Annotated in this window: 59 protein-coding genes and 2 tRNA genes (1 of these 61 running past the window's edge); 46 read left to right on the top strand and 15 right to left on the bottom strand. The window is 46.1% G+C overall.

The window, feature by feature from the left end:
* Together DB398_RS18035 and DB398_RS18030 are read left to right on the top strand one after the other, a co-directional pair.
* Positions 1 to 661, top strand: partial view of a cellulase family glycosylhydrolase gene (locus tag DB398_RS18035; RefSeq protein WP_108425855.1) — the end only. The gene continues 1,076 nt to the left of window position 1, outside the view; only the last 661 of its 1,737 coding nucleotides appear in the window; its start codon lies off the left edge, out of view; it ends in the stop codon at positions 659 to 661.
* Positions 662 to 691: 30 nt separating this feature from the next.
* Positions 692 to 1,999 carry a glycoside hydrolase family 16 protein gene (locus tag DB398_RS18030; RefSeq protein WP_199913437.1) on the top strand — a complete coding sequence of 436 codons (1,308 nt, stop codon included), beginning with the start codon at positions 692 to 694 and terminating at the stop codon, positions 1,997 to 1,999.
* 163 nt (positions 2,000 to 2,162) lie between these two features.
* Here DB398_RS18030 and DB398_RS18025 read toward each other — a convergent pair.
* Positions 2,163 to 2,236: transfer RNA gene (locus DB398_RS18025), tRNA-Arg, on the bottom strand.
* Between the two features lie 64 nt (positions 2,237 to 2,300).
* Here DB398_RS18025 and DB398_RS18020 point away from each other — a divergent pair.
* Positions 2,301 to 2,813 carry an adenine phosphoribosyltransferase gene (locus tag DB398_RS18020; RefSeq protein ID WP_108425854.1) on the top strand — a complete coding sequence of 171 codons (513 nt, stop codon included), beginning with the start codon at positions 2,301 to 2,303 and terminating at the stop codon, positions 2,811 to 2,813.
* Here DB398_RS18020 and DB398_RS18015 read toward each other — a convergent pair.
* From DB398_RS18015 to DB398_RS18005, 3 genes are all read right to left on the bottom strand, one after another.
* The gene (locus DB398_RS18015; protein ID WP_108425853.1) at positions 2,810 to 2,959 is read right to left on the bottom strand and encodes an SsrA-binding protein; all 150 of its coding nucleotides are present in this window, start codon (positions 2,957 to 2,959) and stop codon (positions 2,810 to 2,812) included. The genes DB398_RS18020 and DB398_RS18015 overlap by 4 nt on opposite strands.
* A 501-nt stretch (positions 2,960 to 3,460) precedes the next feature.
* Entirely contained in the window at positions 3,461 to 5,149 is a 1,689-nt protein-coding gene (locus tag DB398_RS18010; protein WP_108425852.1) for a M56 family metallopeptidase, read from the bottom strand.
* Entirely contained in the window at positions 5,149 to 5,508 is a 360-nt protein-coding gene (locus DB398_RS18005; RefSeq protein ID WP_108425851.1) for a BlaI/MecI/CopY family transcriptional regulator, read from the bottom strand. The genes DB398_RS18010 and DB398_RS18005 overlap by 1 nt, the downstream gene beginning before the upstream one ends.
* Before the next feature lie 152 nt (positions 5,509 to 5,660).
* Between DB398_RS18005 and DB398_RS18000 the strand changes: the two genes are divergently transcribed.
* On the top strand, positions 5,661 to 6,599 hold the full coding sequence (locus tag DB398_RS18000) for a calcium/sodium antiporter (protein WP_108425850.1): 939 nt from the start codon (positions 5,661 to 5,663) through the stop codon (positions 6,597 to 6,599).
* A 65-nt stretch (positions 6,600 to 6,664) separates the two neighbouring features.
* Here DB398_RS18000 and DB398_RS17995 read toward each other — a convergent pair whose 3' ends face one another.
* Positions 6,665 to 7,687, bottom strand: a complete 1,023-nt coding sequence (locus DB398_RS17995) for a glutamine synthetase beta-grasp domain-containing protein (RefSeq protein ID WP_108425849.1) — start codon at positions 7,685 to 7,687, stop codon at positions 6,665 to 6,667.
* A gap of 212 nt (positions 7,688 to 7,899) precedes the next feature.
* Here DB398_RS17995 and DB398_RS17990 point away from each other — a divergent pair, with 212 nt between their 5' ends.
* From DB398_RS17990 to pyrF, 9 genes are all read left to right on the top strand, one after another.
* Positions 7,900 to 10,086, top strand: a complete 2,187-nt coding sequence (locus DB398_RS17990; RefSeq protein WP_108425848.1) for a glutamine synthetase III family protein — start codon at positions 7,900 to 7,902, stop codon at positions 10,084 to 10,086.
* A gap of 82 nt (positions 10,087 to 10,168) precedes the next feature.
* Entirely contained in the window at positions 10,169 to 11,347 is a 1,179-nt protein-coding gene (locus DB398_RS17985) for an AIR synthase related protein (RefSeq protein WP_108425847.1), read from the top strand.
* A gap of 47 nt (positions 11,348 to 11,394) precedes the next feature.
* Complete coding sequence (locus DB398_RS17980) at positions 11,395 to 11,835, top strand: QcrA and Rieske domain-containing protein (RefSeq protein WP_108425846.1); 441 nt, start codon at positions 11,395 to 11,397, stop codon at positions 11,833 to 11,835.
* Between the two features lie 18 nt (positions 11,836 to 11,853).
* On the top strand, positions 11,854 to 12,291 hold the full coding sequence (locus tag DB398_RS17975; protein WP_108425845.1) for a thioredoxin family protein: 438 nt from the start codon (positions 11,854 to 11,856) through the stop codon (positions 12,289 to 12,291).
* A complete protein-coding gene (locus DB398_RS17970; protein ID WP_108425844.1) occupies positions 12,288 to 13,286 on the top strand; it encodes an FAD:protein FMN transferase in 999 nt (332 codons plus the stop codon). Before DB398_RS17975 ends, DB398_RS17970 begins: the two co-directional genes overlap by 4 nt.
* A gap of 9 nt (positions 13,287 to 13,295) precedes the next feature.
* The gene (locus tag DB398_RS17965) at positions 13,296 to 13,505 is read left to right on the top strand and encodes a DUF4266 domain-containing protein (RefSeq protein WP_108425843.1); all 210 of its coding nucleotides are present in this window, start codon (positions 13,296 to 13,298) and stop codon (positions 13,503 to 13,505) included.
* Between the two features lie 15 nt (positions 13,506 to 13,520).
* Entirely contained in the window at positions 13,521 to 14,831 is a 1,311-nt protein-coding gene (locus DB398_RS17960) for a DUF3570 domain-containing protein (protein ID WP_108425842.1), read from the top strand.
* A 67-nt stretch (positions 14,832 to 14,898) separates the two neighbouring features.
* Positions 14,899 to 15,975, top strand: coding sequence for a peptide chain release factor 1 (prfA, locus tag DB398_RS17955; RefSeq protein WP_108425841.1), 1,077 nt, complete (start codon positions 14,899 to 14,901; stop codon positions 15,973 to 15,975).
* Positions 15,976 to 16,031: 56 nt separating this feature from the next.
* Positions 16,032 to 16,853, top strand: coding sequence for an orotidine-5'-phosphate decarboxylase (gene pyrF, locus DB398_RS17950; protein ID WP_108425840.1), 822 nt, complete (start codon positions 16,032 to 16,034; stop codon positions 16,851 to 16,853).
* 3 nt (positions 16,854 to 16,856) lie between these two features.
* Here pyrF and DB398_RS17945 read toward each other — a convergent pair whose 3' ends face one another.
* The 5 genes from DB398_RS17945 to DB398_RS17925 form a co-directional block, all read right to left on the bottom strand.
* Positions 16,857 to 17,051: a hypothetical protein gene (locus DB398_RS17945; protein WP_108425839.1), complete on the bottom strand. Its 195-nt coding sequence runs from the start codon at positions 17,049 to 17,051 to the stop codon at positions 16,857 to 16,859.
* 434 nt (positions 17,052 to 17,485) lie between these two features.
* Positions 17,486 to 18,190, bottom strand: coding sequence for a DUF4197 domain-containing protein (locus DB398_RS17940; RefSeq protein ID WP_072879342.1), 705 nt, complete (start codon positions 18,188 to 18,190; stop codon positions 17,486 to 17,488).
* Between the two features lie 126 nt (positions 18,191 to 18,316).
* Positions 18,317 to 18,907, bottom strand: a complete 591-nt coding sequence (locus DB398_RS17935) for a hypothetical protein (protein WP_159076489.1) — start codon at positions 18,905 to 18,907, stop codon at positions 18,317 to 18,319.
* Between the two features lie 10 nt (positions 18,908 to 18,917).
* The gene (locus tag DB398_RS17930; RefSeq protein ID WP_159076488.1) at positions 18,918 to 19,193 is read right to left on the bottom strand and encodes a hypothetical protein; all 276 of its coding nucleotides are present in this window, start codon (positions 19,191 to 19,193) and stop codon (positions 18,918 to 18,920) included.
* 15 nt (positions 19,194 to 19,208) lie between these two features.
* Positions 19,209 to 19,679 (bottom strand): PspC domain-containing protein, encoded by a 471-nt coding sequence (locus DB398_RS17925; protein ID WP_108425836.1) that lies wholly within the window; start codon positions 19,677 to 19,679, stop codon positions 19,209 to 19,211.
* A 167-nt stretch (positions 19,680 to 19,846) separates the two neighbouring features.
* On the opposite strand from DB398_RS17925, the gene DB398_RS17920 reads away from it, so the two are divergent.
* The 4 genes from DB398_RS17920 to DB398_RS17905 are packed head-to-tail and all read left to right on the top strand — an operon-like array spanning position 19,847 to position 24,658.
* Positions 19,847 to 21,640: a tetratricopeptide repeat-containing sensor histidine kinase gene (locus DB398_RS17920; protein ID WP_159076487.1), complete on the top strand. Its 1,794-nt coding sequence runs from the start codon at positions 19,847 to 19,849 to the stop codon at positions 21,638 to 21,640.
* A 15-nt stretch (positions 21,641 to 21,655) separates the two neighbouring features.
* The gene (locus DB398_RS17915; protein WP_159076486.1) at positions 21,656 to 22,390 is read left to right on the top strand and encodes a LytR/AlgR family response regulator transcription factor; all 735 of its coding nucleotides are present in this window, start codon (positions 21,656 to 21,658) and stop codon (positions 22,388 to 22,390) included.
* A 47-nt stretch (positions 22,391 to 22,437) separates the two neighbouring features.
* The gene (locus DB398_RS17910) at positions 22,438 to 23,280 is read left to right on the top strand and encodes an ATPase (protein WP_108425833.1); all 843 of its coding nucleotides are present in this window, start codon (positions 22,438 to 22,440) and stop codon (positions 23,278 to 23,280) included.
* Positions 23,281 to 23,287: 7 nt separating this feature from the next.
* On the top strand, positions 23,288 to 24,658 hold the full coding sequence (locus tag DB398_RS17905; protein WP_108425832.1) for an MBL fold metallo-hydrolase RNA specificity domain-containing protein: 1,371 nt from the start codon (positions 23,288 to 23,290) through the stop codon (positions 24,656 to 24,658).
* Position 24,659: 1 nt separating this feature from the next.
* On the opposite strand, the gene upp is transcribed toward DB398_RS17905, so the two are convergent.
* Together upp and DB398_RS17895 are read right to left on the bottom strand one after the other, a co-directional pair.
* Positions 24,660 to 25,313: a uracil phosphoribosyltransferase gene (gene upp / locus DB398_RS17900; RefSeq protein ID WP_108425868.1), complete on the bottom strand. Its 654-nt coding sequence runs from the start codon at positions 25,311 to 25,313 to the stop codon at positions 24,660 to 24,662.
* Between the two features lie 82 nt (positions 25,314 to 25,395).
* Positions 25,396 to 25,803, bottom strand: coding sequence for a hypothetical protein (locus tag DB398_RS17895; protein ID WP_108425831.1), 408 nt, complete (start codon positions 25,801 to 25,803; stop codon positions 25,396 to 25,398).
* Positions 25,804 to 25,850: 47 nt separating this feature from the next.
* Here DB398_RS17895 and DB398_RS17890 point away from each other — a divergent pair, with 47 nt between their 5' ends.
* From DB398_RS17890 to DB398_RS17865, 6 genes are all read left to right on the top strand, one after another.
* Positions 25,851 to 27,410: a sensor histidine kinase gene (locus tag DB398_RS17890; RefSeq protein ID WP_234416373.1), complete on the top strand. Its 1,560-nt coding sequence runs from the start codon at positions 25,851 to 25,853 to the stop codon at positions 27,408 to 27,410.
* Complete coding sequence (locus tag DB398_RS17885) at positions 27,388 to 28,437, top strand: response regulator (protein ID WP_108425830.1); 1,050 nt, start codon at positions 27,388 to 27,390, stop codon at positions 28,435 to 28,437. The genes DB398_RS17890 and DB398_RS17885 overlap by 23 nt, the downstream gene beginning before the upstream one ends.
* A gap of 89 nt (positions 28,438 to 28,526) precedes the next feature.
* Positions 28,527 to 29,363: a universal stress protein gene (locus DB398_RS17880; protein ID WP_108425829.1), complete on the top strand. Its 837-nt coding sequence runs from the start codon at positions 28,527 to 28,529 to the stop codon at positions 29,361 to 29,363.
* Positions 29,364 to 29,403: 40 nt separating this feature from the next.
* Entirely contained in the window at positions 29,404 to 30,252 is an 849-nt protein-coding gene (locus tag DB398_RS17875; protein ID WP_108425828.1) for a universal stress protein, read from the top strand.
* An 86-nt stretch (positions 30,253 to 30,338) separates the two neighbouring features.
* A complete protein-coding gene (locus DB398_RS17870) occupies positions 30,339 to 31,190 on the top strand; it encodes a universal stress protein (protein WP_108425827.1) in 852 nt (283 codons plus the stop codon).
* 138 nt (positions 31,191 to 31,328) lie between these two features.
* A complete protein-coding gene (locus tag DB398_RS17865; protein WP_108425826.1) occupies positions 31,329 to 32,336 on the top strand; it encodes a 2-hydroxyacid dehydrogenase in 1,008 nt (335 codons plus the stop codon).
* Here DB398_RS17865 and cls read toward each other — a convergent pair.
* The gene (gene cls / locus DB398_RS17860) at positions 32,331 to 33,737 is read right to left on the bottom strand and encodes a cardiolipin synthase (protein WP_108425825.1); all 1,407 of its coding nucleotides are present in this window, start codon (positions 33,735 to 33,737) and stop codon (positions 32,331 to 32,333) included. The genes DB398_RS17865 and cls overlap by 6 nt on opposite strands.
* 382 nt (positions 33,738 to 34,119) lie before the next feature.
* On the opposite strand from cls, the gene DB398_RS17855 reads away from it, so the two are divergent.
* From DB398_RS17855 to DB398_RS17815, 9 genes are all read left to right on the top strand, one after another.
* On the top strand, positions 34,120 to 35,760 hold the full coding sequence (locus tag DB398_RS17855) for a TldD/PmbA family protein (protein WP_108425824.1): 1,641 nt from the start codon (positions 34,120 to 34,122) through the stop codon (positions 35,758 to 35,760).
* Between the two features lie 26 nt (positions 35,761 to 35,786).
* Complete coding sequence (locus DB398_RS17850) at positions 35,787 to 37,103, top strand: TldD/PmbA family protein (RefSeq protein WP_108425823.1); 1,317 nt, start codon at positions 35,787 to 35,789, stop codon at positions 37,101 to 37,103.
* A gap of 97 nt (positions 37,104 to 37,200) precedes the next feature.
* A complete protein-coding gene (locus DB398_RS17845; RefSeq protein ID WP_108425866.1) occupies positions 37,201 to 37,821 on the top strand; it encodes a DUF4159 domain-containing protein in 621 nt (206 codons plus the stop codon).
* 10 nt (positions 37,822 to 37,831) lie between these two features.
* The gene (locus DB398_RS17840) at positions 37,832 to 38,839 is read left to right on the top strand and encodes an AAA family ATPase (RefSeq protein ID WP_108425822.1); all 1,008 of its coding nucleotides are present in this window, start codon (positions 37,832 to 37,834) and stop codon (positions 38,837 to 38,839) included.
* 374 nt (positions 38,840 to 39,213) lie between these two features.
* Positions 39,214 to 39,765 carry a hypothetical protein gene (locus tag DB398_RS17835; protein ID WP_108425821.1) on the top strand — a complete coding sequence of 184 codons (552 nt, stop codon included), beginning with the start codon at positions 39,214 to 39,216 and terminating at the stop codon, positions 39,763 to 39,765.
* A gap of 43 nt (positions 39,766 to 39,808) precedes the next feature.
* Positions 39,809 to 40,708: a DUF58 domain-containing protein gene (locus DB398_RS17830; RefSeq protein ID WP_108425820.1), complete on the top strand. Its 900-nt coding sequence runs from the start codon at positions 39,809 to 39,811 to the stop codon at positions 40,706 to 40,708.
* Position 40,709: 1 nt separating this feature from the next.
* Positions 40,710 to 41,996 carry a BatA domain-containing protein gene (locus tag DB398_RS17825; protein WP_108425819.1) on the top strand — a complete coding sequence of 429 codons (1,287 nt, stop codon included), beginning with the start codon at positions 40,710 to 40,712 and terminating at the stop codon, positions 41,994 to 41,996.
* On the top strand, positions 41,993 to 44,209 hold the full coding sequence (locus tag DB398_RS17820; RefSeq protein WP_108425818.1) for a tryptophan-rich sensory protein: 2,217 nt from the start codon (positions 41,993 to 41,995) through the stop codon (positions 44,207 to 44,209). The genes DB398_RS17825 and DB398_RS17820 overlap by 4 nt, the downstream gene beginning before the upstream one ends.
* Entirely contained in the window at positions 44,202 to 45,956 is a 1,755-nt protein-coding gene (locus DB398_RS17815; RefSeq protein WP_108425817.1) for a hypothetical protein, read from the top strand. Before DB398_RS17820 ends, DB398_RS17815 begins: the two co-directional genes overlap by 8 nt.
* Before the next feature lie 12 nt (positions 45,957 to 45,968).
* Here the strand turns inward: DB398_RS17815 and DB398_RS17810 are convergent, their stop codons facing one another.
* Positions 45,969 to 46,952, bottom strand: a complete 984-nt coding sequence (locus DB398_RS17810) for a GlxA family transcriptional regulator (RefSeq protein WP_108425816.1) — start codon at positions 46,950 to 46,952, stop codon at positions 45,969 to 45,971.
* 115 nt (positions 46,953 to 47,067) lie between these two features.
* Here DB398_RS17810 and DB398_RS17805 point away from each other — a divergent pair, with 115 nt between their 5' ends.
* The 8 genes from DB398_RS17805 to DB398_RS17770 all read left to right on the top strand — a co-directional run bounded on the left by DB398_RS17805 (position 47,068) and on the right by DB398_RS17770 (position 51,045).
* Positions 47,068 to 47,475, top strand: coding sequence for a VOC family protein (locus DB398_RS17805; protein ID WP_108425815.1), 408 nt, complete (start codon positions 47,068 to 47,070; stop codon positions 47,473 to 47,475).
* Positions 47,476 to 47,493: 18 nt separating this feature from the next.
* The gene (locus DB398_RS17800) at positions 47,494 to 47,859 is read left to right on the top strand and encodes an iron chaperone (RefSeq protein WP_108425814.1); all 366 of its coding nucleotides are present in this window, start codon (positions 47,494 to 47,496) and stop codon (positions 47,857 to 47,859) included.
* Between the two features lie 32 nt (positions 47,860 to 47,891).
* Complete coding sequence (locus DB398_RS17795; protein ID WP_108425813.1) at positions 47,892 to 48,800, top strand: VOC family protein; 909 nt, start codon at positions 47,892 to 47,894, stop codon at positions 48,798 to 48,800.
* Positions 48,801 to 48,902: 102 nt separating this feature from the next.
* Complete coding sequence (locus tag DB398_RS17790) at positions 48,903 to 49,280, top strand: DoxX family protein (RefSeq protein ID WP_108425812.1); 378 nt, start codon at positions 48,903 to 48,905, stop codon at positions 49,278 to 49,280.
* A 38-nt stretch (positions 49,281 to 49,318) separates the two neighbouring features.
* Complete coding sequence (locus DB398_RS17785; RefSeq protein WP_108425811.1) at positions 49,319 to 49,744, top strand: VOC family protein; 426 nt, start codon at positions 49,319 to 49,321, stop codon at positions 49,742 to 49,744.
* Position 49,745: 1 nt separating this feature from the next.
* On the top strand, positions 49,746 to 50,159 hold the full coding sequence (locus DB398_RS17780) for an SRPBCC family protein (RefSeq protein ID WP_108425810.1): 414 nt from the start codon (positions 49,746 to 49,748) through the stop codon (positions 50,157 to 50,159).
* A 35-nt stretch (positions 50,160 to 50,194) separates the two neighbouring features.
* On the top strand, positions 50,195 to 50,464 hold the full coding sequence (locus DB398_RS17775; protein WP_108425809.1) for a hypothetical protein: 270 nt from the start codon (positions 50,195 to 50,197) through the stop codon (positions 50,462 to 50,464).
* 56 nt (positions 50,465 to 50,520) lie between these two features.
* Entirely contained in the window at positions 50,521 to 51,045 is a 525-nt protein-coding gene (locus DB398_RS17770; protein WP_108425865.1) for a DUF5004 domain-containing protein, read from the top strand.
* Between the two features lie 3 nt (positions 51,046 to 51,048).
* Here the strand turns inward: DB398_RS17770 and DB398_RS17765 are convergent, their stop codons facing one another.
* Positions 51,049 to 53,025, bottom strand: coding sequence for a monovalent cation:proton antiporter family protein (locus tag DB398_RS17765; protein ID WP_108425808.1), 1,977 nt, complete (start codon positions 53,023 to 53,025; stop codon positions 51,049 to 51,051).
* A 297-nt stretch (positions 53,026 to 53,322) separates the two neighbouring features.
* Between DB398_RS17765 and DB398_RS17760 the strand changes: the two genes are divergently transcribed.
* The 6 genes from DB398_RS17760 to DB398_RS18760 all read left to right on the top strand — a co-directional run bounded on the left by DB398_RS17760 (position 53,323) and on the right by DB398_RS18760 (position 57,634).
* Positions 53,323 to 53,925 (top strand): YceI family protein, encoded by a 603-nt coding sequence (locus DB398_RS17760; RefSeq protein ID WP_108425807.1) that lies wholly within the window; start codon positions 53,323 to 53,325, stop codon positions 53,923 to 53,925.
* A gap of 44 nt (positions 53,926 to 53,969) precedes the next feature.
* The gene (locus DB398_RS17755) at positions 53,970 to 55,232 is read left to right on the top strand and encodes a hypothetical protein (protein ID WP_108425806.1); all 1,263 of its coding nucleotides are present in this window, start codon (positions 53,970 to 53,972) and stop codon (positions 55,230 to 55,232) included.
* 85 nt (positions 55,233 to 55,317) lie between these two features.
* Positions 55,318 to 55,917, top strand: a complete 600-nt coding sequence (locus tag DB398_RS17750; protein WP_108425805.1) for a YceI family protein — start codon at positions 55,318 to 55,320, stop codon at positions 55,915 to 55,917.
* A 180-nt stretch (positions 55,918 to 56,097) separates the two neighbouring features.
* On the top strand, positions 56,098 to 56,925 hold the full coding sequence (locus DB398_RS17745; RefSeq protein WP_234416377.1) for a sugar phosphate isomerase/epimerase family protein: 828 nt from the start codon (positions 56,098 to 56,100) through the stop codon (positions 56,923 to 56,925).
* A gap of 102 nt (positions 56,926 to 57,027) precedes the next feature.
* A tRNA-Arg gene (locus tag DB398_RS17740) sits at positions 57,028 to 57,101 on the top strand.
* A 230-nt stretch (positions 57,102 to 57,331) separates the two neighbouring features.
* Complete coding sequence (locus DB398_RS18760) at positions 57,332 to 57,634, top strand: Arm DNA-binding domain-containing protein (RefSeq protein WP_108425803.1); 303 nt, start codon at positions 57,332 to 57,334, stop codon at positions 57,632 to 57,634.
* The last annotated feature ends 37 nt before the right edge of the window (positions 57,635 to 57,671 follow it).

Below are 57,671 nucleotides of genomic sequence, written 5' to 3'. Positions count from 1 at the left end.
AACGCTATTGGACTACTGGCAAAATGGAGGAAAAAAGCCTACGGTGGCTTTTGCCCAAAAAACCTTGATGCAGTTGGCCGAAAACTACAAAATGGAAAATGTGACCGTCAAGCCCGATGTGATCGATGCCATGTTCCGTCAAGTGCAGACTTTTGAGACCAAGGCCTATAAAGACCATTCGATCCCCGGGCTTATCTATGCCACGGATTATGATATGGGGACCCAGAATTATGCATACAAAGACGCCGATTACATCAATTATCGGGTGAGTACCGGGGAGCAGGGGGCATGGAACAAAGGGCGTAAAATGCGGAATGATGGTGTGGATATCCAAAACTCTTCGGACAGCAAGAGCAATGGCTTTGAGGTTTTTGACATTCAGGATGATGAATGGCTTCTCTTTACCGTGAAGGTCAAAAAATCAGGGACCTATGCCATGGACGTGAGATACGCCAGCATAGAGGGCATGGGCCAACTTCATTTGAAAGTTGATGGTTTTAGCAGTTCTGAATCTGTCCTTTTGCCTGCAACAGAAGGGGCAACTTCCTATAATACAGCAACGCTCTCGGGAATTGATCTGAAAGAAGGGACCCACAAGGTCAAAGTGGTTTTTGAAAAGGGCGGGTTCAATCTCAACTATCTTGAATTTAGTATGCAATAACAATTATCCACCATCGCCGATACTTTTAATATGATAAAGCGATTTTTATGTATTGGGATATTCATACTGCTCCAAGCCTGTAGCGGGAGCGACGGAACCGAAATGGAAATGGACTTGCCTCCTTCCAATTTGAACGTTATCGTTGACATAGTGGGGCAATCCAATGAAAAACCCTATGGCGATGGCGGAGGAAGGGTGAATTTTATGTTTCAGGCCACAAATGCCTCGTTGTATAAGGTACGTATTGAGGACAAAGTGGAGGAATTGACCTCCAACACACTGTCCCATACCTTTTCCAAAGAAGGTACCCATAGTTACAGCATTATTGTGTCGGCCTATAACGGTGGCCAGTTTGTAAGCAAAACAGTAAACATAACAATTTACGTGGAGGAACTTACGGGACTGATTTGGTCCGATGAGTTCAACGAAGGAAGTCTTGACCTTTCCAAATGGAACTATGAGACCGGGACAGGGATCAATGGGAATTGGGGTACGGGTCAATTGGACCGGGCTACGGATCGGGTGGAGAATGTCAGTTTTGCAAATGGAATTGCAGATGCAGATGGGGGATGTCTTGTCATCACCACCCGAAAAGAGACGTATCAGGACAGGGACTACACCAGCGGGCGTATCAATACCAAAGACAAAGGGGCATGGGGACCTGGACATCGGATTGTGGCGAGGGTATTTCCAGCAGGGGTAAAGCACCAAGGGCAGGGATTTGCTTTTTGGATGATGCCCCAAGAAAAACCAGTGACGGTTGATGAGATCATGTGGCCCCAAGGGGGTGAGGTGGACATTATGGAGTATGTGGGCTCCATTCCCTATCATAACTTGGGAACCGTACATTATGCATGGGAATGGCAGAACAATGAGTACCAGGAATGGAATCATGGACATTTAGGGGGCTATTACAGTTACGGGACGCAACAAACCCCTATTCCCGAAGAACCGGGTTATGGCAGTTATCCTCCTCTGAATAACGATCCCAACGCAGGGAGTTCGGGATTTCATGAATATGGTTTGGATTGGTATGATGACCGGATTGAATTCTTCGTGGATGGACACGTATATCATATCCACTATTTAAATGATGGGGGAGGTTTTGTCGTGGACGGTCAGGACCAAAAGAGTGTAAATCAACTAAATGGACGCAGGGTTACGGTTTCTGAATATTCCAATCATTTTGATGAATGGCACCCGTTTGAAAACAATATGTTCCTCATCCTGAGTGCAGGGGTTGGAGGAAGTGATCATACCTATGGTGGCCCGATAGTGCCCGAGGCCCAATTTCCCGCTTCGGTTTATATTGATTGGGTGCGGGTGTATAGATTGTAAAACAGCTAAATCAGCTATTATTCAGTGTTTTATAGTGTCAGTTGACGACCTTGTTTCTGTGGTCGAACCAGTACAAACCAAAGTAAATGATGTCCAAAAAGGCGAAAACCCTGCAAAATCTATGAGATTGCGGGGTTTCCGTGTGTTTGGTATTGCTACCTAGTGACCTCGGCAGGATTCAAACCTGCAACCTTCTGAGCCGTAATCAGATGCGCTATTCAGTTGCGCCACGAGGCCGTTTTAATGGGCTGCAAATATATTTCTTTTTAAATTTACCACAAAACCTTGGCACACAAAAATAATGGACCTTTCCACATACATCCGCGATATACCCAATTTTCCAAAGCCTGGGGTGGTCTTTAAGGACATCACCCCCCTTTTGAAAGACCCCAAGGCCCTACAGTTGGCCACGGAATCCCTTTTACGCTTCACCGCTGATATTAAGGTGGATAAAGTGGTTGGTGTGGACAGTAGGGGGTTTATTTTTGCGCCTTTGCTGGCCCAGAAAATTGGGGCCGGTTTTGTGCCGGTCCGTAAATCGGGAAAACTACCCTTTGATGCCCTTTCCGAGCCCTACGAGTTGGAATATGGTCAAGAAACCCTTCAAATCCATTCAGATGCGATTGAAAAAGGGGAGAAGGTACTGGTTCATGATGATGTTCTGGCCACCGGAGGAACCGCCAAAGCGGTCTGTCGATTGGTGGAACGCCTCGGGGGTGAAGTGGTGCAGTGCAACTTTTTGATACAACTGACCTTCTTGGACGGCGCCAATAAGCTCAACGGATACCCTATCAGGTCATTGCTCCAGTATTAATTCGCGTCCAATGCCCTAGTGGTGACATAGTAGCGCCAGCCTATAAGGGCCAATTGCCACTTGGATGCCTTGGACAGGTCAAGACCCTTTTTGGTGAAAGAGGGAAGAACCGCTTTGTTGATTTTTGCCAGAATCTTGTACAACATGGATTGAGGTGTTGGATTTACCAAATATACTAAACAGTTGCGGTACTATGGAGCCCACCGACCATTGTTACATAAAAACAAGGGTGATCAGGTGGATGAGCAGCATGACGAAAAACTTTACTATTGCGATCATTGTTCGATTGATTTTTAGGTTAAAAAATTAGTGCTGACCGGTTGCATTTTTCGAATATAAAATGATAAGATTCATGTTGCCAAACTTTTAGCCCAGAATCTATACAATTGCATACAAGATTGTAGTCTTTTGAACGAGATGCTCCTTGGAAATAAAACACGTTCCTTGCTTTAAATTATAAAATGTAATTCAAAAATGTAATTGAAGTATTAGATTGTAACTTTTGTAGGGGTATTTTTGGGTGCTTTTTGAAAACCAAGGGAGGTTTCGTTTCCAAAAGGCCATTTTTTGGCCTTTTCGTTTGCTGCAAAAAAAAAAGGAACCACTTTTTTTGAGCGGTTCCTTTCCTTTTTTAGGGATGTTTTTTTCTACTTCTTACCCTTTTTTGTCATAATCTCTATGACCCCATCTTTGGCTTTTTTTCCATATTTCTCAATGGCCATTTCGCCTTTGAGCACATTCATGCTTTCAATATCGCTGGGTGAGATTTTTTGTACGTCTTTGCTGGATACTTTTTTCCCATCTATATAATAGAGCGGTTCGCTGCCTCCATCATTATCGATATAAAGGAAGCTGGCATCTTTTTCGATTACTTCAATATCCTCATCGTCATCAGAGTCCTTGATGATCATGACATGGCTCTTGGCATCCTTGTCCTCCACTTTTCGTATTCTGATTTTTTTGGCGTTATCCCCATCTTCATCGGAGATGAAATGAATGGATGTCTCTTTTTCCATTTCCTTGATTTCGTCGTCACTAAGTTGCTTCCCATTCACAATAATGGTTTTTTTGGCCTTGGAACCATCGACCCTGACAACCGTTTTGTCCGAAGTGGTCCAGGTGACATCATCATCCCCCATTTTGCGGATGTGGACCTTGTTGTGCTTGGCATTGCCAAAAGAGACCAGGTTGGCCTCATCGTCATAAAAGACGGTCAATGGATCTATGGGGCCATCCGAGTTGGAACTGTAATTGCTGCTGAACTTTTCCCCTTTGGAATTTTTGCCGTTCAAGCTCAACGTGATTTCAACAATTTCCTTCTGGTTGTTTCGCACCGCGGTGTAGCTGAAATCGATACCGTCCGTGGACAGGTCTTTTTTCATCTTGTCCAACTCATCGTTGGAAGTGTCCTTGTTGATGATGAGTTCCACGGACTTGTCATCGAAGACGGCCTCTCCATTTTCAGTGTCGGTATATCGATATACCTTTTCCACACTGAAACTGACCAGGAACAGCCCCAATAAAGGCAATACCAGGAAGGTTTTTAACACATTGATTTTTTTGGATTGATTTTGATTTAACATGACTATTCGTTTTTTGATTAATGAATTATAAAAGGAATTTGTGATTTTGAATTGCTGACCGTCCACTGCCTGTTTCAGCATGAGGTACTGGTAGTTTTTTTTGTTGTCCATTTGGCTGATGGTCTCCGAATCGGCCAAGAACTCCAAGTTCTGTTTCACCGCCCTTGCGTAGAGCCACAGCACGGGGTTGAACCATAACACAATTTTCAAGGCTTCCAATAGCAAGATATCCAAGGTGTGGTATTGTCTTGCATGTACCTTTTCGTGTGCTAGGATGGTCCCAAGGTCGTTTGGATTGAACAAGGCCGGGTTGTAAAAAATAGAATTGAAAAAGGAGAAAGGGGAAATCCTTTTTTCCGTTTCCACATGCAAATAGGGATGTTCCCTCCAAGTTTTGGCGTTCTTGGTCAATGAGTGCAGGGAACTCAACTGGATCAGAAATTTCACCAATAGCAGGGTGCATCCTATCAAATAGACGGCCCAGAGCACATTTTCCAGAGTGAATAAGGTCTCTGTAGGAGCTATTTTGGCTGCATTGGAATTGCTTGCCGCATTGATCAGGATAGGTTTGGACGCCACCACGATCCTTTCGATTTTGATCAAGGGAAAGAGGAGGGAGAGGAGTAGGCCTGAAAGTAGGAACAACCGGTTTTCCTTGAAAAAGGTATCCCGTTTCAGGAACAAATGGTAGACCCCTAGAAAAAGTGAGGAGATCAATACCGTTTTTGCAAAGTATAATAGGATGGGTTCCATTATTTTTTCTTTTCGATGAGGTCAATGATTTCTTGGAGTTCCTTTACCGATATCTTTTCCTCATTGGCAAAATGGGAAACCAGACTTTTATAGGAATCGTCATAGTAATCGGCTATGGCAGCGTTGACATACTTTTTGCGGTACTGTTCCTTGGTCACCATGGGGAAATAGCGGTGGGTGTTCCCAAAGGCCTCGTGGCCCACATATCCCTTTTCCTGTAAATTCCTTACGATGGTGGAGAGGGTGTTGTAATGGGGCTTCTCGCCTTCGATTTCTTCCAAAATCTCCTTAACGAAAGCCTTCTTCAACTTCCAGAGGATTTTCATTACTTCCTCTTCCTTATTGGTCAGTTTTTGCATGATCTCAAATAATTACTGGTTCAAACATAATACTAATTCCATAGTTAAACAACTATTTTTATAGTTTGTTAACTAATTTTATAGTTTTTATTCTTTTCCATTGGTTTTGGGTTGATCAAATCTTCCTTTATTTTTACGCAAAACACGATTCTTTGGAAAATCTACTTTATGTTGTCCTAGGGCTGGGCCTTCTCATTGCCGGGGGAAATTGGTTGTTGAAATCGGCAGTGGCCCTATCCCTTAGGTTGTCCATCCCAAAGATCGTGATCGGGATGACGGTGGTCTCCTTTGCCACATCGGCCCCGGAGCTTATTGTGAGTGTGAAAGCGGCTTTGGACGGTTTTCCTGACCTAGCCCTAGCCAATGTGGTGGGGTCCAACATCGCCAACTTGGGACTGGTGCTGGCCATTACCATACTCTTGGGAAGCATAGATGTACGAAAAAGTTTCTATTCCACAGATTGGCCCGTGATGATGGTGGCTTCACTTTTGTTTTGCGGCTTTATCTATTTTGATGGGGTTCTTCAGCAATACGAGGGAATCATCCTTGTGTCCTGCCTATTTCTCTTTTTGGTGTACCTACTTAGGTTCCAACAAACCGCCGTGGTGGATGAAAAACCGGAAGATGATGTCCCACTACCTTTATATAAAACGGTGTTGTTGCTGGGTATTGGGGGAACAGCGCTTTGGGGTGGATCGGAACTGCTGATCAGTGGTGCCGTGGGTATGGCCTCCGCTTTTGGAGTCAGTGACCGGATCATTGGCATCACCGTCGTTTCGGTAGGGACCAGCGTTCCGGAATTGGCGGCCTCCGTGATTGCAGTGCTTAAAAAGGAAAAGGCCATTTCCTTGGGTAATTTAATTGGGTCCAATATTTTTAACCTATTGGCTGTTTTGGGGATAACGGCCATGATCACACCTATAAATGTAGTGGATAAGGGATTGCTCTACAACGATATCTTTTGGATGTTGGGCATCTCCTTTTTGATATTGCCCTTGGTGTTCTTTCCCAAAGGTTTGCGCTTGGGGTGGAGGGACGGCCTGGTACTTTTGGCCATCTATATCACCTTTGTCTATTTTACTGTTAAATAAAAAACCGCCCCCTTGGTCGGGACGGTTTTTCATCTATAATCAACAACTAATTTATTCGCTACCAGTTATATCTTTGCAGATTTTACTGTTTTGATGATTCTGGCAGCTATTTTGTATGGATCACCATTGGAAGCAGGTCTTCTATCTTCCAACCATCCTTTCCATCCTTTTTTCACAGTGGCCAAAGGAATACGAATGGAAGCTCCACGGTCTGAAATGCCATAGCTGAAATCATTGATGGATGCGGTTTCGTGCTTACCTGTCAAACGTTGATCGTTGAACTCACCATAAACCTCAATGTGTTCTTTGACAACAGGTCTGAAAGCTTCGCAAATTTTCTCGTAAACCTCTTTGGAACCAGCGGTACGCAAAGTGGTATTGGAGAAGTTGGCGTGCATACCGGAACCGTTCCAGTCCATATCCTTACCAAGTGGTTTTGGGTGGTACTCAATATAGTATCCGTAAGATTCGGTCAATCTTTGCAATAAGTATCTGGCTACCCAGATTTCGTCACCAGCTTTTTTGGCACCCTTGGCGAACAATTGGAACTCCCACTGTCCACAGGCAACCTCTTGGTTGATTCCCTCAAAATTTAGTCCGGCAGCTATACAAAGGTCAGCATGCTCTTCAACAAGGGCCCTTCCGTGAGTGTTTTTGCCACCAACGGAGCAATAGTACATTCCTTGAGGTGCGGGATAACCACCAACAGGGAAACCTAATGGTAGTTGTGTAGCCGTGTCCATAATGAAATACTCTTGTTCAAAACCGAACCAGAAATCGTCATCTTCGTCATCAATGGTGGCCCTGCCGTTGGAAACGTGTGGGGTGCCATCAGCATTCATAACCTCGCACATTACCAAATAACCATCTTTTCTAGCTGGGTCGGGATAGATGGAAACGGGAACCAACAAACAGTCGGAAGATCCACCTTCAGCTTGTTGTGTGGATGACCCATCGAAAGACCAGTTGTCAAGCTCTTCCAAGGTCCCTTTAAAATTGTCATGATTTTCAACTTTGGTCTTACTTCTTATGTTTTGAGTTGGGTAGTACCCATCCAACCAAAGGTATTCTAATTTAATCTTGCTCATAATTCTGGTAGTTATTTGTTCTCAAATTCATGATTGACAAAAATAGTTTTTTCAATGAATAATATACATTTTGAAGGGGTAAAATCACAAACTGAATCTTATTATTTATATAACCCCATATTTTGGGTAGGGTTGACTAAAAAAAAAGTATTTTTTCAAGGATTTATTATTAAATTGTTAATTGTAGCTTTGCCGAATCAATACTATTCAAGATGCCAAAAACTAGATTTCAGGCCTTGGCCGAAAGCCGCAACAGGAAGCACACATCCATGAGTGAGGAAGGGAAACGTTCCGAGCTGTTCGGGAAAAATGTTTTCAACGAGGACAAGATGCTCCAGTTCCTGACAAGGGAAGCTTTTGACAATGTCAAATCCGCCATTTTTCAGGGCAATAAGATCGATCGTAAAATTGCCGACCAAGTCGCCGAAGGGATGAAGGCATGGGCCTTGAGTATGGGCGCCACGCACTATACCCACTGGTTCCAACCTCTTACGGGCGCCACGGCCGAAAAGCACGACGCCTTTTTCGATATCCTTCCCGATGGAAGGGGGATGGAAAAGTTCGGAGGGGCACAATTGGTACAGCAAGAACCCGACGCATCCAGTTTTCCAAGCGGAGGGATCCGAAACACTTTTGAGGCCCGGGGCTATACCGCTTGGGACCCCACTTCACCGGCATTCATTTATAAGACGACCCTTTGTATCCCTACCATATTTGTGGCCTATACCGGGGAGGCCCTGGACAACAAGGCACCTCTGTTACGCGCACTGTATGCGGTTGACCAAGCGGCCACCGGAGTGGCACAGTATTTTGACAAAAACGTAAGGAAGGTCTATGCCACCTTGGGCTGGGAGCAGGAATATTTTTTGGTGGACAAGGCGTTGGCAAAATCCCGTTTGGACCTCTCCATGACGGGCAGGACCTTAGTGGGAAATTTTTCTGCGAAGGGCCAACAGTTGGACGACCATTATTTTGGAGTGATACCGCCTCGTGTATTGAGTTTTATGAGTGACCTGGAAAAGGAATGTACCAAATTGGGCATTCCGGTCAAGACCCGACATAATGAAGTGGCTCCCAACCAGTTTGAACTGGCACCTGTGTTCGAGGAAGCCAACCTTTCCGTGGACCACAACCTATTGCTCATGGACGTGATGGAAGAGATTGCGGACCGCCATCATTTTTCAGTGTTGTTCCATGAAAAGCCCTTTGCGGGAATCAACGGTTCTGGAAAGCACAACAACTGGTCCTTGGCCACCGACACCGGGGTGAACCTGCTCAGCCCGGGGAGCACGCCCATGAAGAACCTTCAATTTTTGACCTTTTTCGTCAATACCATAAAAGCAGTGGACACCTATGAGGAGCTTTTGCGTGCCTCCATAGCCTCTGCAAGCAACGACCATAGATTGGGGGCCAATGAGGCCCCACCGTCCATCCTTTCCATTTTTATTGGAAAACAATTGAGCAATGTATTGGATGAGCTGGAAGGGGTTTCCAAAGGAAAACTCTCGCCAGAGGAAAAAACGGAGCTCAAACTCAACGTGGTGGGCAAAATCCCGGAAATCCTTTTGGACAACACCGACAGGAACCGTACATCACCTTTTGCCTTCACGGGGAACAAATTTGAAATGAGGGGGGTGGGCGCAAAGACCAATTGTGCCAAACCCATGACCATTCTGAACACCATCATGGCCAAGCAGCTCACCGATTTTAAAAAGGAGGTGGATGTGCTGATTGATAAAAAGAGCCTGAAAAAGGACGAAGCTGTTTTCAATGTGCTGCGCGAATATATAAAGACCTCCAAGCGCATTCGTTTTGAGGGCGATGGGTATGGCATGGAATGGCAGGAGGAGGCCAGAAGACGCAAACTGAGCAACAACAAGAATACCCCGGAGGCCTTACAGGTGATCACTTCCAAGGAGAGCATGGAGCTCTTCAAGGAAATGGGCGTGATGAACGAAGTGGAACTCAGGGCCCACCAAGAAGTGGAACTGGGAGCCTATATTTTTCATATCCAGATTGAAGGAAGGGTACTCGGGGAAATGGTCTATAACCACATTATCCCTGCCGCTATCCGATACCAAAATATTTTGTTGAAAAACGTAAGCGGGCTGAAGGAAGTCTATGGCGCGGCCCACAAAAATGTGGCCGAAAGCCAATTGAACATCCTGGAGCAGGTAGGGGAACACATTGTCCAGATCAAAAAGCTGACGGATGAGATGATCGATGCCAGAAAACGGGCCAATGGAATGGCCATGAGCAATAAAAAGGCACAGGCCTATTGCAACAATGTAAAGCCGTATTTTGACAAGATCAGGGAACAGTCCGATAAATTGGAAAAGCTTATAGCGGACGATCTATGGCCTTTCACCAAGTACAGGGAATTGCTGTTTGCCAAATAGGAACAGCTCCAAAAGATGAAAACCACGGAAGGCCTATCGATTAATTGATGGCTTTCCGTTATTTTTGCCCAAACCCATTTTTATGTCATCCGACACCAGTAAAAGATATGCCCAGAGAGGGGTTTCCGCTTCCAAGGAAGATGTGCACAGTGCCATCAAGAACATAGACAAAGGACTTTTTCCCAAGGCTTTTTGCAAAATTGTCCCCGATCATCTCACCGGTAGTGCAGACCATTGTCTTGTGATGCATGCCGATGGCGCCGGGACCAAATCATCCTTGGCCTACATGTACTGGAAGGAAACGGGCGACCTGTCCGTTTGGAAAGGGATTGCCCAAGATGCGTTGATCATGAACGTGGACGACCTAATTTGTGTCGGTGCTACCGACAATATTATGCTTTCCTCGACCATCGGAAGGAACAAGAACCTGATTCCCGGTGAAGTCATTTCGGCCATCATCAACGGGACGGAGGCATTGATCTCCGATCTGGACAAACATGGGATCACCATCCATTCCACAGGCGGGGAAACTGCCGATGTGGGCGATTTGGTACGGACCATAATCGTGGACTCCACGGTTACTGCCCGAATGAAAAGGAGCCAAGTGATCGATAATGCCAATATCTCCGCTGGGGATGTCATCGTGGGTCTCGCTTCCTATGGAAAAGCCACTTACGAGACCGAATATAACGGTGGGATGGGCAGTAATGGACTTACCTCTGCCAGGCATGATGTCTTTGGAAAATATTTGGCCCAAAAATATCCTGAAAGTTATGATGCCTCCGTTCCTGAGGAGTTGGTATATTCAGGCCAGACCACATTGACGGATGCTGTCCCGGGTGCTCCCTTGGATGCAGGAAAATTGGTGCTCTCGCCGACTAGGACCTATGCGCCCATCATCAAAAAAATACTGGAAAGCTATTCCTCCAAGGAAATCCACGGAATGGTACATTGTAGCGGGGGAGCACAGACCAAGATCCTCCACTTTGTGGACAATCTCCATATCATCAAAGACCATATGTTTCCCGTGCCACCGCTGTTCCAATTGATCCAAGAGCAATCCGGTACCGATTGGAAGGAAATGTACCAAGTGTTCAATTGTGGACACCGAATGGAACTCTATGTGAATGAGAAGGTTGCTGAGGATATCATCAGGATTTCAAAAAGTTTTGAGGTAGATGCCCAGATCATAGGTAGGGTGGAACCATCGGAAACCAAAAAGCTGACCATCCAGAGTGAGCACGGTAAGTTTCAATATTAGCATACGATTCGCCCCAGTTTAGCGTTCTTATTTATAAACCTTATGCTATGGAAAGGAAGGATTTTCTAAGAAGTCTGGGTGCAGGTGCTGCATTTGCCCTTACTTTTCCCTGTTTACAAGGCTGTTCCAAGGATCAAGTCGATGGAAATATTGAAGAAGTGCCCACGGGTGTGGACTTTACGGTGGACCTCACCTCCCAAGAAGGACAGCCCTTATCTACAAATGGTGGGTTTATCTTGAAGAACCTGGTCGTTGTGGCCAGAAACCTTCAAGGGGAGTATGTGGCGGCCAGCCAGGTATGCAGCCATGAATCCTATGACCAAGTCCGATTCGTGAACCAGGATGGGGGTATTTTCTATTGCGATGTCCACGGATCCCGTTTTGGGCAGGATGGAACCCCGTTGAACCAAGTGGACAGTAAGCCGGCACGTGCCCTGAAAGTGTTCAATACCGAACTTGATGGGTCCATACTCCGGATCTTTGAGTAATTTGTAGCCCCCAATCTTATGAAACGATTCTTGACCTTCATCTTTTTAGTGAGTCTTGGTGCCCTTCATGCACAGGAGTGGCAGGACAGTTATGCCAGTGCACTGGATAAGGCTAATACGGCGGACAAGCCCATTGTTTTGGTGTTTTCCGGTTCGGATTGGTGCGCTCCCTGCATCCGCTTGAAAAAAAGTATTCTGGATTCTGAGGAATTCAAGATCTATGCTTCCGAAAATTACGTGCTGTACAATGCCGATTTTCCCCGAAAAAAGCAAAACCAGCTCGCCGAAGAAAAATCGGGTGTAAACAAAACGCTGGCTGAAAAATACAATCCCAAAGGATACTTTCCCTTGATCGTGGTCTTGGACAAGAACGAATCTGTTTTGGGGGAAACAGGGTTCAACCCCAGACTTACCCCAGAAAAATATATTGCACTCCTCAACAAATTCGTAAAATGAAAGCGGTCTTTGTTTTTTTGTGCAGCCTTTCCTGTCTGTTGTCCTTGGGGCAATTGGGGCAGAAGGATGTCACTGTGAAAAAGACGCTCAAGTTGATGGGGACCCGTTTTGAGGTCACCGTGGTGGCCCCGAACGAGGAAATAGGTTATATCAACATAGATGAGGCCGTTTCCGAGATCCAACGCATTGAAAAAATCATCTCCTCTTGGGATAAAAACTCAGAGACTTCGCTCGTCAACAAAAATGCAGGGATAAAGCCTATCAAGGTAAGCCCTGAGCTTTATGGTCTTATCGAACGTTCCATACGGATCTCCGAGATTACCGAAGGCGCCTTCGACATCACGTATGCATCCATGGACAACATCTGGAAGTTTGATGGCACTATGGAAACTGCACCCAAGGAAGAGGATATCCAAAGAGCCGTGAAAAAGATCGGATATCAAAAAATTGTATTGGACCCAAAGGACCAGACCGTGTTCTTGCCGGAACCGGGCATGTGTATTGGGTTTGGGGCCATTGGGAAAGGTTATGCTGCCGATAAGGCCAAAGAACTTATGGTTTCCAAGGAGGTGAAAGGAGGCATCATCAATGCATCCGGCGACCTGACCACTTGGGGGACCAAGGTGACAGGGGAGAAGTGGCTGGTGGGTATCGCCAATCCGTTGAGCAAGGACAAGGTGTTCAGTTGGTTGCCCGTCATCGAATCCTCGGTGGCCACATCGGGCAATTATGAAAAGTTCATCACCCTGAACGGAAAAAAATATTCCCATATCATCGACCCTAGGACAGGATACCCCACAACGGGGATCAACAGCGTGTCCATTTTTGCCAAGCAGGCAGAACTTTGTGACGCCCTCGCCACGGCAGTTTTCATCATGGGAAGGGACGTTGGCCTGCACATGATCAACCAGATGGATGGGGTAGAGGCCGTGGTCGTGGATTCGGACAATAAAATTCACAAGAGTTCAGGTATCATATTCGACATGAATCCGTAAATTTAGACCATGGTCAAAGCGATTTTTTTTCTCTTGGTATTGCTCCTTTCAAGTTCCTGTGTGGCCGTGCGCGAGTACGACAAGGCCTACCTGAACGATGCAGAGATGCAATTGGGGGCCAGGGCCAGCGAACGTTTTGAGACCAATTTCCACATCTATCGAGAAGCATCTGCAGGAGCCAATGGAGGCAAAACAGGGGGCGGTTGTGGCTGTAATTAAATGCTACGGGACACTATGAAACATTGCATCAAAAGATCAGGAGTCGCCAAAAGGACACTGTTCTGTTCTGGATTGCTCTTCCTTTGCTGTATGGCAGCCCGTGCGCAACAGACAGATACTTCATACCAAAAACGTGTTTTGGAGACCAGCGAGGTCGATCTCTTGTTCAGTTATTACAAGCAGGATGGACAAAATGCCGCAGTGACAGGTGGGGAGGGGACCGAAGAGTTGACCGATGCCACTTCCAGCATTGTGCTACGGATGCCCATGAACGAAAGTGATATCCTGACGGTGGATGTGGGGCTTTCGGCCTATACTTCCGCTTCTTCCAGTAATGTGAACCCGTTGGACGGTGGACTCAGTGTATCCCCATTTGATGCTTCTTCCGGGGAATCCCGAAAAGACCTTTTGACCTACATCAATCCCAGCTATCAGCACAGTTCCGATGACAGGAATTCCATCTGGAGCGCCAATGCCTATTTTTCCACCGAGTACGATTATCTGTCCCTTGGTTTTGGGGGCAGCTATACCCGTCTGTTCAACGAGAAGAACACCGAACTGACCCTGAGCGGCCGCGTGTTTTTGGACAAGTGGAACCCGCAATATCCCATTGAACTGCGTGAAGGTTTTTTTGATGATAGGATCACAGGGAACGGTACCTATAACCCCATTTTTTCGGAATTTGAAAAGGAGAACAGAAACTCCTATTCACTTTCGTTAAGCTTTTCACAGATCATGGGCAAAAAATTGCAAGGTGCCCTTTTCATGGATCTTGTTTCCCAGAACGGATTGTTGAGTACCCCGTTCCAGCGTGTCTATTTTGCGGATTTTGAAGATTTTTATATTGATGATTTCCAATTGGCGGACAATGTGGAGCAATTGCCGGACAGTAGGTTCAAAATACCCTTCGGTGGCAGGCTGAACTATTATCTGAACGATCTGGTGGTGTTGCGTACCTACTACCGTTTCTATTGGGACGATTGGGGAATTACCTCCCATACGGCCAGTTTGGAGGTGCCTTTCAAGGTCACGGACAAGTTCACCCTATATCCCACCTACCGCTACTATACCCAGACCGCGGCCGATTATTTTTATCCCAAGGAAGAAGCCTTGTCCACGGATGTCTACTATACTTCAGACTATGACCTATCGGATTACAATGCGCATCAATATGGGATGGGCGTGCAGTACAGGGATATTTTTGCCTCGGCCAAAGTGTTCAGTTTTGGTCTGAAGACCATCGACCTCCGTTTTAGCCAATACGACCGGAGCGATGGCCTCAACGCTTTTATCTTTACCCTCGGGACAACTTTTGTGGGGAACTGACCCAATTTTGTTGGAAAGGAATCCAACTAAAAAATCGTAAATTCGCATCCCTAAGTAAGATTGATCTATGCTTGACAAACTCAATATAGTAAAGCAACGTTTCGATGAGATTTCCGATCTGATCATACAGCCCGATGTGATTTCGGACCAGCAGCGGTACATCAAATTGAACAAAGAATACAAGGACCTGAAAGTGCTTGCCGAAAAACGAGAGGACTATGTGGCCCTTACCCATAACATCAATGAGGCCGAAGAGATTTTAACCGATGGCAGTGATCCCGAAATGGTGGAAATGGCCAAGATGCAGCTCGATGAGGCCAAGAGTGCCCTGCCGAAGCTGGAAGAGGAGATCAAGTTCCTGTTGATTCCCAAAGACCCGGAAGATGCCAAGGATGTTGTGATGGAGATCAGGGCCGGGACCGGTGGCGACGAGGCCAGTATCTTTGCAGGGGACCTGTTCCGGATGTACACCAAGTACTGTGAGTCCAAAGGTTGGAGGACCAACGTTATCGATTTGAGCGAAGGGACCAGTGGCGGATACAAGGAAATCCATTTTGAGGTCACGGGAGAGGATGTGTATGGCACCTTGAAATTTGAAGCAGGGGTGCACCGCGTACAGCGGGTGCCACAGACGGAGACCCAAGGTAGGGTGCATACCAGTGCAGCGACTGTGATGGTGATTCCCGAAGCAGAGGAATTTGATGTGCAGATAGACCCAAAAGAGGTCCGCATCGATTATTTCTGTTCGTCAGGACCTGGAGGACAATCGGTGAACACCACCTATTCTGCGGTACGTTTGACACACCTTCCCACAGGGATTGTGGCCCAGTGTCAGGACGAAAAATCCCAGCACAAGAATAAGGACAAGGCCTTTAAGGTACTTCGTTCGCGTTTGTACGATATGGAATTGGCCAAGAGACAGGCCGAGGATGCTGCCAAGCGAAACTCGCAAGTCAGCAGTGGGGACCGTTCGGCCAAGATCCGGACATACAACTATCCGCAGGGAAGGGTCACCGATCACAGGATCGGTCTTACCCTGTATGACCTGCAAAATATCATGAACGGCGATGTCCAAAAAATAATCGATGAGCTGATGTTGGTGGAGAACACCGAAAAACTGAAAGAGGCTTCGGAGATTTTTTAAACTTTTTATTGACTGGTCTTGTATGTCAGTTCGAGCGCAGTCGAGAACCTTTTGAAATGAAGATAGAACACCTAGTTTCCCAGATCCGTCAGAAAAAATCGTTTCTCTGTGTTGGTCTGGACACGGATTTGGATAAGATTCCAGCGCATTTATTGGACGACGAAGATCCCATTTTTGCTTTCAACAAGGCCATCATCGATGCCACACATCCCTACTGCGTGGCCTACAAGCCAAACATTGCCTTCTATGAGGCCTATGGGTTGAAGGGATGGAAATCCTTGGAGCGTACCATGGAATACCTGAACAGCAACCATCCGGAAATATTCACGATAGCCGATGCCAAGCGGGGTGATATTGGAAACACTTCCACGCGCTACGCAAAGGCCTTTTTTGGGACGATGGACTTTGACTCCATTACCATTGCCCCCTACATGGGCAGGGATTCCGTGGAGCCTTTTTTGGAATTTGAGGACAGGCACACCATTTTGTTGGCGCTGACCTCCAACCAAGGCGCGTTCGATTTCCAGACCCAAAAAGTGGGAGATAGGGAACTGTACAAAGAAGTTCTGGCCACTTCAAAAACTTATAAGGGTTCGGAAAGGTTGATGTATGTGGTCGGGGCGACCAAGGCATCTTTCTTGAAAGAAATCCGGGAAATAGTGCCAGAGCACTTTTTATTGGTCCCAGGCGTCGGGGCGCAAGGAGGAAGTCTACAGGAAGTCTGTACCTACGGAATCACCAAGGACATAGGACTTTTGATCAATTCCTCGCGCGGCATATTGTATGCCTCGAACAGGCATGATTTTGCGCAAGTTGCTGCGGAAAAGGCAAAGGAAATCCAAGAAGAAATGGAGTTGGAGCTGGCCAAATTGCCGTAAGGCTCAACCTAGACTTTCCAAAGTCCTTTTGATGCTCTGAGCTTTCCTTTTGAAAAATTCGCCAAGGTGCATATCGGCCTGTGATACATTGGCCGCTTTTTCAACGAAGTTGTTGTACATTACTTCCAGAACATAGATTGCCTGGTTTCCGCTGGTGATCGGGGTAACTGCCCCTACTTTGCAATATTGATTGTCCATTGTTCCCAAGATTTGTTATACCAAAGATACGTCCAAATCAAGCTTGTGGATTATGGCCTTTTAGGGTATATGACTAGAAATCAGGTATTTTATCTAAATTTTAACGAAACAGGGCATTTCAAAGGCCTTTTGGACCCTTTTTTAGATTAAAATTAACGTCTGTCCAACGACCATCCGCTGTCTCCCAAAAACGCATTTGGAAGATACGAACGAGGACAATTTAGGGAAACAAAAAAACCGGTGTGGCCCACCGGTTTTTTAAACTAACTAACTCAAAAAAATGCTAACTCAGATAACTAACTCGTTGCAAAATTCCTGTTTAACCTTCAGCAAGAGGTTAATTTAACTTTAGGAATATGTTATACTTGTTCTCTTTTGTTGAGTTAATAACGGGCTTATTTTTCACTTATTGCATTATTGTGAAAAAATTAGCATTAATCCTGAAGGGAAAACACCCTTTTTAACAAATCCGTTGTTCTTGATGAAGCTTTTGTCCGTATTTCCTTTTCTTCCAAAGCGATCATGGTATACACGCCTTCTAAGGCTTCATTGGTCGTATAATCCGTCAGGTCGGGATTCACATCATTGGTGAGCGGAAGATTATTGTACTTGGTGATGATGTTGCTCCAGATCTTGTCCGCCCCCACTTTTTGGAACGAATTTTTGATGATTGGGTTAAACTTCCCATACAACTGCGTTTTTGTGGACCGCTCGAGATATTGTGTGGCGGCATTATCGGCGCCCAACAAAATCTGTTTGGCATCGTTGAACGTGATTCCTTTCACGGCATCCACAAAAATAGGTGTAGCCTCTCCAACAGCATCCTCGGCCGCACGGTTGATGATTTTGAGCCCCTCATCGGCCAAACTTCCCAAACCTACGTCCCTCAAGGTCTTGTCCACTTTTTGAAGTTCTTCAGGGAGAAGGATCTTGACCAGTTCGTTCCTGAAAAAACCATTCTCGTTGGCCAGTTTGTTCACTTGTTTTTCAATGCCCATGTTCAGGGCCTCGCGTAGCCCTTGGGCTATTTCGGCATTTCCGATTCCTGTGCCTCCTTGCGGTAGTTGGTTGACCACCTGTTGGAGTTCCGTACATCCCACCAATTGGAAGACCAATAGGCATAGCAGTGTTCGTTTCATGATATTCTTTTTATAGTTGGGATGAAATTACTGCGAAAAAATATAAGGGGACGGATGGGATGGATGGTTTTTTCCTTTTTTCTGGAAAAAGGAATATGGAAATGCTACTGAACCTCTCAGTTTTATTTAGAATCGGGGCACCTTGAACACGCCTTCGGTAATGGTCACCGATCCGACCAGTTCCACGGTCCCGCCGCTGGTATCATACCAAGTAAGGGTTCCCGAAAATGAACCACTGATATGGGAATCCGTAATTTCCGTAAAACGTACTGTGGCCAGCTCATAGAGCGGTGTCGCGGTGATGTTCATGCCCGCACTGTAGAGATTGCCCACTGCATCAAAATAACCCATGGTGAAGAGCGAATCAGGTGTACTGTCACCCTGTCCTTCAATGTTGGTGTACGATATACCAGTGGTGAAATTATTGGAATCGCCCAAGAAAATAGTGAGCCTATTGGTCAACGTGGTTTCAAAAATATCATCTATCCCCGCTATGTTGATGGCGTACAGGCCAGATGCGGTGTCATGATCTAGGATTCCCGTGAGATTGATCTGTGTATCTGGGGTATACTCATAGGACACTTGAACCCCATCGACCTTGAAACTGAAATAAAACTCACCTGCGGTATTGTCCGGTCCATCATCACTTTTGGAACAGCCCAATAGGCACAGACTGAAAAGTAGAAGCAGTAAGATGCGCTTAGTGGTTTTTTTCATGGGTCGATTTTTATTGTGGATCTATTTTGCAGTTTTCCTTGTACTCTTTATCCACCAGTTGTTTGAATTTTGCGAGCTCGTTCGATTTCCGGTACTTGGCTTCCAATTCGTCCATCAGCTCCTCCCTAGAGGGGTCAATGGTGCCAAATCCACCTTTAAAGGCATCTTGCATGGTCTCACATTGTAGCTCGGCAAATTTCTTGGCATCACTTTCCATGGAACTTCCACAGGAAAACAGAAGGACGGCAAACGATGCGGTCATCAAAAGGAATGGTCTGGATTTCATATAGTTGTGTTTTAGTTAGGGTTGATGGTTGCTTTTTTCATTTTTGTCCATAAAGTACCCAACGGCACCACCGATTAGGGCAAATACAACAATGCTCAGCAGCACATTGAAGACAATGTCCCATCCATTGCCCACAAACCGATCGTATTCATCGACCATGGAGACGAAATTCCTCAGGTAGCTGAACATTCCGCTGTTGCCACCATAATTCTGAATGATGGTCGATTGAAAATAGTAGCTCAACGGGATGCCCAACAAGGCCCCCAGCAGCCCAAAGGTGACCATTTTCCCCTTCTTCTTGTTGAAGACTAGATACAACCCTATGTAGGCGATGATTCCCAATGGGATAAAAATCAGGGTAAGTATGATGAGGGCCACCCTGACCCCGACCGGAGGCACTTTAAAGGTGTTGGCAACAGTACTGCAGACCCCTAAAAGGGATTTTTCGGGACGGGTGAAAAAGTGGATGATGGTTTCCTTATCCATTTTGTGAGGTTTGGTTTTATGGTTTCGAAATTAGAGGAACCCGTGCACCTTTAAAACCTATACTGATCCTGTGGTGGTGTATTTTTATTTTGTGTAGGGGAGCGTTTATTTTTTGCTAAAATGTGTACATTCATGATTCCTTGACAATCGACCAAACCATTGCTCCTATGAAGCGCTTATTGTGCATGCTTTCTTTTGTTGCCATCAGCCCATATGTCGCTGCACAACAGTTTCAACGGGAATTGGACTCGCTCTCACAATTGATGGAAACCCAATCGGTCACGGACACGGCAACGGTCGACCTGAGAAACCACTATACCAAACAGGCCCTTTTTGCAAATCCTTCGGACACCACATTGCTGGACTTCGCCGAAAAGACCCTTGAAATTTCACAAAAAATGGGGTATGGTAGGGGAACCATGCTTGCCTATGAGCGTATGGCCCTGATCTACCAATATTCCTTTTCCAACCCGTATAAGGCCCAGGAATTCTACCATAAGGCACTGTCATTGATGGAAGAGGATAAAAAATTACAGCCCTACGGTTGGAGTATCTATGGCGGCATTGGCACCCTTTACTATGAGCAGGAAGAATATGGAAAGGCCCTGGACTTTTTCAAACGCGTTTTGAAGCACGATAAGAACCTTGAACTGACTGCCACGGCAAACATGGCCAACATTTATGGCTCCATCAACCAGTTGGATTCTGCCATTCTCTATTACAACAAGGCTTTGAGTTTGGAGCAAGTAAAGAGCAACCCTACCTATAAGGCCAATCTCCACAGCAACCTTTCGTTGATCTACGGGCAGGACGGCCAAGTGGATTCCGCACTGGTCTCGGCGGAGAAAAGCATGGCCCTGATCGACGATTATGGAATCGAATTTGTCCGGCCCACGGCCTACGCCAATGCGTCCATGGCCTATCTGGGCAACAACGATTACGAATTGGCCGAAAAGTATGCAAAGCTGTCTTTGGAACTGAGCGATGCGCAGGGAAACCTGTTTCTTCAAAAATCGGCTTGGGGAACACTGGCCGATGTGTATGCCGCCAAAGGGGATTTTTCCGATGCCCTGGAAGCCTATAAAAAATTCTCGGTACTGAAAGACAGTCTCAACGGACAGAACAGAAGGGTGGAGATCAACCGAAAGCAACTGGAATTTGATTTTGAAAAGGAACGGACCGTCACCAAGGCAGAGATTGAACGACAGACCACCCTTAAAAGAGCGACCTTGTTGGGTGGTGGTGGGCTTCTTCTGGCCTCCATCTTTGGTTTTATGCTGTACAAACGCCGAAGGGATGCCGTCGAACAAAAAAAGGAGGCCGAATTCAGGGCCATGGTCTCCGATACCGAACTCAAGGCACTCAGGGCCCAAATGAACCCCCATTTCATCTTCAATTCCCTTAATTCCATTGGGGACTATATCCTTAAAAACGATACGGGTACGGCCATGGAATACCTCACTAAGTTTGCCAAATTGATGCGGATGGTGCTCGAGAACTCGGAATTCAAGGAAATCCCTTTGGAGGATGACCTGAAGTTCCTCGAGCTCTACCTTCAGGTCGAGGCCAAAAGACAACCTGGTCGCTTTACCTATGGAATAACCGTGGAAGAGGGCCTCGACGTACAAAATATATTGGTGCCGCCACTGCTGTTGCAGCCGTTTATAGAGAACAGTATTTGGCATGGGTTTGCCCAAAAAAGTGAGCAGGGACACATTTCCATTGGCATTGCCAAACAAGGGGATATGCTCTTGTGCACAGTGGATGATGATGGAATGGGTTGGCAAGCGGAAAGTGGCGTACCGACCACAAAAAAATCGTTCGGGGTGGCCATTACCGAAAGCAGGTTGGAAATTTTGAATACACAGAAGAATGCCGAGGGCAAATTGAACATTACCCACAAAGGCCGTGACAAGGGTACACGTGTGGAAGTGAGCCTGCCCTTGGAGACCATTTTTTAATAGACCATGAATAAGATGACCATAGCCATAATCGATGACGAACAGCACTGCATAGACCATTTGGTCCACCTGCTCCAACCGCATATGGATCATGTGGAAATCGTCAGTTTCAGTACAGTGGACCAGGCCATAAAAGGGGTGGATTCCCTACGTCCCGACATTGTTTTTTTGGATGTGCAGCTTCATGACAACACCGGTTTTGACTTTCTTTCATCCGTATCGTATCGTGATTTTAGCCTCATTTTCACCACGGCCTATGAAAAATATGCCATCGAGGCCTTCAAGTTTTCGGCCATCGCCTATCTGTTGAAACCCGTGGACCGGGACGATTTTGAATTTGCCTTCCAAAAAGCAATGGACAAAACGGAACAAGCCCAACTCCATGAACGGATCAATGTCTTGCTGTCCAATGTTTCCAAAGGAAACAGTCCAAAAAGAATCAGTGTTCCACATAAAGAAGGCTATGTTTTTCTTCTGGTAGACCATGTAGTGAGGTGCCAGGCCGATGTGAACTATACCCACATCTATACTTCGGATGGGAAAAAATACACCGCTTCCAAAACCTTGAAACATTTTGAGCAGTTATTGGCTGGACATCAATTTTTCAGAACACACAATTCGCACCTGATCAATCTGGGTTTTGTGACCTCTTACCATAAAAATGGGTATGCCGTTCTTTCCGATGGCGCCAAGATCGAGGTTTCCACACGGAGAAGGGATGCCTTCATCAAAGCGTGTGCGGAGGTTTGATCTAAAATATACATACAGTCATCAGGAAATGTGCTTACCTTAGTATTATGGCCAAACAGATGCCCAACATTACCAAATCCTCGGGGGAAACGACCTGGTTTTCCCTTGAAAAGCTACAGCGTTCGCTCAAGTACAGTGGGGCCAGCGACGAATTGATAGCAGAGATCATCCATCGGGTGGAGGAGGAACTGTATCCAGGTATCTCCACAAGGGAAATCCACAACAGGGCCTATGCACTTTTGAAGAAAAAAAAGTCACTCTTCGCCTCAAAATATAAGTTGAAAAAGGCCATTTATGAACTGGGGCCGACCGGTTTTCCTTTTGAACGCTTGATAAGTGGCATCCTACACTATTCGGGGTATGAGACCAAAGTGGGCGAGACGCTTCAGGGAAGCTGTGTTTCCCATGAAATTGATGTGCTGGCGATTAAAAACGGTACCCTCAACATCATCGAATGCAAGTTCCATGGGGAAGATGGGCTCAATTGCAATGTGAAAGTGCCCCTATACATCCACTCCAGGTACAATGATGTCAAAGGACCGTTGGAATCCAAAAAAGACAGGACCTATGGAGAAACATTGGGTTGGGTGGTCACAAATACCCGTTTTACTTCGGATGCCCTTCAATATGGAAAATGTGCGGGCCTGTATCTTTTAAGTTGGGACCATCCGAAGGAGAACAGCTTAAAGGATAGGATAGACCGATTGGGGCTGTATCCCATAACCGTTTCCACATTACTGTCCGAAAAGGAAAAACATTTTCTCTTGAACCGGGATGTGGTGTTGTGCAAACAGTTGGCCCAAGACCATTTTTATCTGGATCATTTGGGGATTTCCAATGGCAGAAAGACCAAGATCCTGAACGAGATGGAATCCCTTTGTAAAATCTAGACAAGACATGGAAAAGCTTCAGGTACATTTTTTGGGAGGGTCGGGCACGGTCACTGGTTCCAAGTTCTATTTGCACTCCGAAGAAATCAAGGTTTTGGTGGATTGCGGTGTTTTCCAGGGAACAAAGGAACTCAGACTGCAGAACTGGGAACCCTTGCCCATTAAAGTGGATGAGGTGGACTTTGTACTGTTGACACATGGCCATCTGGACCATTGTGGATACCTTCCCCTTTTGGTGAAACAAGGGTTTAAGGGAACCATCCTTGGAACGGCACCGACCTTGGAAATAGCGAGGATCATCTTGGAGGACAGCGCCAAGATCCACGAAGAGGAAGCGGAACGCGCCAATGCGGAAGGATATAGCAAGCACGACCCCGCACTCCCGCTGTACACCCGAGAAGATGTGGAGCGTACCTTGAAGTTTTTTAACAGCATCGAAGAAGGGGAAATCGTCAGCCTCTCTCTCCATTGTTCGGCATGTTTCAAATACAACGGGCATATCATCGGGTCAACCTATATCGAAATGGTCCTGCATGGCAAAGTATTGGTCTTTTCTGGGGACGTGGGGAGGGAAGAGGACCATTTGCTCCATCCTCCCAAACGACCGGAATGGGCCGATTATCTTTTTGTGGAGAGCACATATGGGGACAAAGACCATCCGGATGAAGATGTGGAAAGTATTGTTCAGGATTTGGTGGACCGGACTGTACGGGAGCGGGGCACTTTGATCATACCGTCTTTTGCCGTGGAACGCCTACAATCCTTGATGTATGTGTTCTGGAAGCTCTATGATAAAAACAAGATTCCCAACATTCCCATTTTTGTGGACAGCCCCATGGGCATCAATGTCCTTGAGGTTTTTGAACGGCATCCCCATTGGCACAAGCTCGGCACACAGGAATACCACAACATGTGTAACCATGTTACCTTGGTGAGCTCCTATCGGGAGACCTGGGAAACCATTGACGACCCCCGACCCAAGATTGTCATTGCAGGTAGTGGCATGGTGACAGGGGGAAGGGTGCTCACCTACATCAAGCAATTGGCGGAAAGAAAATCCACTACCATACTGCTTGTGGGTTTCCAAGCCGAGGAGACCCGGGGAAGAAAACTATTGGATGGGGCCAAAGAATTGAAGATGTTCGGGAAATACATCCCCATAAAGGCGACCGTGGCCCACTTGGAAAGCCTCTCCGCACATGCGGGCCAATCCGAACTCCTGTCTTGGATGGGAGACATCAAAAATGTGCCCGAAAAGGTGTTCTTGATCCATGGGGAAAAGGAAACCATGGACATTTACAAGGATAAGATCTATGAAAAATACGGGTGGGACTGCCACATCCCCGAACTTCATGAAATGGTCGAAATTCTGCTCTAGCTCACAATTTCACCCCATAGCTGAGGTCACCGGCATCACCCAGACCGGGTAGGATATATCCCCTTTTCGAAAGTTTTTCGTCCACGGCGGCGATCCAAAGTTGGGTATCCTTGGGAAATACCTCTTCCACTTTGGCCACACCCGTTTGTGACCCGATCACCGAGATGATATGGATCTGCTTTGGGGTACCGTGGTCCTTCAAAACGTTCAGTACATTTTCCAAGGTCTTGCCCGTGGCCAGCATGGGGTCGGTCAGGACAAGGATCTTCCCGTCCAAGGAGGGGGACGCAAAATAGTTGACGACCACCTCAAAATCATCATCGTCATTGGGATGGTGTCTATACGCAGATATGAAAGCGTTCTCTGCTGCATCAAAATAATTCAAAATGCCATGGTGCAGTGGCAAACCTGCCCTGAGTACGGAACAGATCACCAAACGGTCTGTGCAGCGAAAGGACTTTTTAGTGCCTAAGGGAGTGGTCACCTCGGTTTCTTCATAATCCAAGGTTTGGCTCACCTCATAGGCCATGATTTCCCCGATCCGTTCAATGTTCCTTCGGAAACGCATGGCATCTTTCTGAATCTCCACATCGCGCAGTTCAGAAACAAAGGTGTTCAGTAGCGAATTGCTTTGATCAAATTGGTGGATTATCATCGGATCGGGTCTTTGGTTTTCCAAACAAGCCTTTGCCTGTCATTGTAAAAATAAAAGCCGGCCTGTTTTTTTGAATGGCTCCTTAGTTCTTGAACAAAAGTTCAAGACGGCCCAAAAGTACCAGTTCGGCCTTGTTGTTTCCTGCAAATGCAGAGGCTATGGCCCTTGATGTGGACATTGCCAGACTTTTCACTTTGGGTGTGAAGATCACTTTGTGATCGGTATAGAATTCCTCGAACTCCTCATAGATTTCCTCACCATCCTTTCCATATTCCAACAGCCAATCAAAAACGGTCCCGATCTGGAAGGCGGCATCCGTTCCAAATTCATCCTCCACATCGTCCACGTCCAGCCAATGGTCACGCACCACTTCGTTCAGTTTTTCCAGTTCTTTCATATGTACACTGTGGTCTGCCATGGCCACGGCATAGAAGAGTTTCCCCAGATTTTGATAAAATTCGTTCCCCAGTTTTTCTTTGGAATCCAACATGCTCTAGTTTTTTGGGATAAATATAGTGATCGATACTGTTTTTATCCATGACCAAAATCAGTATTTTAGTTGCCACTGTGGAATTATTCGAAGAAAGTGTAGTACTGGAGATGTTGTCGGAGGTTGTCTCCGAGGGCATTCTCATTGTGAACGATGAGCAAAAAATTGTGGGCAACAACTCTGCTGCCAACCAATTGTTCGGTTATGAAAAAGATGAACTGAAAGGGCAACCCTTGGAAATCCTGATTCCCAAAAAGATCAGGAAAGGACACCATGGGGATGTGGCAAAGTTTGTCAGCACCGGAAAGGCCAGGCCCATGGGCCCCGGTCTAGATCTTCGGGGGTTGCGAAAGGATGGCGAAGAGTTTCCTTTGGAAATAAGCCTCAATCCCTTCAAATTGTTGAACAAGACCTATGTGATGGCACTCATCGTGGACATCACGGAACGCAAAAAGGCGGAGCAGACCATAGATTATTGGTTCAAGATCTTTGAAGAATCGCTCAATGAGATCTACGTGTTCGATGCCGAATCCTATATCTTCATCAATGTGAACCGAGGGGCACAGTTGAACTTGGGATACACGCTCAAGGAACTGAACCAAATGTCGGTCCTGGACATAAAGCCCAAATTCACCAAAGAGATCTTTAAACGTCTTTTGACCCCCTTGTTCCAAGGAAAGAAGGAAAAGGTGATTTTTGAAACGGTGCACAAGCGGAAGGACGGCACCATTTATCCGGTCGAGGTCCATTTGCAGTTGTCGTCCATCGAGAAAAGACAAGTATGTGTGGCCATCGTATTGGACATCACCGAGCGAATGAACCACACCCACGAGTTGGAGAACAAAGTGGAGGAGCGCACGGAACAGCTCCGGGAAGCATTGAAGGCTGAGAAAAAGCTCAATGAGTTGAAAACCAAATTCTTGTCATTGGTTTCCCATGAATTCAAGACACCGCTCACCAGTATTCTGACCTCCACATCGCTCTTGTCCAAATACACGGAAACAGAGCAGCAACAAAAACGGGACAAGCACATTGGCACTATCAAGTCCAAAGTGAAATATTTGGACAATATCCTCACCGATTTCCTATCCATTGAACGGTTGGATTCCGGAAAGGTAAACTATAACATGACCACTTTTCCCCTCAGTAAATTGGTCAATGAGGTCATTTATGATTCCAACACCTTGCTGAAGGAAGGCCAGCGCATCCGGTATCCGGAGAACATCGATGGCATCAATGTGGATTTTGATGAGAAGATCATGGCCTTGGCGCTTTCCAACTTGGTGCACAATGCCATTAAATATTCCCCGGAAAGGACCGAAATAGAATTGCGGGTTTCGAATGGGGACGATTGGTTGTACATCGATATTGTGGACAAAGGTTTTGGGATTCCGCCGGAGGACCAGCCCTTTGTTTTTGACAGGTATTTCAGGGCCAGCAACGTTTTGACCATTCAGGGAACGGGAATAGGACTGAACATTGTTCAGCAGCACATACACAACCTTGGGGCCGACCTTACTTTTGCCAGCAAACAAGGGGAAGGTTCCACATTTACATTGCACATACCCATAAAAAGCATAGAAAATGACAAAGATATTACTGGTTGAGGACGATACCTCATTGCGCGAAAATGTGGAAGAGTTATTGGAACTGTCCGGTTTTGAAGTTTTTACGGCTTCCAATGGAAAAATAGCGGTGGAAATGGCCAGAAAGGTACATCCGGACATCGTGCTCTGCGATATCATGATGCCCGAAATGGACGGATATGAAGTTCTGGAACAGCTCTCCTCGGATGAGTCCACCAAGCATATTCCCTTCATCTTTGTGTCGGCCAAGACCGAGCGGCACGAAATCAGAAAGGGGATGAACCTAGGGGCGGACGATTACCTCACCAAACCCTTTGAGGAAGATGAGCTCTTGGGGGCCATACAGACCAGATTGGAAAAGGCAAAGCAGTTCGGGGAGGCACTCAAAGGGCTTCCCGACCAAAAAAAAAAGGAAAATGACATCAGATCGCTGAACGAGCTGAAGAATTTTTTTGATGATAATGGTCAATCGTTTTCTTATAAAAAGGATGAAACCATTTATAGCATTGGGGACCATTCCAATATGGTCTTCCTGATATTGGCCGGCGTGGTCAAGTGCTGCGGTCTGGATGAGGAAGGCAAGGAATTGATCACCTCCATTTATTGCGAGGATGATTTTCTGGGGTTCACCTCCCTTACCGAGAACCTTCCCCACCAAGACTATGCCGTGGCCATGGAAGATGTGGAGCTGGCGGGCATCTCCAAGGAAAGGGTCAAGGCCATTTTGGAGGACAACAAGCACATTTCCTTGGAACTGATGGATGTCATCGCCGACAATTTGGCCAATATCAAACGGCAATTGCTGCAAATGGCCTATAGTTCCGTGCGAAAGAAGACTGCCCAGACCCTGTTGATGTACTCCAACACGATGAACAGGGGAAAGGAAGCCCCCCTTAAAGTGACCCGTAGCGATCTGGCCGGTGTGGCCGGGATTGCCACGGAAAGCCTGATCAGGACCTTGTCCGACTTCAGGAGCGAAGGACTGATCGCCATCGAGAACAGGAATATCAAGGTGTTGGACAAGAAGGCACTGGAACACGTTCATTAGACACTTTATCGTCATAATCCCGTGAGATGATATTTATCATTCCACATCATCGATGGAATGATCAACTTGCCCCCATCATTTTATGGCAGATGAAGAATATCTTGGTCCCGACCGATTTTTCGGAAAACTCCAAGAACGCCCTAAAGTATGCACAAATGCTGTTTGGGTCATTGGAGTGTAATTTCTATTTGTTGTATGTTGGAACGCTGTTGGATGTCAAAGCCGATACCGAGGCCTTGGCGGATATTGGTGATGGACCTTCAGGGAGCACCAAACAACAACTGCAAGACCTGTTGGACGATAGCAGAAAGCATAGCACCAGTTCGGGCCACTCCTTCTATGCCCTACACGAATATGGTTTTTTTGTATCGGCCATCAAGAAGCATGTGGAGGAAAAGGAGATAGACCTAATCGTAATGGGAACCAAAGGGGTGTCGGGTCTTAGGGAAAAAGTTGTGGGCAGCAATGCGGGGGACGTGATCATCAAGGTGCAGTGCAACACGTTGGTGGTCCCGGGGGATGTAGCCTACATCAAGCCCAAGGAGATTGCCTTTCCAACGGATTTCAATATATTCTATTCCCATGGCATATTGAGGTCCATGGCCGAGATGGTACATTTGGGAAAGGGAAATTTTCGTATCATGAACGCCAAAAAGGAAGGTGTTGAAATGAATATGGAGCAGAAGAACAATAAGGAATTTCTGTTGGATTATATGGAAGAAACCTTTCCCGACAGATATAGTTTTCATTCCCTGACGAACAAAAGTGCTAAATTGGCCATCCAATGTTTTGTGGAAAGCCGCGATATCGACATGATGGTGATGGTGGCTAAGAACCTGAACTTTATCCAACAGATTCTTTTTGATTCCTTGACGGAGAAGATCAGTTTCCATACCAAAATCCCTTTCTATGTCATCCATGAGTGAAACCTCTTGACAGTAAGGGGTGATTTAAAAAGCACATCCGATGAAAAAGATAGTATTGCCCACCGATTTTTCCGAAAATGCATTCCATGCGATCGAGTATGCCCTCCGTCTATGCGAAAACATCAACTGTGAGTTCTATCTGGTGCACGTGTACACACCTCCCGCTTACCGGATAGACTACACCTTGGGCAGCCCGGGACAAATGGGCCTTCCGGATGACCATAAATACACTGCGGAATCCTCGTTGGAAAAACTCTTGGAGCGTATCCGAAAAGCATACAATAATCCAAAGCACACCTTTCTTCTCCATGCTTCGTTGAACACTTTGGTGGACGAAATGGAGGGTATTGTCCAAAGGGAAAATATCGATTTTGTGATTATGGGTACCCAAGGGGCCACCGGGGCCAAAGAAATCCTGTTTGGTTCCAACACCGTTCAGGTGATGGGAAATGTGAAAGTGCCCGTTTTGGCCGTACCGGCCGATTTTGCCTTTGAACTGCCCAGACATCTTTTGTTCCCCACGGATTTTGAGGTGGACTATGAACGAATACCTCTGGATTTTTTGTTGTGGATTGCCAAGCTTTGGCATTCCAAGATCCATGTGCTGCATGTTTCCTCACCCGATGGATTGACCCTGGAACAAGAAAACCACAAGGCTAAATTGGAAGGATTGATGTTGGAGTACAACCATGAGAGCCACGATCTTCCGGACCAAGAGCTCATTCCTGCCATCAATTCTTTTCAGGAAACCATGCAAATCGGTATGGTGGCCATGGTCAGGAACCAGCACACCTTCTTTGAGCGTCTTTTTATGGAACCTGTGATAAAAAACGTTGGCCTGCATAGCAAAATTCCTTTTTTGGTACTTCCGTATCGGGTTGAGGCCTGATTTTATGTTCTTTCACGGCCGAAGCTGACCAAAATCATGGTACAGCATTTTGCATCGGGGTAATTTTAATCCAAATAGATGTCATCATGGACAAAAGAGTACTGTTGCCCACGGATTATTCAAAAAATGCATTCAATGCCATGAAGTATGCCCTAGGGCTTTATGGGGATGTGCAATGCGATTTTTACCTTCTGAATGCCTATCAGGTTTCCGGGTATACTTTGGAGAGCATGAGGGTCCCCGAGGAAGGGGAACCCCTCTACGAAGCAGCAAAGAAAGAATCCGAGGAAGGCATGGAACGCCTGCTGCAGATGATCAGGCTACTGCCGGAAAACCATAGGCACCGCTTCCATACCATTTGTACCTTCAACAGTTTTGTCGAAGCTGTGGCCCATGCCGTCAGGAAAAATGATATTGATACGATTGTCATGGGAACCAAAGGGGTCACGGGATCTATGACGAGGATTTTCGGGACAAATACCGTGCGTGTCATGGAACACATCAAACAATGCCCCGTGATTGCGGTGCCCAATGATTGTCTTTTTGTACCTCCAAAAGAAATTGTGTTTCCTACAGATTTTAGGCACAGTTTCCAGAAAAAGGAAATCAAGGACCTGATGGAAATAGCAAACCTGTTTGGGGCACGGGTCAATGTGGTGCATTTGGACAGGGACAAAGATGGAAAACTCAATGACAGTGAGAAGGCCAATAAAAAATTATTGGAGGATATTTTGGATGGAACGGACTATGAAATGCACTTTCTGCCTCCGGTCAAACTGGGTAAGGGCATCGAAGATTTCCTTGAAAGCAAAGAGGCGGATATGGTCGCTTTTTTGAACAGAAAACACACTTTCCTTTGGACCATTCTCTCCAATCCGTTGGTGAAAGAAATGGGATATGATCCCAAAATACCCATTTTGGAACTGAATGATAATTGAAAACAAAATAGGGTGGAACTGGCAAGAGGCCATTCGTGTTGTCTTGCGAAAAGGAGAGTTTTTTCGACTCCTCAGAATTGGATGGTGTAGATCCAAGGGGCAATGCGTGTAAGTTGTTTCAATATAAAATAAGAAACCATGAAAGTATTGGTTTACAGTACCAAGGATTTTGAGGTCGGCAACCTTAAGAAGGCCAATAAGGGCAAACATAAACTGACGTTTGTGCCGGACACCCTTGATGCCGATACGGCCGTGTTGGCCGCCGGGTATGACGCCATTTCCATTTTTTCCAATGACGATGCCTCCTTGGTTGTCCTTGAGACTTTGAAGGATTTGGGGGTCAAATACATTACATTGAGGTCCACAGGATACAACAATGTGAGCATCAAGTCCGCCAATCGGATAGGACTCAAGGTGGCCTATGCCCCTGAATACTCACCCAACGCCATAGCCGAACATACCGTGGCGCTGGTGTTGGCGCTCAACCGAAAATTGGTGCAAGCAGATGCGCAAGTAAAGCAATACAACTTCTCCATGGACGATTTGGTGGGTTTTGACCTGAACGGAAAGACAGTGGGCATTTTGGGAACAGGGAAGATAGGCTCCATTTTGGTGAGGATATTCCATGCATTTGGCTGTAAGTTACTGGCCACGGACCTAACAAGGAACCAATATCTGGAAAGCCATTATGACCTGAAATACCTTCCTTTGGAAGACATGTGCAAAAAGGCGGACATTATCAGCATCAATGTGCCACTTACCTATGAGACCCATCACCTGTTCAGGAATTCGCTGTTCAAGCTCATGAAAAAGGGAACCATCTTGGTCAATACCGCAAGAGGGGGCATTGTCAAGACAGAAGATCTTATCGGAAATATCAAAAAGGGCCACCTAGGAGGATATGCGACGGATGTCTATGAAAGCGAGAGGGGTATTTTCTTCCAAGATCATAGCAAAAAAGGTATTGAAGATGAGCAACTCAAGGAATTGATTTCCCTGCCCCATGTGCTTTTGACCCCACACCACGCTTTTGCGACCAAAGAGGCCCTGGTCAGGATTGCCGAGACCACCATATACAACCTTGATTGTTGGGAAGAGGGTAGGGGCTGTAAAAATGAATTGGGGTATGAAACCTTTGTGTCATAATAAAGGACTCATCAGTTTTGCCATTCCTTCAATGAGTTTGTGGACCCAGGGGCGTTTACTGTAGGCCTCATGATCTTCCAGTACTTCGGATTTGGAACAATCCTTCAGGAAATCCACTTTCATGTGTTGGCATAGGTCACCATCGTAGACAAAGACTTGGGCCTCATAGTTCTGTTGAAGGCTCCTATTGTCCAAGTTGGCAGTGCCGATACTTACCACTTCGTCGTCGCAGAGCATCACTTTACTGTGCAAAAAACCATCCGGATAAAGGTAGATCTTGATACCGGCCTTGAGGTAGGATTCAAAATAGGCCCTAACACACCAGTCCACCAACTTGATGTCGGTACTGGATGACATCAGCAGGCGAACGTCCACACCGCTCAGTGCAGCGGTTTCCAGCCCTTGTAGGATGGCGTGGTTGGGAATGATGTAGGGATTGATGATATACAGGTAATCCTCTGCACTGTTGATGAGTGAAAAATAAGCCTGCTCCATCACATCAAAGTCATCGTCCGGGCCACTGGGCACAATTTGCAAAGGAAAGTCCTTGCCCGTATTCTTCTGGACCCTGAAGCTGGACATATCCACCTTTTTGCCACTGGCCAAAAACCAATCGGTCACAAAGATCTCGTTCAAAAAATCGACCGCTTCCCCTTCGATCTTTAGATGCGTATCGTGCCACTTGCCCAAAGAAGGGTCGCCCTTCAGGTACTTGTCCGAAATGTTGATCCCACCGGTAAATCCAATTTTGTTGTCGACCACAATGATCTTTCTGTGGTTCCTGTAATTGAGGGAGGACAGGAAGCGGCCAAACCGAAAAGGAAGGAACTGGGCGGTTTCCACCCCCATGTCCTTCAGACGTTTGAGGTATTTTTTGCTCAGGGAATAACTGCCGATGCCATCATACAAAAGCCTTATGGTCACCTTGTTGGCGATTTTTCGTTCAAAGATTCCCAATAGCTTTTCGGCCAAGAGGCCATCCTCAAAAATGTAATACTGCAGGTGGATGTGTTCCGAAGCACTTTCAAGGGCCTCGAATATGCTCTCAAAGGTATTTTTCCCATCTTTCAAAAGATTAAGCCCATTCTCGCAGGTAACAGGACATTTGGCAGTCTTGTGGATGAGCTCGGTGGTTTTTCTTTTGCCTTGGGAGATGTTTGGGATGCAACTTCCGTGCAATCTTTCGTTTCTGACGGCAAAATTGTCCTTCAGGGAAAACATTTTGTTCTTCCTCCTGTTCCTTCCGAACAATAGATAGAAAAGTACCCCGCCAACCGGAATGGTGAAAATGGCCAAGAGCCATGCCAAGGTCTTACTGGGCCTAATTCCGTTCAGCAACAGACTCACCACCATCGTAAGGGCGATGACGAGATAAATCACGATGAGAATAGGAACGAGCATCTTAGGGTAATGGGTTTGAACAACAAAGATAGTCTACTTGGCCATTGGCTGGGTCTTGTTTTGTGGAAACCATTTTTAAGTAATTATTAGAGTTTGCACGAATTTTTTCTGGAATGTATGTCCAATAATGTAACGGATTTGGAAAAATGGCTACAAACAAGTGGGTCAACCCCAAGTGGTGAAGGGTGTGAAACATAGGAACTCGATGAGGTGTTGCCCATTTTTTAAAATGAAGAGTCCATCAGGGATTTTAGGTTAAAATTAACATAAGACTACGCATACACTACTTATTTTTAAAAACCGATGTAATAAGATCAGCATTAAGGACAGGTTTTTCACAACTATCCATTGATCGGGACAACAAATCAGATAACCAAAACATATGAAAAGAAGAAATTTTGTACAGTACGCCGGTCTGGGAACTGGGGCCATTTTGATGCCCTCCCTGCTCTTGGGGAACAACATTCCCGTAGAGATGCTCCTGGAACCGGGAATGGACGTAGTGCTCAAAAAGAAGATGGCCGACGTTGCGCTGAACACGGCCAAGTCTTTGGGGGCAACGTATGCCGATGCTAGAATTGGAAGGTACTTGAACCAGTACGTTTTCACTAGGGAAGAAAAGGTTCAGAACGTGGTCAACACAGAATCTTTTGGAATCGGGATTCGGGTCATTGCCAACGGGACTTGGGGTTTTTCCTCCACGAACGAAGTGACCGAGGACGGTATCAAAAAAGCAACGCAGCAAGCAGTGGCCATAGCCAAGGCCAACTCAAAGATCCAAAAAGAGCCCGTGGTTTTGGCCCCAACACAGGGTCATGGAGAGGTTTCTTGGAAAACCCCTATCCAGAAGGACTTTAAGGAAGTCCCCATTTCGGACAAAGTAGATCTGTTGTTGAGTGCCAATGCCGCCGCCATGGAAAATGGTGCCAGTTTTGTGAACTCGGCCCTTTTTATGGTCAACGAGCAGAAATACTTTGCATCCACTGATGGCTCTTACATCGATCAGGATGTGCATAGGATCTGGCCTACTTTCAGCGTGACCGCTGTAGATCGAAAGGCAGGCAAGTTCAGGACGAGAGAGGCCATGAGTGCCCCAATGGGAATGGGTTACGAGTACATGGACGGTCTGGAGTCCGAAAAGCTTTCAGGACCTGAAGGCATCAAACTATACCGAAACAGCTATGATATTGTGGAAGATGCCACCTTGGCTGCCAAGCAGGCCAAAGAGAAATTGACCGCAAAATCCGTTGAGGCCGGTAAATATGACCTCGTATTGGAACCCAACCATTTGGGACTCACCATCCACGAATCCGTAGGGCACCCCTTGGAACTGGACCGCGTATTGGGATATGAGGCCAACTATGCAGGGACCAGTTTTGCCACTTTGGACAAATGGGAGAGCAAAAACTTCAACTATGGAAGCGATTTGGTGAACATCGTGGCGGATAAGACACAAGTGGGGTCTTTGGGAGCTGTTGGCTTTGATGACGAAGGAGTGCAGACCAAGAAATGGGACCTGATCCGAAATGGAACCTTGGTCAACTACCAAGCCATTAGGGACCAAGTACATATGATTGGCCAGAACGAATCACACGGATGCTGTTACGCCCAAAGTTGGGAAGACGTACAGTTCCAGCGTATGCCCAATGTATCCTTGGAGCCAGGTAAAGAAAAGTATTCCTTGCAGGACATGATCAAAGATGTGGAAAAAGGAATCTATATCTTGGGTCGTGGCTCATATTCCATTGACCAACAGCGCTATAACTTCCAGTTTGGCGGTACATTGTTCTATGAGATCAAGAACGGGGAGATCGTGGGCATGTTGGAAGACGTGGCCTACCAGTCCAACACCCAAGAGTTCTGGAACTCCTGTGCCAAGATCTGTGATAAGGACGATTACAGGTTGTTCGGCTCCTTTTTCGATGGAAAGGGACAGCCATCACAGGTAAGTGCGGTTTCCCACGGAAGCTCAACTACCAGGTTCAATGGTATCAATGTGATCAATACAGGAAGGACCATCTAAGGTTCATTTATTCAAAAAACAATACAATGGCTATATATACTAAAGAAGAAGCAAAGAAGATTTTGGAAAAGGCCCTTAGCTTTTCCAAGGCCGACTCCTGCGAAATCAATCTGAGCGGGAGTAACAGTGGCAATATCCGCTATGCAAGGAACACGGTTTCCACCTCTGGCTATGGATCGAACCAGAGTTTGGTGGTACAATCCAGTTTTGGGAAAAAGGTAGGTACTGCTACCATTGATGAATTTGATGACGCCTCCTTGGAAAAGGTAGTGAAAAGAGCAGAGGAACTGGCACAACTTTCCCCCGAAAACCCGGAATTCATGGAGCCGTTGGGCCCACAGACCTACGAGGAATCCATCACCTATAAAGATGCAACGGCCAACATTACCCCAGAATACAGGGCTGAGGTGGCCAGCAAAAGCATTGTCCCCGCAGCGGCCAAGGATGTAACGGCTGCTGGGTTTCTCAATGATTCTGCTCGTTTTTCCGCGATGATCAATTCCAATGGACTGTTTGCCTATAACCAATCCACGAATGTGGATTTCACCGTGACCATGCGTACCAACGACGGAACAGGATCGGGATGGGTCACCAGGGATTACAACGATATCTCCAAGTTTGATGCGTCCGAAGCCTCCAACATCGCCATAGACAAAGCGGTGATGTCCAAAGGAGCACAGGCCATAGAACCCGGAAAATATACGGTGATCTTGGAACCTGCGGCTGCATCCGATTTGCTGGGAAACATGTTTCGTTCGTTCAATGCCCGTTCAGCTGATGAGGGGCGTAGCTTTATGTCCGCTCCCGACGGTGCCAACAAATTGGGCCAAAAAATTGTGGACGAGAGAGTGAACATCTGGTCCGATCCCCTGCACCCCGACGTGCCCACATCCACATGGAACGGCGAGGGCATGCCTTTGAAAAAAACATCTTGGGTAGAGAACGGAGTGGTCAAAAACTTGGCCTACAGTCGTTATTGGGCAGAGCAAAAAGGAGTGGAACCGGTTCCATTCCCGTCCAATGCGATCATGGCCGGTGGCGATGAAAGTTTGGAAGATATGATCAAAGGCACCAAGAAAGGAATACTCGTGACGCGTTTCTGGTACATACGGAGTGTAGATCCGCAAACGTTGCTCTATACAGGGCTGACCAGGGACGGAACGTTCTATATCGAAAACGGTAAGATCAAGTTCCCGGTCAAGAATTTTAGGTTCAATGAGAGTCCCATCATCATGCTCAACAATCTGGAATCCCTCGGGAAGCAGGTACGGGTCGATGGAAACCTCATTCCGTACATGAAGATCCGTGACTTTACGTTCACCAGTCTTTCCGATGCTGTATAAACAATAGGATACGAATAAAACTGGTGGTCAATGGCACGTCCATGGCCGCCAGTTTTCATTTTGGAAGTGATGATGTAGCCCCCAAGACCCTATGGCGTTGCAAAATGAATTCTTTTTTACCCGTTTACAATATGAGTCCGGTGATTGGGATGTGGACCAACGAATGCCTTCCAATCTGCTGAATTCCTTGGTAGAATACACCACTTTGAAGGTGGATACCCAGGAAAAGATCATTACCCTGTCCAGTGACGACATCTTCAAGAGCCCTTTCTGCTATATCTCTGGGCACAAACTCGTACAGTTCACCAAAAAGGAAAGGGATAATTTTGAAAAATATGTACGCAACGGAGGCTTTGTGTTTGCCGATGATTGCAACCATGATATTGATGGACTTTTCGCCAAATCCTTTGAGCGTCAAATGGACGAAATATTCGGGCCGGGGGAACTTCAGAAAATCCCGAACGATCACGAGCTCTATTCCATTTTTTTTGAGTTTGAAAATGGCCCTCCGACCACCTCTCAGGAACTGAACGGGTGGGGTGACGACCTCGTCCACGACTATTTGAAGGCGATCGTGGTCAATGGAAGGATAGGGGTGCTCTACAGCAACAAGGATTATGGTTGCGAATGGGATTACGATTTTAGGAACAAACGATGGTATAAAGTGGACAATACCCGCTTTGCGGTGAACATTGTGCTTTATGCCCTAACTTCATAACATTACGAATTTGGACAAAGAACTACAACAGATAGCTACTGAGGTCGAGAACCTTTCCGCAAAACTAAAGGCACTCAAAAAAGAGATAGGCAAAGTCATCATTGGGCAAGAGGAGACCGTCTCACAGTTGCTCATCACCTTTTTGGCCGGGGGACATGCCCTTTTGGAAGGCGTGCCGGGACTGGCAAAGACCTTGATGATCCGTACCTTGGCCAATGCCATCGACCTAAAATTCAAACGAATACAGTTTACCCCAGATTTGATGCCCTCGGACATCATCGGGACAGAGATTTTGGAAGAGGACCATGGCACGGGCAAAAAATTCTTCAAGTTCAACAAAGGGCCTATTTTTTCCAATATCATTTTGGCGGATGAAATCAATAGGACACCGCCAAAAACACAGGCGGCCCTTTTGGAGGCCATGCAAGAATTTGAGGTGACCTACGGGGACAAGACCTATCCATTGGACAGGCCCTTCTTCATTTTGGCCACCCAGAACCCCATTGAGCAATCAGGGACCTTTGTCCTCCCCGAAGCGCAGCAGGACAGGTTTTTGCTGTACATTAAAATTGGCTATCCCACCGAAACGGAGGAAACGGAGATCCTGAAAGCGACCACGGGTAGGACAAAGGTTCAATTGAACAAAGTCATTTCAGGGGAAGATATCATCCGTTTGCAACAATTGGTCAGGGATGTATCCATTAGCGATGGACTGATCAAGTATGTCAGCGATGTCATTCGAGCTACACGACCGGACACCACACCGATTGACTATGTCAAGGAGTGGGTGGATTGGGGTGCGGGTCCCCGTGCCGGACAGGCCATGATATTGACCGCAAAGGCCCATGCACTTTTGGAAGGACGTCTGGCTGTTTCCCTTGAAGATTTAAAATCGGTCGCCGTTCCCGTATTGCGCCATAGGGTATTGGTCAATTTTAGGGCAGAGGCCGAAGGGATAACATCGGATGCGGTGACCCGTCATATTTTGGGCGCCATCAAACTAAAGGATGGGAAATAAAGCTTTTCTAAATTGAAATTTTTAGTGAACGATTGGACACGCTTTTGAACCGAACACAATTAGGTAGTATGTTTTTATTTCCATTTTTGGGACATTGGATTAGGTTCATTGTTAAGTATAAGTGTAACTGGAAAAACAAGATATTGCATATAGAGAAAATAAAGACTTGGAGGAGGGTCATAATGTGAAGTACAGTGCAGTTGGGTTTGTAATTATACTATTAATATTTTTTGTTATATATATGTTGGAGCAATAGAGGAAAAAATGACCTTTCTGATTTCTTTTCGTAGAAATAATAAACCTTCAATTCTAAGAAGTAGTCAAAGTTCAAATAAATGATAACCGAAGGTTATTTAAGACCGTTGTGCCTAGTTATGAAATCATTTTATCCAAATAATCTTTCAAAGAATTGGAAAATAGTCTGGATTCTAATACAACTTGCTATAATCAGCATTGGATATTATCTGTTTGTGTACCGATCCTATGGATACAAATCATGGAATGACTTAATTGGTGGGACAATGGTTATGTTAGGTATTTTTTCAACAATTATGACATTTGTCGATAGTCCTTATAAAAGTAGATGGTATGAAATAAAAAGCTTGAAGTTTTACCTATCCTCGGTGCTACTAGGAATTACTTCAATTTTTCTAATGGTAACAAATAGGGACAACTTTTATGAGAAAGAGGCAACAATTCCAACACTTGCCAAAGTAATTGGAAAAGAACGTGTACTTGGATTTAATCGAAGAAGCCGTAATCGAATTAGAATTTATGCCACCATTCAATATTTTGACAAGGGAAAGGAAATCATTCAAAGGCTTTATGATTATGAAGAAAGTTATGTAGTTGGATATTATGTGCCTATTAAATATTCGGAAAATCAACCTGATCTTTTCAGGATTGATTATGAATTTGAAGAATAATTAAACACGAATAATTTTAGAAAAAGTTCAAATAAAAAAATCAATGGCCACTAGGGACTACCATGATCTGTTAAAACCGGAAGTCATCAATACCGTATCGGGACTTTCCCTGATATCGCGTATCGTGGTGGAAGGCTACCTGTCGGGTCTGCACAGGAGCAGGAGCGTGGGTCCGGGCATGGAGTTCAGCCAATACCGCGCCTACGAGCCGGGGGACGACCTCCGCTTGCTCGATTGGAAAATGTTGGCCCGTTCGGGAAGGTACTATATCCGACAATCGGAAGTGGAAAGCCAGGTCGTGGTAAAGTTCATCGTGGATGCAAGTGCCTCCATGGAGCATACCGAAAATGGTATCTCCAAATTGGAATTTGCCCGTATCATTGTGGCCTGTCTCTCCCAAATGGCACAAAAACAGGGCGATTCGGTCGGCCTTTTTGCCCTGAACGAAGAAGAGTTTGTCGAGATCTATCCAAAGGCGGACCAAAAACACTATAACAGATTACTTCTGGAACTCCTCCATATATCCACCAAGGGAAAATGGCCGCAACGCTCCCAGGTCACCAAAAGGATCCACGGGAGGAGCCATAGAGAATTGGTGTTTTTCCTGACGGATATGTACGAGGACATTTCGGAACTCTCCGATTTTGCGAAAGAACTCAAAACGTCCAACAACGAGGTCGTGGTACTCCAATTGATGGCGGGCAACGAACTGGATTTTGCGTATAAGAAATCGGTCACCTTTGAGGATTTAGAGACCGGGGCAAAGGTAAAGGTGGATGTGGACAAGGCCAGGGAAAGTTATTTGAAGGCCTTGGAAACCAAGATGGAACGTTCCAAGGAACAATTGCTCTCCAAAGGAGTGCACTTTCATCTTTTTCGGATGGATGCACATTTGGGCAATGCACTGCAATTATTTTTAAAGGAACGATCAAGACTGAATTAGAATGGTATTTGCAAATCCTTCATATTTATGGGCATTATGGGGTCTTTTGGTCCCCTTGGCCATCCATTTGTGGAGCAAAAAGGAAGCAAAGACCATCAAGATCGGGAGCATACAGTTGTTGGACGAATCCAACTCAAGGCAATCGAGCAGCCTGCAACTGAACGAATGGTTCCTGCTTTTACTTCGGATGTTGGTCATCGCCCTTGCAGTCATATTGATGGCCGGGCCCCAATGGCGAACCCATAAAAACAGGGATTTGGTCACTTATGTGGTGGAACCCTCGCTTGTGGGTCACCATACCTTGGACAGGGTTTTGGACAGTTTGAACGAAACTTCGGAGGTATTGCTGTTGAAAAATGGATTTCCGGAATGGGAAATGGATATGGATAACCCCGGAGCGGCAACACCCAATTATTGGCAGTTGGTCCAAAAAATGGATTCCCTCCCCTCCGATAGCATTGTGGTTTTTTCCCATGCCCGTTTTCAAGGATTCAGGTCCGCAAGGCCATCCACGCACAAAAAGATCAATTGGGTAGTCATGGAACCTGAAAACCTTGAGGAAACCCCATTGGTGGCTCTGGGGAATGGGGAAGAAACAGAGCTGGTCTCCATGATTGGTGATGGACAGAACAAGCTCTTCAAAAAGCAAAAGCTGAGCAGCGGGTTTTCCCTGACAAAAAACAAGGATAGCCTCAGTTTAGAAACGGACAATGAAACAAAGACCATAGGTCATATCGTTTTAAACCCCATCGAAGTGTCACTTTATTCCCATACGGAAACTGAGACCGAAAAAAGATACATTGAAGCTTCCTTGGTAGCATTGTCCAACTATCTTCAGCGGGACATCAATGTTCAAACATATGATAACGGTGAACAGCCCGACGGTTCACCCACAGATTTGAACATTTGGTTGCGGAACGACCCTTCGGATGCTTTTTCTGGGAAATGGTTGATTTTTCATGATGACCCATTGGCCAATCGGCTAATAGTCCCCGGCACCCACGAAGGACTTTTTCATTTGACGCATACCTTGAATGCCCAGAATACGGTCGAGGAACATTTTGCAGAACAACTACTAACGCTGTTGGACTTGGATGCTGATATTGAAGAAGTGATTTTGAAGGCGGATTCCCGTCAGATGGATGTATCTGAGCTGGAGCCCAATTATATGGAACCCAAATCGAAAAGGGAGCGGGCCACATTCAAGGACATGTCCCATTGGGCATTTTTGGGCCTTTTGGTAGTGATGATGGTCGAACGTTTGGTTTCTTACCTCAAAAAGCAATGATGATGGGAGAGGGGCAATTGGTACAGTTCAGGAAAAGATGGCAACGAACCCTATATTTGGAGTGTCTGTGCTATGCCTTGGGCTGTGGTGTGCTGACCTATCTGATATCGTGGAGCATTTTGGTGGCTATTGCAGTTTTTCTTCTTGCCTTCTTGGTCGCACTCTATTTTTACCGCCCTTGGAACCTGAAAATGGAAAGTGCCGTGGCCTATATCGATGCACATGTGCCGGAAGCGGCATACAGCAGCGGGCTTTTGGCGATGTCCACGGAAGAGCTGTCCGATTTATCCAAGTTGCAACAGTACAAGGTGTATTCGCAATTGCAAGCCATCTTGCCCAAATTGAGGCCGCCCCACAAATTGATCATTTCCATTTCAGTGATGTTGGGTCTTGCCCTGATCGGTTTGGTTGTTCATTATGGGGTCAAGACCTACGGAAACCCTCTACTGGAACCTAAAACCGAAAGCCAAATTCAATTCACCCCTTTGGATACGCTGTCGCCCACTGTGCAAGCCCCTGAATTGAAGGAGACCTTGATCACGGTCAACTATCCAGATTATACGAAATTGCCCACGTTGAAAACCTCGAACCCCAACATCAGCGCCGTGGTGGGCTCTGTGGTAACGTGGACGCTGCTATTCGATGGGGAAGTGGCCTCCATCGACATGGATCGTATGGGAGAAGTTTTTGCTCTTTCGAAGGCAAACGGACACTATGTCCTAAACCAGAAAGTGGAGGAATCCGGATTCTATAGTTTCAATTTCAAGGATGTGGAAGGCAATGCTTATACCACAGATCTATATTCCTTGGAGGCCGTAAAGGATATGCCACCCGTCATCGAAGTAGGGGAATTGCCCCAATACAGTTATTTTGAATACGATTCAGCCAAAAAGATCCCGCTGAAAGCGAAGACCATGGATGATTTTGGGGTGGATGATGTCTATATCGTGGCCACGGTGAGCAAGGGGTCTGGGGAATCGGTAAAATTCAGGGAAGAAACCATCCGTTTTGAAGCCGCTTTTTCCAAAGGGAGCAAGCAACTGGAATTACGGAAACAGTTGGATTTGGACCAATTGGGAATGGACCCCGGCGACGAGCTCTATTTCTATGTAGAGGCCTTGGACAACAAAGTTCCGAATGCCAATGTTTCCCGAAGCGAGACCTATTTTGCGGTGATCAGGGACACGGTTACCGATGGATTTGCCGTGGAAGGTACACTGGGAGTGGACCTGATGCCCGATTATTTCAGGAGCCAGCGCCAATTGATCATCGACACCGAAAAACTCATCAAGGACCGTCCCAATCTATCCGAATACCAGTTCAAATTCAAGAGCAACGAACTGGGCTTTGACCAAAAATCCCTCCGATTGAAATATGGGCAGTTCATGGGCGATGAAGCCGAAATGCAGGCTGCTCCAGGTGCAGTTTCCCATCTAGAGACCGATGACGCTCATGAAGAAGGCGAAGAAGACCTTTTGGAAGGGTACAGTCACAAACATGACAGTGACAATGAGCACAATTTGGTGCCCGAACATGCAGAGGAAGAGGAGGAAGGGGAAGAAGATCCGTTGCACGAATACCTCCACAACCATGATGACCCCGAAGAATCTACCCTGTTTGAAAAATCATTGAAGGACAAGCTCAGGGAGGCCCTGAACATTATGTGGGATGCGGAGCTCTACCTCAGGCTTTATGAGCCCGAAAATTCCTTGCCATACCAATACAAGGCACTCGAACTCATACAGGAGATCAAGAACAGCGCCCGGATCTATGTGCACCGGATAGGATTTGACCCACCTCCCATCAAGGAAGAAAAGCGGCTGACGGGTGACATCAAGGCCATCACCAATTATGATAAAAAAGAACAGTTTGACCATACCATGTCCTTTGCGTCAACCCGACAGGCCATATCCCGCTTGGAACTTTTACGCATGGGCAAAACGGGTTTTCAGGAAACGGATAGGGTGCTTTTTCAAGAAACGGGCAATGAACTGGCAAGAAAAGCAGTGGAAGAACCCCTGAAATACCTAAAGGTATTGCAAGGGTTGCGAGACCTTGAAAGAGTAGATGCAAGAACATCGGAAAAATTCGGGGAAGTCCAGAAAAGCCTTCTTTCCGTTATTGGTGAGGTGGAGGGCAATCCGAGTAAAAAAGCAGATGTGCAAGATGAAATCAATAGGTTGTACTTAAAGGAATTGGGCACATATGATTGATGGGACAATCTTTTTGAACTGGAAGTTTTTCTGGCCATTTTTTGTGGGCAGTCTGTTGCTTTGGGCCGTATTTATCTGGAAGGAATGGACACAGCGAAAAGAGCAAAGGTTCTGGGTAAAACTGATGGTTTCCTGTGTCGGGATAGCTTCATTGTTGGCAATGGCCTTGCGGCCCGCACACCGGAAAGAGGCACTTTTGGGAAAGGGCCTCCTATTGACGGAAGGGCATCGGCCAGAGCAATTGGACAGTATCCGGTCTCTTTTTAGGCGCATAAGAACAGAAAGCTATATCCCGGGAAACACTCCGCCCCTTTTGGAAACCACCGATTCCCTTTTTGTGTTGGGACATGGGATACAGCCATTTGATATGTGGCAATTCAAAGGCAAGGCCGTTAACTTTCTGGGAGGTAAGGAACCTGAAGGGTTGGTTGACGTGTCGCATAAAGAGGAACTTTTGCTTGGTGAGGAACTTTCCATCAAAGTGAAATACACCAATCCAAAAACAGGGCATTGGCTCATTTTGAACGACCCTGGGGAAAACGGACTCGACTCCATTCCGCTAGATGATGGGGAACAGCAGTATGTTGAATTGGGAACCAATCCCAAGGCCAGTGGTCATTTTGTCTATTCGTTGGTGGAAAAAGACGCGGAAGGGTCGGTGGTGCGTACAGAGCCCCTACCCGTGAAGGTCCAGCCTCGTGAACCCCTAAACATATGGATGGTCACCAATTTTCCCACATTCGAGACCAAGTACCTCAAAAACTTTCTTGCAGAAAACGGGCATAGCGTGTTGGCACGTACCCAATTGACCAAGGATCGGTTCAAGTTTGAATATTTCAACCGGGAAGCTTCGCCCATATATCAAATGACAGCTAAGGCGTTGGAAGATTTTGACCTGATCATCATGGATACGGATTCGTATCTAGGTTTAGGGCCATCATCCAAGTCGGCCTTGGAAGAAACGATACGGGAACGGGGGACAGGGCTGTTCATTCAGCCCAACGCCCCATTTTTTAAACTTTCCCAACGGCAGTCGCCATTTCGATTTCTGGTGGATGGGAAAAATGATGCCACCTTTGGTGGTGTTTCGGAGCGTGTGGAAAAATATCCCTATGCCTTTCAAGATAGGTTTCCCCTACAACCCATCATTTTGGATTCTGTGGCAATGGCCGCCTATATCCCCATGGAAAAAGGGAAGATGGCGACTTCGATCCTTCAGGACACGTATCATTTGATATTGAATGGAAACCAAGACCTATATGCCAAACTCTGGACACAACTGTTGAACGAGCTTGTCCGTCAGCAAGAAGTGGAGACGGAATGGCAAGCCCTGACGGATATTCCTAGAAAAGACCAGCCTTTTGAATTCCAACTGCGCACCCATTTGGAAAGCCCTCAAGTGGAGACCGATCAAGGAGCGGGTATTCCACTGCTTCAGGATTATTCGGTATCTACATTGTGGAACGGCACCAGATACCCCCGGAACGTTGGCTGGAACCATCTTGAACTTTCAAGGGATTCCCTTTCCCGTTTTTCCTATTATGTCTTTGATGCCAATGACCGAAAGGCCGTGACCCAAAAAAGGGTATTGGAAGCCAACATCAGGAAATTTGGTCAGCATGAAGGTTTTGGAAAAGTACAATCCGCAACAGTAAGGGACCATGTCCCCGTGTCACCCTTATGGTTTTTTGTCCCGTTTGTCCTCTGCATGGGTTGGCTGTGGTTGGAACCCAAACTTTCCCAATGACAAAGGTTCAGGTCAGGCCGCTATGGTCACATCCTTATTGTACTTGTTACGATATTCAATGGGCGTGAGACCCGTGATTTTTTTGAACACGTTGCGGAATGCTTTGGAATCGGTATAGCCTACATCGAACATCACCTCGGTGATGTTTTTTCGGGTGGACTCAAAACTACGCTTGGCCGCCTCTATCTTCACCCGTTGCAGATATTCCACCACAGTGTTGTTCGTGGCTTGTTTGAAACGGCGTTCAAAGCTCCTTCGGCTTACGGCGACCCTTTCGGCAAGTTCGTCCACGGTAATTTTTTCATGATAGTTCGCTTCAATGTACTCTTGGGCCTGTTTTACCTGTTCGTCGTTGTGGTCTTTTTGGCCAGTGAACATCATGAAGGCCGCCTGGCTGTCCCTGTCGATATCAATGGCAAAATATTTGGAGGCCAAGATGGCCATGTCACGATTCGTATATTTTTCCAAAAGATAGAGCAAAAGATTCCATATGGAATTGGCACCGCCACTGGAATAGATCCCATTTTCTTCGGTGATGACACCGCCATCCACCACTTCAACCTCGGGGAACATTTCCTTGAACTCGTTGTAAAATGCCCAATGGGTAGAGCATTTTTTACCGTTCAGCATGCCCGTGGAGGCCAACAGGAAGGCCCCTATGCACAAAGAGGCCACCTCTGCGCCCATGTCCCGCTGTTTTGTGATCCAAGGCAGTAGCGGTTCGTTTAGGGCTATGGCGGTCCGCATGTCACCAAAAATAGGAGGGATGATGACGAGGTCGGCCTGCCCTGCGTCTTCCAAAAAGGCATCGGTCGTTATGGAATAGGCCCCGTCCTGGATTCGGATTTCCTTGTCGGTGCCCACCATTTGTACCTTGAACAAGGGTTCCTTGCCAGAGGCCTGTAAAAATTGATTGGCCGTTGTGAACAGGTATCGGGCCGCTGTGACCCCTGAGGCCACTGCAGTTTTGGGAATTAAGATGGATATGGTCTTCATGTTTCCAAAAGTAGTGAAAACCTTTGGCGGAATCAACCCGTGAAATGGACGTTTTCGCACCCTAGAATTATTTTTCTTCCATACCATCTTTGTAGTGTTGAAAATTGTGCAAGGAATGAACCAGATCATTACATATCTTACATTCAATGGAAATTGCAGGGAAGCCATGGAATTTTACCAAGAATGTTTGGGAGGGAAACTGGAGGTCCAGACGTTGGAAGATACGCCAAAGGCTGAAGTGTTTCCGAAAAATTTCAAGGGTTTTGTGGTACAGGCGGCACTGAAAAAGGACGGGATGTTGCTGATGGGTACCGATATGGTGGACCGGGAATTGGTCAAGGGCAACTCCATATCCATTCTTTTGGGCGCTTCCAATGAAGAACAATTGCAAGAATATTACCAAAAACTCAAAAGGGAGAGCATAAGTTCCCATCCGCTGGACAAGACCCATTGGGGGAATCTTTTTGGGAGTTTGGTGGACAAGTATGGCAACGAATGGTTGTTCCATTATCAAATAGAATAAGAACATAAAAACCCAAATATGAAAGGCAAGAAATTCAGCACAGTGGACGATTATTTCAAGGAAATTCCCCAGGTGGCCCTTGAGCGTATGAACACCATCCGGCGTGAACTGAAAACTGTGGCCCCATTGGCCAGCGAAGTGATCAGCTACAATATGCCGGCCCTGAAATACAAAGGGATTTTGGTCTATTACGCAGCCTATGAAAAACATGTGGGTTTCTATGCGGTGCCCAATGCCCATGAGCATTTTGCAAAGGAATTGGCCGGATACAAGCAGGGAAAGGGCTCCGTCCAGTTTCCTCATGACCGACCATTGCCCATAGAGCTCATCAAGCGAATGACGGCCTATAGATACCAGCAACAGCTGGACGATAACAAACCATAGTACAACTTACAAAGCACATAAATTGACATATCATGAAAACAACACCACACACACAAAAGATCATACCCTTTCTTTGGTTTGATGCCAAGGCTGAGGAGGCCATGAAATTTTACACTTCTATCTTCCCAAATTCAAAGATTCATTTTATGAACAAATGGCCCGAGGGAAGCCCATTTCCTTCAACGACCGTCCAAAATGGGTGCTTTACCTTGGATGGCACCACTTTTCATGCCTTTGATGCAGGGCCCATGTTCCAGTTCAACGCATCCATCTCCTTTTTTGTCATTTTTGAGACTGAAGAGGAAGTTGATTCAGTCTGGAAACAGCTTATCGATGGTGGTGAGGCAATGATGCCGTTGGATACCTATCCATGGAGCGATCGGTATGGTTGGGTCACCGACCGTTTTGGACTTTCTTGGCAACTGATGAAAGGCAAATTGGACGATGTAGGGCAACGGGTGACCCCATTGTTGATGTACTCCGGAGACCAAAGGGGCAATGCAGAACAAGCCATGAACCAATACATGTCTATTTTTGGGAACGCCTCCTTGGACGGGATATCCAGGTACGGGGCAAATGAGCCAGGCCCTGAAGGGTTGGTGAACCATGCCCAATGTAAACTGGAAGGGCAGACCTTTATGGTCATGGACAATGGTACCGAAACGGAAATGCCGTTCAATGAGGCCATTTCGTTCTATGTAAACTGTAAAGATCAGGCAGAGGTGGACCATTTATGGGAAGCACTTACCAAGAATGGGGGCAGTGAGTCCCAATGTGGTTGGTTGAAGGACAAATATGGAGTGTCCTGGCAAATAGTTCCCGAGCTTGTTTCGGATAAACTGGCCAATGGTAAGCCCCATCGTGTAAAGCAGTTGATGGAGGCCCTCTGGAAAATGAAGAAGCTGGACACGGACCAATTGTTAGCGGCTTATAATCAATAAGATTTGGCGGAAATGCCCCCTAAAACCACCGTTTTTACACCTTGGTTTCACAGTATTATCCCTTAGTTTTATCATCGACAAACCCTAAACAATTCAACAATCATGAAAAACAAGATTCTCTTCATTTTGGCCTTGCTCTTCGGACTGATGTTCGCCAATGCAGGCCTCAACAAATTTTTGAACTACATGCCCATGCCAGAAGAAATGCCGGAAGCCTTGCTGAAGGATTTTCAAGCACTGATGGAAATTTCTTGGCTATTGCCCTTGGTGGGTCTGGCCGAGCTCATTGGTGGTATTTTGGTCATCATACCCAGAACACGGGCCTTGGGTGCATTGATTCTTTTCCCGGTGATGGTGGGTATTTTGCTCGTCAACACGGTGGTGGATACCAGCGGATTCGTCATCGCATTGGTGCTGGCCGTTATCTTGGGATGGATCATGTTTGAGAACAGGCACAAGTACAGGCCCATATTTCAATAAAATAAAATCAATTTAATCTTCAACAAAAAACAAGAAAAATGAAAGTAAACCCCTATTTGAACTTTGATGGAAAGACCCAAGAGGCATTCCATTTTTATAGATCTGTTTTTGGTGGTGAGTTCACTGCCCATATGAAGATGGAGGATGCCCCAGGCACCGATGGTCTCAACGAAGAGGAGAAAAACCGGATCATGCACATCAGCCTTCCCATTGGCAAGGATACCATTTTGATGGGCTCGGATATTGTTCCTTCCATGGGCCACACCTTGAACCAAGGGAACAGTGTGTACATTTCCCTGCATCCAGAAAGTAGGCAGGAAGCCGACCGGATCTTTGATGGACTTTCACAGGGAGGTGATGTGGAAATGCCCATGGAAGACCAGTTCTGGGGTGATTATTTTGGCAGTTTCACCGATAAGTTCGGTGTACGATGGATGATCAACTTCAACGAACAATACGTATAAGATGGAAGCACATAGAATCACCGTAAAGGCCATGGTAAAAAATGATGTGGAAACAGTATGGGAATGCTGGACAGATCCAGGACACATTACCCAATGGAACTTTGCCGCAGACAGTTGGTGCTGTCCTAGGGCCGAGAACGACCTAAAGGTCGGAGGCAAATATATGGCCAGGATGGAAGCAAAAGATGGTAGTTTTGGTTTCGATTTTGAGGCCGTTTATGATGAGGTGGTGGAGCACAAAAAGATTTCCTACACCATGATGGATGGCAGACAGGCCACGACCACCTTCGAAAATTCAGGAAATGGGACCTTGGTGACCACCATTTTTGACCCAGAGGACCAAAATCCTTTGGAAATGCAGGAAGAAGGTTGGCAGGCCATTCTCAATAACTTTAAAACCTATGCTGAAGGGTAAATTTCCCGTTCCTTAGGATAGGTCATGATCGCGCCATGGTAGAAGTATTCAAAACGAACATCATATCGAATCTCAATGCCGAACTGGTCTTGGGCGCGCTACAGACCCAATTTCCAAGTCTTGGCATCAACTTTGACCTAGAGGATTGTGACAACATCCTTAGGGTGCAATCCATGCTGGACATGGAAATCTGTATCGAAAGTATCTATGGGATAGTGAAGGGATTGGGGTTCCAGATAGAGGTGTTGCCGGATGTGGTGACCCAGGTCAAAAGAGAGGGCCAAAAAAGATTTTGGGAAAAATGATGCAACCAAATGGCGTTTCCACCATCAATCTATAAACTTATAAATTTGATATGTTTATGAAAAGAAACGCTTTTATTATCGGTGTCATGCTACTGATGGGAGGAATCATCTCTTCCTGCAACTCGGACAATGAGGTTGATTGTCCAGAGGATTTTACAGGTGAATTGACCACTGCTGAAGAAGACCTCGTTGGTACTTGGGTGCTTTCAGCAATTGTCGCAGATGAGGAAATTGACCTTACCGATGATGATGTGGACAATCCAAGTACAGATTTTTTTGCACAATACCCGGCCTGTCAAAAGGACGCCTCCTACACCTTCAACTCGGACAGAAGTTATGAGTATGGGCAAGGGCAAAATGCAACGGATTGCCAGAACAAGGCAACCTTGGAAGGTACTTGGAAATATGCTTCGGCAAACCTGAGTTTGGTCAGCGCATGTAGTCTGCAGAACACTGATATTGAATTCAATGTCAACCAAACCGCATTCTCTTTCACCAATGATTTTGAGGTAAGGGATGTGGATGGCGTAGTGAGTGCTGTTGAAATCACCTTTGTCTATAGCTTGGCCATAGCTGATTAATTGTCAATCAATGCTTTTCCTGAATTGATCGATGCCCATTTGATCTCCGCTCACAAAGAGTAGGTCGTCCTGATAGATTTTATCGGAAGGCTTTATGGAACTATGGAGCTCATTTTTTCTGGAAATGCCCAAAATATTGATGCCATAGGCATTCCTTAGGTTAAGGTCCTTGAGTTCCTTGCCCACAATATCCCTGTCGTCGGTATTGACCCGCACGCAGGAAATGTTGAAATCGGGGAACTCGGTGGGTCTGAATGTTCGAGGAGTGCCTTTTTTGTTTTGGAACAGTTCGTAGTTGTCCAGTCGGGCACTGTTCACCAGATGCTCAATATCATCTTCGGGTACCAGAAAATTGTGCAGGGTCCTTGAAAATATCTCAATGGACGTTTCAAATTCCTCTGGGATCACATCGTCCGCACCCATGGCAATCAATTCTGTGATCTCCTTTACATAACGGGTCCTCACAATGATATGAATGGACCGGCTGATGCTCCTGATGTTCTTGATGATGGCCTTGGTGGCTATCGGGTCTGAAATGGCAATGACCACTACCCGGGCCTTGGACACGTGTGCAAATTCCAGGATATGGTCCTGTGTGGCATCCCCAAAATGGATGGGTACGTTATTCTGCCTTTCCTTTCTCACCACATCGGCGTTGAGCTCCACCACCACGTAGGGGATGTTACTGAACTCGGCAGCCTTTGCGAGGTTGCTACCATTGATGCCATAGCCGATAATGACCAAATGGTTCTTCATCTCATCGGATTTTTCCTTTTCCTCCGAGGCCATGAGCATTTTGTCCACTGCTTTGATAGGTCTCAGTTTCATCACACCAAAAGCAATGTTTTCCGAGAAAATGATCACGAACGGCGTCAGGAACATCGAAATGATGGAAACGGCCAAGAAATATTGGTTGGTCTCAGCATTGAGCAACCCATATTGTATTCCCACTTTTGAAAGGATAAAGGCAAATTCCCCCACTTGAAAAAGGGCAAGGCCGGTTAGCAGAAATGTCCTTGCCGGATATTTGAGTACGGCAATGGACAGGGCGGCAATCAACGATTTGATAAGGAAAACCCCAAACACGATGAGCAAAATGACCCCCACGTGCTTTCCAAAAAAAGTAAGGTCCAAAAGCATGCCCACCGATATGAAGAAGAAACTGGTGAAAAGCTCCCTGAAAGGCAATATGATGCTGGTGGCCTGATGGCTATATTCGGATTCGGAAATGATCAGCCCCGCCAAAAAGGCACCCAATGCCAGCGAAAGCCCTGCTTCTGAAGTCAGAAAGGCCACAGCAAAGCAAATGGTGATGGTGGTGATCAGAAAAAGTTCCTTGCTCTTGGTCTTGGCTACCAAGTGCATCAATTTTGGCACCAGATACCGGGCACTGAAGATGGTAATGGCCAGAACAATGGCCGTTTTGAGCAACAACATCAGAATACTGTTCGTCACATTGCCCGATTGCCCGGCAATGATGGGGGTGAAGAGCATCATGGGAACCACGATGATGTCCTGGAAAATCAGTATGGCCAGCGCATTGCGCCCATGTGGGGACGACATTTCGTTGCGCTCCTGCAAAACCTTCAACACAATAGCGGTACTGGACAGTGAAAAAAGAAATCCCACAAAAATGGCCTCGCTCCATGTAAAGCCCAATAAATAATAGATCAAGCCAGAGACCAATACGGTAAGTCCCACCTGCAAGGCACCTCCTATAAAGACCGTGTTCTTGATGGACATCAACTGTTTGATGGAGAGTTCCATCCCGATGACGAACAACAGTAAGATGACCCCGATCTCTGAAATGGCCTCGATCTGTTCCGATTCGTGCAAAAGGCCAAAACCATAAGGCCCGATCAAGATCCCAGTGACCAAAAAACCGAGGATGGAAGGCAATTTCAAGCGTTGCAGCACAAATACGACTACCATGGAAAGTCCTAGCAAGATCAAAAAGTCCTGTAACATGGGTAAGTGCATATCGGGAGGGTTTTAATGGTTATCGGAACAATTTTCCACTGGTGGACCAGAATCCCAAAGTTAAGAAGAAAGTGTCTTTGGTATGTCCCTCCCCAGTCAACTTTTCCAAAGAAATCAGGGTTTCTCAAATAGGATACTTTCTATATAATTCAACCCAAATGATCTCCTGTTGCATTACGAAAATGATAAAAAGGAGGTGTTTTCCATAGGAAAATGGAGTTTTAGGAAAAACCTGACAATTATCATCTTTTAAGAATGGTCTGTACAGGATCTTTGTCCTATCAAAACCTAGAAACTATGAAAAGTTATATCAAAATGAATCAGCGATCAGTAAAAATAGCCTTACTGGCAATGGTGTTGGGTCTGGCGCCCATCACCCTTTCCTCGCAAAGTTTCAAGCTCAGCAATGGTGAGGGGAAACTCATGGTCACCGGAACATCCAGTCTGCATGATTGGGAAGAGGTTGCCGAGCAAAAATCCGGAACGCTCCAAGTGGACATTACGGGGGAACTGCCCAAGATCACGACCTTGAAGTTCACCGTTGAGGCAGAAAGCCTAAAAAGTGGAAAGGGAGCTATGGACAAGAACACCTACAAGGCCTTGAACACGGATAGTCATAAGCAGATTGTCTTCCAACTTTCAGGTGTCAAGGAAATTACTCCGGTGGGCTCAACGAACAAATACAAGGTAGTGGCCAATGGCAACCTGACCATTGCAGGAAAGACAAACAAAATAGAGCTGCCTTTTGATTTGACGGTAAATGGTGACAAGGCCACTTTGGAAGGCAAAAAAGGACTGAAAATGACCGATTATGGGGTAGAGCCTCCCAAAGCTTTGATGGGAACCATCAAAACAGGTGATGAAATAGAGATCCACTACAATACCGTTTGGAAAAAATAAATAGATAAACAATAAAAGAAGTACTCAACTTAAAATCCATAACAATGAAAAAATACATAAAATACGGGGTGTTTGCCATAACATGTATGGTAGGTCTATGGGGTCATTCCCAAAACCGAAATCTGGACAACTACAGACAACCGGACAGGAACGGTGTCAATGTTTTTGAAAGCCCAAAGGATACGGCGCTTACCTTTGATGGGGTGAAGGTAAGGATCGGTGGATCATCCACGCTACAGTTCCAGGCAGTGGACCATGAAAACTCAGGTGCCGTGGAGCTTATTGAAATTGGGGACAACTTCAACTTGGCAACCGCCAACTTGGATCTTGATGTGGCCTTGGCCAAAGGTGTACGTATGCACTTAAGGACCTACTTGTCTTCCAGACACCACCCAGAACCCTATGTGAAGGGTGGGTATTTCCAAGTGGACAACTTGGATTTCATCAGCCCCGGACTGTTGGAGGAAGCCATGAAATATGTGACCGTGAAAGTGGGACACATGGAAAACAACTATGGTGATGCACACTTTAGGAGAACCGACAACGCCCAGGCCATGCACAACCCCTTTGTGGGCAACTTGATCATGGATGCCTTTACCACAGAGGTAGGTGGCGAGGTCTATTTCAGGAAAAATGGTTTCATCGGGATGTTCGGGCTATCCAATGGTAAATTGAACCAAGCCGTGAACAATCCTGAAACCACAGGAGCTTCCATCTTGGCCAAATTGGGATATGACAAACAGTTGACAGATGACTTTAGATTGCGTTTGACAGGATCTATGTATTCCACCGGAAAATCAGGCAACGTTTACCTATACAGTGCCGACCGTAGTGGTTCCAGATACTATTTGGTCATGGAAAACACAGAGGCCTCTACATCCGGCAATTTCCGTTCCGGTAGGTTCGACCCAGGTATGCGAAATGAGATAACAGCCTTTATGGTGAACCCTTTCCTAAAATACAAAGGATTGGAGTTCTTCGGAACCTTTGAACAGGCCAAAGGTAAGACAAATGCTGAGGCTGACGACAGGACAGCTACCCAATTGGCAGGAGAGCTTATCTACCGCTTCGGTAAAACTGAAAACTTCTACCTAGGAACCCGATACAATACGGTAAATGCCGACACCGCTGCCGGAGAGGACATTACCATTGACAGGTTCCAATTGGGAGGCGGAATTTTCTTGACCAAGAACATACTTGCCAAAATTGAGTATGTAAACCAACAGTACGATGGATTTGACCCAGCAAGTATCTTCAGCGAAGGGGAGTTCAAAGGAGTCTTGTTGGAAGCTGTCATCAGTTTCTAGGTCACTCTTGAGTTTAGGTGAAAAGGTCTGGGACGAACGTCCCAGACCTTGATTGAAACCATAAAAATCAATACCTTTAATTATCATGATACCATTTGTGATCCATAACGTCAAGAGCATATCCGCCATGACCCTTCTTATCTTCGGGGCTTTCTTTTCTGCACCGGAACGTGAGACAAGGGTGTGGGTGGCCCCTGAGAGTGAGGTGGTGATCATCGGTACCACCAATGTCAATGGTTTTACCTGCAAGTACAAGGTACAGGAACTCGAAGTGCCCGTGCAGTTGACCTATAATGACAAAGTGGAACAGATCCAGTTCAAAAATGCCAAGCTCAAACTGGCGAACGATTGCTTTGATTGTGGAGGAAAGGCCATCAACAAGGATTTCAGGGAGCTGTTGAAAACTGAGCAACACCCACAAGTGGAACTCAGGCTGCTCCATGTGGACCCAGCCGAGAACGGTGGGCAAAAAATTGGAGTGGGCATGGAAATTACCATTGCAGGAGTGGCCCGTAAATATGAGACCACACTGAGCTGTGTCCAAGCAGGGGATATTTGTGTGAACGGGACCTTGGACCTCTTGTTGAGCGATTTTGGACTTGAACCTCCCCGCAAAGTTTTGGGAATGATCAAGGTGGACAATAAGATCAAGGTAGAACTTTCCCTTAAGTTGAAGGAGATATAGGTTTTGTTGGAATTATAGATTCAATCCGTTGCGATAGTACATCCAACGGATTTTTTTATGTTCAAATGTGTGCTGTGATGTTTCAGGAAAATAGGTATCTTGTGAGACTGATTTTCAACTAAAACAAACAACATGCACAATTTCATAATCAACAATGGAAAAAAGGCCCTAACCGTCTTGATGCTGGGCGCTTTGGCAACTTCAATGCAGGCACAGGACAATTTTGGCGGACTGGCCCTTTATACGGTCAGGGACCATATGGGCAAGGATCCAAAAGCTACTTTGGAAAAAGTGGAGGACGCAGGATACGCCTACGTCGAAGCTGCCGGTTACAACGAAGGAAAATTTTATGGGATGGCCCCAGAGGATTTTAAGGCCTATCTGGAAAGATTGGGACTCAAACCAGTTAGCACACATCAGGGAACAGTGACCCTAGAGAATGCCGATGAGCAGATTGCAGCGGTAAAGACAGCCGGGTTTGAGTATTTCACCATTCCAGTGCCGCCTATGGGGATGTTCACCTTTGATATGGAATCCCGTACCATGGGAATGAAAGGTACTGTCAAGGACTTGGCGGACATACTCACGGAACTGGGCAAGAAATGTGAAGCAGCCGGCCTCAAACTTTTGTACCACAACCACGATTTTGAATTTAAGAAGAACGAAGATGGTGTGGTTACCATAGATTATCTATTGGAGAATACCGACCCTAAATACGTGAACTTCCAGATGGACCTCTATTGGGTGACCAAGGCAGGGGCAGATCCCGTAGCTTATTTTGAAAAATATCCAGGCAGGTTCAAGTCATGGCACGTAAAGGATATGGACGACGAAGGCAAGTTTGCCCCTGTGGGTGAAGGCCATATCGATTTTAAGAGGATTTTGGACGAAAAAGAGACCTCTGGGATGATGAAATATTTTGTGGAACAGGATATGACATGGGACAAAGAACCGCTAGAGGTCATCAAGATCAGCCATGAGGGCATCAAGGAGATAGGCTTTGACTAGTTAAATTATTGGCCTAGAGCTTTTTCCAGTGAAAGGGGTAAGAAATGAAAAAAATATTTTTTACAACGGTTCACATTAGTATATTTGCACCCGCAAAAGTGCGGTCGCGTAGCTCAGCTGGATAGAGCATCTGCCTTCTAAGCAGACGGTCGAAGGTTCGAATCCTTCCGCGATCACTTTATGAGTTCAAACAAAAACAAAGCCTTGCATATCTTATTGATTTGCAAGGCTTTAATGTTTTAGCAGCCCCATTTGAATCGGTTTGAAATGGTATGTTTTGGTTTGTAATTCGGTTAGTAAATTTTTTCTTCAAAGTGTTAACCGAATAAGCGTGTAATTAACTATCTTACAATCCTTTAGTATTTGACTTTCGTAGGTAATTATCGTTCAATTTAACACAAAACCTATGAGAACCCGGACAACATTTTCAATCAGTTTCTGGATAAGTACTTCCCGAAGAAATGACGACAACGCAAAGATCTATGCCCGAATCACCGTTGATTCGCAAAGGGCAAACATGAGTTTAAAGTATACTATCCCGAAAGAGATATGGGACAGTAAGGGGTCGAAGGTTCTGGGGCGAACAAAAGAAGCTCAGGAAATCAATACTTATCTGATGGAAGTTGAAACAGAACTTTTTCAATGCTATCGTGAACTTCGGTCTAGAACTGCAAAAAACGGGCATAGTATACCACCTTCGGCGGATTAAACTGAGCCACCCGCGGCGGACCAAAGTGAGCATAGTG

Origin of the sequence: Flagellimonas amoyensis (assembly GCF_003058265.1) — a bacterium.
Lineage (GTDB): Bacteria > Bacteroidota > Bacteroidia > Flavobacteriales > Flavobacteriaceae > Flagellimonas > Flagellimonas amoyensis.
Note: the sequence above shows the minus strand (reverse complement) of the source record. Positions and strands in the feature narration are given on the sequence as shown.

Coding starts and splice junctions, on each gene's coding strand:
- DB398_RS17790 (WP_108425812.1), top strand. CDS start 48,903: ATGAAAAACAAGATTCTCTTCATTTTGGCCTTGCTCTTCGGACTGATG.
- DB398_RS17965 (WP_108425843.1), top strand. CDS start 13,296: ATGGTCAAAGCGATTTTTTTTCTCTTGGTATTGCTCCTTTCAAGTTCC.
- DB398_RS17990 (WP_108425848.1), top strand. CDS start 7,900: ATGCCAAAAACTAGATTTCAGGCCTTGGCCGAAAGCCGCAACAGGAAG.
- DB398_RS17985 (WP_108425847.1), top strand. CDS start 10,169: ATGTCATCCGACACCAGTAAAAGATATGCCCAGAGAGGGGTTTCCGCT.
- DB398_RS17830 (WP_108425820.1), top strand. CDS start 39,809: ATGGCCACTAGGGACTACCATGATCTGTTAAAACCGGAAGTCATCAAT.
- DB398_RS17795 (WP_108425813.1), top strand. CDS start 47,892: ATGAAAACAACACCACACACACAAAAGATCATACCCTTTCTTTGGTTT.
- DB398_RS17800 (WP_108425814.1), top strand. CDS start 47,494: ATGAAAGGCAAGAAATTCAGCACAGTGGACGATTATTTCAAGGAAATT.
- DB398_RS17810 (WP_108425816.1), bottom strand. CDS start 46,952: ATGAAGACCATATCCATCTTAATTCCCAAAACTGCAGTGGCCTCAGGG.
- DB398_RS17910 (WP_108425833.1), top strand. CDS start 22,438: ATGGCCAAACAGATGCCCAACATTACCAAATCCTCGGGGGAAACGACC.
- cls (WP_108425825.1), bottom strand. CDS start 33,737: ATGCTCGTTCCTATTCTCATCGTGATTTATCTCGTCATCGCCCTTACG.
- DB398_RS17940 (WP_072879342.1), bottom strand. CDS start 18,190: ATGAAACGAACACTGCTATGCCTATTGGTCTTCCAATTGGTGGGATGT.
- DB398_RS18005 (WP_108425851.1), bottom strand. CDS start 5,508: ATGCAAAAACTGACCAATAAGGAAGAGGAAGTAATGAAAATCCTCTGG.
- DB398_RS17875 (WP_108425828.1), top strand. CDS start 29,404: ATGAAAAAGATAGTATTGCCCACCGATTTTTCCGAAAATGCATTCCAT.
- DB398_RS17975 (WP_108425845.1), top strand. CDS start 11,854: ATGAAACGATTCTTGACCTTCATCTTTTTAGTGAGTCTTGGTGCCCTT.
- prfA (WP_108425841.1), top strand. CDS start 14,899: ATGCTTGACAAACTCAATATAGTAAAGCAACGTTTCGATGAGATTTCC.
- DB398_RS17865 (WP_108425826.1), top strand. CDS start 31,329: ATGAAAGTATTGGTTTACAGTACCAAGGATTTTGAGGTCGGCAACCTT.
- DB398_RS17945 (WP_108425839.1), bottom strand. CDS start 17,051: ATGGACAATCAATATTGCAAAGTAGGGGCAGTTACCCCGATCACCAGC.
- DB398_RS17850 (WP_108425823.1), top strand. CDS start 35,787: ATGGCTATATATACTAAAGAAGAAGCAAAGAAGATTTTGGAAAAGGCC.
- DB398_RS17755 (WP_108425806.1), top strand. CDS start 53,970: ATGAAAAAATACATAAAATACGGGGTGTTTGCCATAACATGTATGGTA.
- DB398_RS17815 (WP_108425817.1), top strand. CDS start 44,202: ATGATTGATGGGACAATCTTTTTGAACTGGAAGTTTTTCTGGCCATTT.
- DB398_RS17995 (WP_108425849.1), bottom strand. CDS start 7,687: ATGAGCAAGATTAAATTAGAATACCTTTGGTTGGATGGGTACTACCCA.
- DB398_RS17825 (WP_108425819.1), top strand. CDS start 40,710: ATGGTATTTGCAAATCCTTCATATTTATGGGCATTATGGGGTCTTTTG.
- DB398_RS17775 (WP_108425809.1), top strand. CDS start 50,195: ATGGTAGAAGTATTCAAAACGAACATCATATCGAATCTCAATGCCGAA.
- DB398_RS17890 (WP_234416373.1), top strand. CDS start 25,851: ATGACCAAAATCAGTATTTTAGTTGCCACTGTGGAATTATTCGAAGAA.
- DB398_RS17805 (WP_108425815.1), top strand. CDS start 47,068: ATGAACCAGATCATTACATATCTTACATTCAATGGAAATTGCAGGGAA.
- DB398_RS17880 (WP_108425829.1), top strand. CDS start 28,527: ATGAAGAATATCTTGGTCCCGACCGATTTTTCGGAAAACTCCAAGAAC.
- DB398_RS17905 (WP_108425832.1), top strand. CDS start 23,288: ATGGAAAAGCTTCAGGTACATTTTTTGGGAGGGTCGGGCACGGTCACT.
- DB398_RS17835 (WP_108425821.1), top strand. CDS start 39,214: ATGAAATCATTTTATCCAAATAATCTTTCAAAGAATTGGAAAATAGTC.
- DB398_RS17760 (WP_108425807.1), top strand. CDS start 53,323: ATGAAAAGTTATATCAAAATGAATCAGCGATCAGTAAAAATAGCCTTA.
- DB398_RS17915 (WP_159076486.1), top strand. CDS start 21,656: ATGACCATAGCCATAATCGATGACGAACAGCACTGCATAGACCATTTG.
- DB398_RS17920 (WP_159076487.1), top strand. CDS start 19,847: ATGAAGCGCTTATTGTGCATGCTTTCTTTTGTTGCCATCAGCCCATAT.
- DB398_RS18760 (WP_108425803.1), top strand. CDS start 57,332: ATGAGAACCCGGACAACATTTTCAATCAGTTTCTGGATAAGTACTTCC.
- DB398_RS17745 (WP_234416377.1), top strand. CDS start 56,098: ATGCTGGGCGCTTTGGCAACTTCAATGCAGGCACAGGACAATTTTGGC.
- DB398_RS17770 (WP_108425865.1), top strand. CDS start 50,521: ATGAAAAGAAACGCTTTTATTATCGGTGTCATGCTACTGATGGGAGGA.
- DB398_RS18015 (WP_108425853.1), bottom strand. CDS start 2,959: ATGTTGTACAAGATTCTGGCAAAAATCAACAAAGCGGTTCTTCCCTCT.
- DB398_RS17980 (WP_108425846.1), top strand. CDS start 11,395: ATGGAAAGGAAGGATTTTCTAAGAAGTCTGGGTGCAGGTGCTGCATTT.
- DB398_RS17780 (WP_108425810.1), top strand. CDS start 49,746: ATGGAAGCACATAGAATCACCGTAAAGGCCATGGTAAAAAATGATGTG.
- DB398_RS17895 (WP_108425831.1), bottom strand. CDS start 25,803: ATGTTGGATTCCAAAGAAAAACTGGGGAACGAATTTTATCAAAATCTG.
- DB398_RS17820 (WP_108425818.1), top strand. CDS start 41,993: ATGATGATGGGAGAGGGGCAATTGGTACAGTTCAGGAAAAGATGGCAA.
- DB398_RS18020 (WP_108425854.1), top strand. CDS start 2,301: ATGGACCTTTCCACATACATCCGCGATATACCCAATTTTCCAAAGCCT.
- pyrF (WP_108425840.1), top strand. CDS start 16,032: ATGAAGATAGAACACCTAGTTTCCCAGATCCGTCAGAAAAAATCGTTT.
- DB398_RS17870 (WP_108425827.1), top strand. CDS start 30,339: ATGGACAAAAGAGTACTGTTGCCCACGGATTATTCAAAAAATGCATTC.
- DB398_RS17935 (WP_159076489.1), bottom strand. CDS start 18,907: ATGAAAAAAACCACTAAGCGCATCTTACTGCTTCTACTTTTCAGTCTG.
- DB398_RS17750 (WP_108425805.1), top strand. CDS start 55,318: ATGATACCATTTGTGATCCATAACGTCAAGAGCATATCCGCCATGACC.
- DB398_RS17885 (WP_108425830.1), top strand. CDS start 27,388: ATGACAAAGATATTACTGGTTGAGGACGATACCTCATTGCGCGAAAAT.
- DB398_RS18030 (WP_199913437.1), top strand. CDS start 692: ATGATAAAGCGATTTTTATGTATTGGGATATTCATACTGCTCCAAGCC.
- DB398_RS17855 (WP_108425824.1), top strand. CDS start 34,120: ATGAAAAGAAGAAATTTTGTACAGTACGCCGGTCTGGGAACTGGGGCC.
- DB398_RS17785 (WP_108425811.1), top strand. CDS start 49,319: ATGAAAGTAAACCCCTATTTGAACTTTGATGGAAAGACCCAAGAGGCA.
- DB398_RS17970 (WP_108425844.1), top strand. CDS start 12,288: ATGAAAGCGGTCTTTGTTTTTTTGTGCAGCCTTTCCTGTCTGTTGTCC.
- DB398_RS17960 (WP_108425842.1), top strand. CDS start 13,521: ATGAAACATTGCATCAAAAGATCAGGAGTCGCCAAAAGGACACTGTTC.
- DB398_RS17930 (WP_159076488.1), bottom strand. CDS start 19,193: ATGAAATCCAGACCATTCCTTTTGATGACCGCATCGTTTGCCGTCCTT.
- upp (WP_108425868.1), bottom strand. CDS start 25,313: ATGATAATCCACCAATTTGATCAAAGCAATTCGCTACTGAACACCTTT.
- DB398_RS18010 (WP_108425852.1), bottom strand. CDS start 5,149: ATGGAACCCATCCTATTATACTTTGCAAAAACGGTATTGATCTCCTCA.
- DB398_RS17765 (WP_108425808.1), bottom strand. CDS start 53,025: ATGCACTTACCCATGTTACAGGACTTTTTGATCTTGCTAGGACTTTCC.
- DB398_RS17925 (WP_108425836.1), bottom strand. CDS start 19,679: ATGGATAAGGAAACCATCATCCACTTTTTCACCCGTCCCGAAAAATCC.